General features: G+C 41.2%; 59 protein-coding genes and 1 pseudogene (2 of these 60 cut by a window edge). 38 read left to right on the forward strand and 22 right to left on the reverse strand.

What is annotated here, in order from left to right:
- Window positions 1-582, reverse strand: the 5' portion of a protein-coding gene (gene aguA, locus WA352_RS10605; RefSeq protein ID WP_336142564.1) for an agmatine deiminase. 510 nt of this gene lie to the left of the window's left edge; 582 of the gene's 1,092 nt are visible here — the first part of the coding sequence; the start codon lies at window positions 580-582; its stop codon lies beyond the left edge, outside the window.
- Window positions 583-1,212: 630 nt separating this feature from the next.
- On the opposite strand from aguA, the gene WA352_RS10610 reads away from it, so the two are divergent.
- The 3 genes from WA352_RS10610 (at window position 1,213) to WA352_RS10620 (ending at window position 3,128) form a co-directional block, all read left to right on the forward strand.
- Window positions 1,213-1,485 carry a hypothetical protein gene (locus WA352_RS10610; protein WP_005316498.1) on the forward strand — a complete coding sequence of 91 codons (273 nt, stop codon included), beginning with the start codon at window positions 1,213-1,215 and terminating at the stop codon, window positions 1,483-1,485.
- Between the two features lie 258 nt (window positions 1,486-1,743).
- Window positions 1,744-2,199 carry an SRPBCC family protein gene (locus WA352_RS10615; RefSeq protein ID WP_336142567.1) on the forward strand — a complete coding sequence of 152 codons (456 nt, stop codon included), beginning with the start codon at window positions 1,744-1,746 and terminating at the stop codon, window positions 2,197-2,199.
- Between the two features lie 119 nt (window positions 2,200-2,318).
- On the forward strand, window positions 2,319-3,128 hold the full coding sequence (locus WA352_RS10620) for an SDR family NAD(P)-dependent oxidoreductase (protein ID WP_336142569.1): 810 nt from the start codon (window positions 2,319-2,321) through the stop codon (window positions 3,126-3,128).
- 54 nt (window positions 3,129-3,182) lie between these two features.
- Here the strand turns inward: WA352_RS10620 and WA352_RS10625 are convergent, their stop codons facing one another.
- The gene (locus tag WA352_RS10625; RefSeq protein ID WP_336142570.1) at window positions 3,183-3,995 is read right to left on the reverse strand and encodes an IclR family transcriptional regulator; all 813 of its coding nucleotides are present in this window, start codon (window positions 3,993-3,995) and stop codon (window positions 3,183-3,185) included.
- A gap of 267 nt (window positions 3,996-4,262) precedes the next feature.
- Here WA352_RS10625 and WA352_RS10630 point away from each other — a divergent pair, with 267 nt between their 5' ends.
- The 12 genes and pseudogenes from WA352_RS10630 to WA352_RS10685 all read left to right on the forward strand — a co-directional run bounded on the left by WA352_RS10630 (window position 4,263) and on the right by WA352_RS10685 (window position 14,594).
- On the forward strand, window positions 4,263-4,568 hold the full coding sequence (locus WA352_RS10630) for a non-heme iron oxygenase ferredoxin subunit (protein ID WP_004808056.1): 306 nt from the start codon (window positions 4,263-4,265) through the stop codon (window positions 4,566-4,568).
- A 25-nt stretch (window positions 4,569-4,593) separates the two neighbouring features.
- The gene (locus tag WA352_RS10635) at window positions 4,594-4,893 is read left to right on the forward strand and encodes a recombinase-like helix-turn-helix domain-containing protein (protein WP_336142571.1); all 300 of its coding nucleotides are present in this window, start codon (window positions 4,594-4,596) and stop codon (window positions 4,891-4,893) included.
- A 17-nt stretch (window positions 4,894-4,910) separates the two neighbouring features.
- The gene (locus WA352_RS10640) at window positions 4,911-5,978 is read left to right on the forward strand and encodes an aromatic ring-hydroxylating dioxygenase subunit alpha (RefSeq protein ID WP_336142573.1); all 1,068 of its coding nucleotides are present in this window, start codon (window positions 4,911-4,913) and stop codon (window positions 5,976-5,978) included.
- Entirely contained in the window at window positions 5,971-6,735 is a 765-nt protein-coding gene (locus WA352_RS10645) for an SDR family oxidoreductase (RefSeq protein WP_336142576.1), read from the forward strand. The genes WA352_RS10640 and WA352_RS10645 overlap by 8 nt, the downstream gene beginning before the upstream one ends.
- 11 nt (window positions 6,736-6,746) lie before the next feature.
- Window positions 6,747-7,139 (forward strand): annotated as a pseudogene (locus tag WA352_RS10650) (VOC family protein); the annotation flags it as partial.
- Entirely contained in the window at window positions 7,055-7,627 is a 573-nt protein-coding gene (locus WA352_RS10655) for a cupin domain-containing protein (protein ID WP_336142579.1), read from the forward strand. The pseudogene WA352_RS10650 and the gene WA352_RS10655, both read left to right, overlap by 85 nt.
- Window positions 7,628-7,660: 33 nt before the next feature.
- The gene (locus WA352_RS10660) at window positions 7,661-8,476 is read left to right on the forward strand and encodes an alpha/beta fold hydrolase (RefSeq protein WP_336142581.1); all 816 of its coding nucleotides are present in this window, start codon (window positions 7,661-7,663) and stop codon (window positions 8,474-8,476) included.
- Window positions 8,477-8,498: 22 nt separating this feature from the next.
- Window positions 8,499-9,293 carry an SDR family oxidoreductase gene (locus WA352_RS10665; RefSeq protein ID WP_336142584.1) on the forward strand — a complete coding sequence of 265 codons (795 nt, stop codon included), beginning with the start codon at window positions 8,499-8,501 and terminating at the stop codon, window positions 9,291-9,293.
- 9 nt (window positions 9,294-9,302) lie between these two features.
- Window positions 9,303-10,094: an aspartate dehydrogenase gene (locus WA352_RS10670; RefSeq protein ID WP_336142586.1), complete on the forward strand. Its 792-nt coding sequence runs from the start codon at window positions 9,303-9,305 to the stop codon at window positions 10,092-10,094.
- 12 nt (window positions 10,095-10,106) lie between these two features.
- The gene (locus tag WA352_RS10675) at window positions 10,107-11,573 is read left to right on the forward strand and encodes an aldehyde dehydrogenase (protein WP_336142587.1); all 1,467 of its coding nucleotides are present in this window, start codon (window positions 10,107-10,109) and stop codon (window positions 11,571-11,573) included.
- A 38-nt stretch (window positions 11,574-11,611) separates the two neighbouring features.
- Window positions 11,612-13,252 carry a thiamine pyrophosphate-binding protein gene (locus tag WA352_RS10680; protein ID WP_336142589.1) on the forward strand — a complete coding sequence of 547 codons (1,641 nt, stop codon included), beginning with the start codon at window positions 11,612-11,614 and terminating at the stop codon, window positions 13,250-13,252.
- Window positions 13,253-13,400: 148 nt separating this feature from the next.
- Window positions 13,401-14,594 carry a hypothetical protein gene (locus tag WA352_RS10685; RefSeq protein WP_336142590.1) on the forward strand — a complete coding sequence of 398 codons (1,194 nt, stop codon included), beginning with the start codon at window positions 13,401-13,403 and terminating at the stop codon, window positions 14,592-14,594.
- A gap of 67 nt (window positions 14,595-14,661) precedes the next feature.
- On the opposite strand, the gene WA352_RS10690 is transcribed toward WA352_RS10685, so the two are convergent.
- Window positions 14,662-15,657 carry an AraC family transcriptional regulator gene (locus WA352_RS10690; RefSeq protein WP_336142592.1) on the reverse strand — a complete coding sequence of 332 codons (996 nt, stop codon included), beginning with the start codon at window positions 15,655-15,657 and terminating at the stop codon, window positions 14,662-14,664.
- 344 nt (window positions 15,658-16,001) lie between these two features.
- Between WA352_RS10690 and WA352_RS10695 the strand changes: the two genes are divergently transcribed.
- A complete protein-coding gene (locus WA352_RS10695) occupies window positions 16,002-17,483 on the forward strand; it encodes a flavin-containing monooxygenase (RefSeq protein WP_336142594.1) in 1,482 nt (493 codons plus the stop codon).
- Window positions 17,484-17,583: 100 nt separating this feature from the next.
- Here WA352_RS10695 and WA352_RS10700 read toward each other — a convergent pair whose 3' ends face one another.
- The 3 genes from WA352_RS10700 to WA352_RS10710 all read right to left on the reverse strand — a co-directional run bounded on the left by WA352_RS10700 (window position 17,584) and on the right by WA352_RS10710 (window position 20,407).
- A complete protein-coding gene (locus WA352_RS10700; RefSeq protein WP_336142596.1) occupies window positions 17,584-18,513 on the reverse strand; it encodes a metal-dependent hydrolase in 930 nt (309 codons plus the stop codon).
- Window positions 18,503-19,366, reverse strand: a complete 864-nt coding sequence (locus WA352_RS10705) for an alpha/beta fold hydrolase (RefSeq protein ID WP_336142598.1) — start codon at window positions 19,364-19,366, stop codon at window positions 18,503-18,505. The genes WA352_RS10700 and WA352_RS10705 overlap by 11 nt, the downstream gene beginning before the upstream one ends.
- A gap of 183 nt (window positions 19,367-19,549) precedes the next feature.
- Entirely contained in the window at window positions 19,550-20,407 is an 858-nt protein-coding gene (locus WA352_RS10710; protein WP_336142600.1) for a LysR family transcriptional regulator, read from the reverse strand.
- Window positions 20,408-20,576: 169 nt separating this feature from the next.
- On the opposite strand from WA352_RS10710, the gene WA352_RS10715 reads away from it, so the two are divergent.
- Genes WA352_RS10715 through WA352_RS10725 form a run of 3 tightly spaced genes read left to right on the forward strand, consistent with a single transcriptional unit; the run spans window position 20,577 to window position 22,921 of the window.
- Complete coding sequence (locus tag WA352_RS10715) at window positions 20,577-21,263, forward strand: ankyrin repeat domain-containing protein (protein WP_336142601.1); 687 nt, start codon at window positions 20,577-20,579, stop codon at window positions 21,261-21,263.
- A 1-nt stretch (window position 21,264) separates the two neighbouring features.
- Window positions 21,265-21,726 carry a nucleoside deaminase gene (locus WA352_RS10720; RefSeq protein ID WP_336142602.1) on the forward strand — a complete coding sequence of 154 codons (462 nt, stop codon included), beginning with the start codon at window positions 21,265-21,267 and terminating at the stop codon, window positions 21,724-21,726.
- Between the two features lie 19 nt (window positions 21,727-21,745).
- Entirely contained in the window at window positions 21,746-22,921 is a 1,176-nt protein-coding gene (locus WA352_RS10725) for a cyanate transporter (RefSeq protein WP_336142604.1), read from the forward strand.
- Between the two features lie 110 nt (window positions 22,922-23,031).
- Here WA352_RS10725 and thiM read toward each other — a convergent pair whose 3' ends face one another.
- Window positions 23,032-23,847 carry a hydroxyethylthiazole kinase gene (thiM, locus tag WA352_RS10730; protein WP_336142606.1) on the reverse strand — a complete coding sequence of 272 codons (816 nt, stop codon included), beginning with the start codon at window positions 23,845-23,847 and terminating at the stop codon, window positions 23,032-23,034.
- Between the two features lie 24 nt (window positions 23,848-23,871).
- The gene (locus WA352_RS10735; protein WP_004808024.1) at window positions 23,872-25,032 is read right to left on the reverse strand and encodes a hypothetical protein; all 1,161 of its coding nucleotides are present in this window, start codon (window positions 25,030-25,032) and stop codon (window positions 23,872-23,874) included.
- Window positions 25,033-25,261: 229 nt separating this feature from the next.
- Between WA352_RS10735 and WA352_RS10740 the strand changes: the two genes are divergently transcribed.
- From WA352_RS10740 to WA352_RS10750, 3 genes are all read left to right on the forward strand, one after another.
- On the forward strand, window positions 25,262-25,735 hold the full coding sequence (locus tag WA352_RS10740) for a DUF2147 domain-containing protein (RefSeq protein ID WP_336142608.1): 474 nt from the start codon (window positions 25,262-25,264) through the stop codon (window positions 25,733-25,735).
- A 143-nt stretch (window positions 25,736-25,878) separates the two neighbouring features.
- Window positions 25,879-26,355: a DUF2147 domain-containing protein gene (locus WA352_RS10745; protein WP_004808019.1), complete on the forward strand. Its 477-nt coding sequence runs from the start codon at window positions 25,879-25,881 to the stop codon at window positions 26,353-26,355.
- A gap of 215 nt (window positions 26,356-26,570) precedes the next feature.
- The gene (locus WA352_RS10750; protein ID WP_004808015.1) at window positions 26,571-27,044 is read left to right on the forward strand and encodes a DUF2147 domain-containing protein; all 474 of its coding nucleotides are present in this window, start codon (window positions 26,571-26,573) and stop codon (window positions 27,042-27,044) included.
- A 58-nt stretch (window positions 27,045-27,102) separates the two neighbouring features.
- Here the strand turns inward: WA352_RS10750 and WA352_RS10755 are convergent, their stop codons facing one another.
- Complete coding sequence (locus tag WA352_RS10755) at window positions 27,103-27,360, reverse strand: hypothetical protein (RefSeq protein ID WP_004652954.1); 258 nt, start codon at window positions 27,358-27,360, stop codon at window positions 27,103-27,105.
- 433 nt (window positions 27,361-27,793) lie between these two features.
- On the opposite strand from WA352_RS10755, the gene pepN reads away from it, so the two are divergent.
- The 6 genes from pepN (at window position 27,794) to WA352_RS10785 (ending at window position 35,427) form a co-directional block, all read left to right on the forward strand.
- Window positions 27,794-30,400 (forward strand): aminopeptidase N, encoded by a 2,607-nt coding sequence (pepN, locus tag WA352_RS10760; protein ID WP_336142610.1) that lies wholly within the window; start codon window positions 27,794-27,796, stop codon window positions 30,398-30,400.
- Between the two features lie 111 nt (window positions 30,401-30,511).
- Window positions 30,512-31,198 (forward strand): dienelactone hydrolase family protein, encoded by a 687-nt coding sequence (locus WA352_RS10765; RefSeq protein WP_336142612.1) that lies wholly within the window; start codon window positions 30,512-30,514, stop codon window positions 31,196-31,198.
- A 64-nt stretch (window positions 31,199-31,262) separates the two neighbouring features.
- Entirely contained in the window at window positions 31,263-31,700 is a 438-nt protein-coding gene (locus WA352_RS10770) for an RDD family protein (RefSeq protein WP_004808009.1), read from the forward strand.
- Window positions 31,701-32,010: 310 nt separating this feature from the next.
- Entirely contained in the window at window positions 32,011-32,703 is a 693-nt protein-coding gene (locus WA352_RS10775) for a hypothetical protein (protein ID WP_336142614.1), read from the forward strand.
- 56 nt (window positions 32,704-32,759) lie between these two features.
- Entirely contained in the window at window positions 32,760-33,479 is a 720-nt protein-coding gene (locus WA352_RS10780) for an MgtC/SapB family protein (RefSeq protein WP_004808004.1), read from the forward strand.
- A 115-nt stretch (window positions 33,480-33,594) separates the two neighbouring features.
- Window positions 33,595-35,427, forward strand: coding sequence for a monovalent cation:proton antiporter-2 (CPA2) family protein (locus tag WA352_RS10785; RefSeq protein WP_171548371.1), 1,833 nt, complete (start codon window positions 33,595-33,597; stop codon window positions 35,425-35,427).
- 44 nt (window positions 35,428-35,471) lie between these two features.
- Here the strand turns inward: WA352_RS10785 and WA352_RS10790 are convergent, their stop codons facing one another.
- The 4 genes from WA352_RS10790 to WA352_RS10805 form a co-directional block, all read right to left on the reverse strand.
- A complete protein-coding gene (locus tag WA352_RS10790; protein WP_336142615.1) occupies window positions 35,472-36,650 on the reverse strand; it encodes a benzoate/H(+) symporter BenE family transporter in 1,179 nt (392 codons plus the stop codon).
- 108 nt (window positions 36,651-36,758) lie between these two features.
- Complete coding sequence (gene leuE / locus WA352_RS10795) at window positions 36,759-37,409, reverse strand: leucine efflux protein LeuE (RefSeq protein WP_336142617.1); 651 nt, start codon at window positions 37,407-37,409, stop codon at window positions 36,759-36,761.
- 72 nt (window positions 37,410-37,481) lie between these two features.
- Window positions 37,482-38,471 (reverse strand): transaldolase, encoded by a 990-nt coding sequence (gene tal, locus WA352_RS10800; protein ID WP_336142618.1) that lies wholly within the window; start codon window positions 38,469-38,471, stop codon window positions 37,482-37,484.
- A gap of 110 nt (window positions 38,472-38,581) precedes the next feature.
- Window positions 38,582-39,475, reverse strand: coding sequence for a LysR family transcriptional regulator (locus tag WA352_RS10805; RefSeq protein ID WP_004807994.1), 894 nt, complete (start codon window positions 39,473-39,475; stop codon window positions 38,582-38,584).
- A gap of 87 nt (window positions 39,476-39,562) precedes the next feature.
- On the opposite strand from WA352_RS10805, the gene aceI reads away from it, so the two are divergent.
- From aceI to WA352_RS10840, 7 genes are all read left to right on the forward strand, one after another.
- Window positions 39,563-39,994: a chlorhexidine efflux PACE transporter AceI gene (gene aceI, locus WA352_RS10810; RefSeq protein ID WP_336142620.1), complete on the forward strand. Its 432-nt coding sequence runs from the start codon at window positions 39,563-39,565 to the stop codon at window positions 39,992-39,994.
- A gap of 192 nt (window positions 39,995-40,186) precedes the next feature.
- Window positions 40,187-40,582, forward strand: coding sequence for a tautomerase family protein (locus WA352_RS10815; RefSeq protein WP_004652967.1), 396 nt, complete (start codon window positions 40,187-40,189; stop codon window positions 40,580-40,582).
- Between the two features lie 95 nt (window positions 40,583-40,677).
- Window positions 40,678-41,052 (forward strand): hypothetical protein, encoded by a 375-nt coding sequence (locus WA352_RS10820; protein WP_023270024.1) that lies wholly within the window; start codon window positions 40,678-40,680, stop codon window positions 41,050-41,052.
- Window positions 41,053-41,158: 106 nt separating this feature from the next.
- Window positions 41,159-44,617: a transcription-repair coupling factor gene (gene mfd, locus WA352_RS10825; protein ID WP_033134096.1), complete on the forward strand. Its 3,459-nt coding sequence runs from the start codon at window positions 41,159-41,161 to the stop codon at window positions 44,615-44,617.
- Window positions 44,618-44,815: 198 nt separating this feature from the next.
- Window positions 44,816-45,250, forward strand: a complete 435-nt coding sequence (locus WA352_RS10830; protein WP_004807988.1) for an HIT domain-containing protein — start codon at window positions 44,816-44,818, stop codon at window positions 45,248-45,250.
- Between the two features lie 51 nt (window positions 45,251-45,301).
- A complete protein-coding gene (locus WA352_RS10835; RefSeq protein WP_004807987.1) occupies window positions 45,302-46,738 on the forward strand; it encodes an adenylate/guanylate cyclase domain-containing protein in 1,437 nt (478 codons plus the stop codon).
- 125 nt (window positions 46,739-46,863) lie between these two features.
- Complete coding sequence (locus WA352_RS10840) at window positions 46,864-47,703, forward strand: hypothetical protein (RefSeq protein WP_033134095.1); 840 nt, start codon at window positions 46,864-46,866, stop codon at window positions 47,701-47,703.
- A gap of 62 nt (window positions 47,704-47,765) precedes the next feature.
- Here the strand turns inward: WA352_RS10840 and fdx are convergent, their stop codons facing one another.
- From fdx to WA352_RS10880, 8 genes are all read right to left on the reverse strand, one after another.
- Window positions 47,766-48,104 carry an ISC system 2Fe-2S type ferredoxin gene (fdx, locus tag WA352_RS10845; RefSeq protein ID WP_004652975.1) on the reverse strand — a complete coding sequence of 113 codons (339 nt, stop codon included), beginning with the start codon at window positions 48,102-48,104 and terminating at the stop codon, window positions 47,766-47,768.
- Between the two features lie 17 nt (window positions 48,105-48,121).
- Window positions 48,122-49,981 (reverse strand): Fe-S protein assembly chaperone HscA, encoded by a 1,860-nt coding sequence (gene hscA, locus WA352_RS10850; RefSeq protein ID WP_033134094.1) that lies wholly within the window; start codon window positions 49,979-49,981, stop codon window positions 48,122-48,124.
- Window positions 49,982-50,019: 38 nt separating this feature from the next.
- Window positions 50,020-50,538, reverse strand: coding sequence for a Fe-S protein assembly co-chaperone HscB (hscB, locus tag WA352_RS10855; RefSeq protein WP_005189614.1), 519 nt, complete (start codon window positions 50,536-50,538; stop codon window positions 50,020-50,022).
- Between the two features lie 84 nt (window positions 50,539-50,622).
- Complete coding sequence (gene iscA, locus WA352_RS10860; protein WP_004807977.1) at window positions 50,623-50,943, reverse strand: iron-sulfur cluster assembly protein IscA; 321 nt, start codon at window positions 50,941-50,943, stop codon at window positions 50,623-50,625.
- A gap of 29 nt (window positions 50,944-50,972) precedes the next feature.
- Window positions 50,973-51,359, reverse strand: a complete 387-nt coding sequence (gene iscU, locus WA352_RS10865; protein WP_004652980.1) for a Fe-S cluster assembly scaffold IscU — start codon at window positions 51,357-51,359, stop codon at window positions 50,973-50,975.
- A 79-nt stretch (window positions 51,360-51,438) separates the two neighbouring features.
- A complete protein-coding gene (locus WA352_RS10870; RefSeq protein ID WP_004807975.1) occupies window positions 51,439-52,656 on the reverse strand; it encodes an IscS subfamily cysteine desulfurase in 1,218 nt (405 codons plus the stop codon).
- Between the two features lies 1 nt (window position 52,657).
- A complete protein-coding gene (locus WA352_RS10875; RefSeq protein WP_004807972.1) occupies window positions 52,658-53,131 on the reverse strand; it encodes an Rrf2 family transcriptional regulator in 474 nt (157 codons plus the stop codon).
- A gap of 107 nt (window positions 53,132-53,238) precedes the next feature.
- Window positions 53,239-53,886 (reverse strand): hypothetical protein, encoded by a 648-nt coding sequence (locus tag WA352_RS10880; protein WP_004807970.1) that lies wholly within the window; start codon window positions 53,884-53,886, stop codon window positions 53,239-53,241.
- A 208-nt stretch (window positions 53,887-54,094) separates the two neighbouring features.
- Between WA352_RS10880 and WA352_RS10885 the strand changes: the two genes are divergently transcribed.
- The 3 genes from WA352_RS10885 to WA352_RS10895 all read left to right on the forward strand — a co-directional run bounded on the left by WA352_RS10885 (window position 54,095) and on the right by WA352_RS10895 (window position 57,002).
- On the forward strand, window positions 54,095-54,550 hold the full coding sequence (locus WA352_RS10885; protein WP_004807968.1) for a phasin family protein: 456 nt from the start codon (window positions 54,095-54,097) through the stop codon (window positions 54,548-54,550).
- Window positions 54,551-54,718: 168 nt separating this feature from the next.
- Window positions 54,719-54,991 (forward strand): HU family DNA-binding protein, encoded by a 273-nt coding sequence (locus WA352_RS10890; RefSeq protein ID WP_004639426.1) that lies wholly within the window; start codon window positions 54,719-54,721, stop codon window positions 54,989-54,991.
- Window positions 54,992-55,130: 139 nt separating this feature from the next.
- Entirely contained in the window at window positions 55,131-57,002 is a 1,872-nt protein-coding gene (locus WA352_RS10895) for a SurA N-terminal domain-containing protein (protein WP_033134093.1), read from the forward strand.
- A 62-nt stretch (window positions 57,003-57,064) separates the two neighbouring features.
- Here WA352_RS10895 and WA352_RS10900 read toward each other — a convergent pair whose 3' ends face one another.
- A protein-coding gene (locus tag WA352_RS10900) for a YbgF trimerization domain-containing protein (protein WP_004807964.1) crosses the window boundary here: on the reverse strand, window positions 57,065-57,671 show its 3' portion. It continues 251 nt past the right edge of the window; the window shows 607 of its 858 coding nt (coding positions 252-858); the start codon falls outside the window, past its right edge; it ends in the stop codon at window positions 57,065-57,067.

The raw sequence follows: 57,671 nt of genomic DNA on the forward strand, positions 1-57,671 counted from the left end.
GGAAAGTTCATGCTCAATCTGCGCTTGCGTCATTTCTGGATTACGATTGGGGTGGAGTAGACACTCTTTGGTTGTTAATAATGTTCCTTCACCATCGACATGAATGGCACCACCTTCTAAGACCATGCCAGACTGATGTAATGGGATGGAATGAAACTGGGCGACCTGACTGGCAACCTCAAGATCTTTATCCCAATTATCATACAAGCCACCATTTTCACCACCCCATGCATTAAAGACCCAATCAACAGCGACGTTATTGTCTGCTGGATCTTTCACGATGGTTGGTCCGGTATCTCTCATCCACGCATCATCACTTTCAATTTCAACTAAGGTGACATGGGCGGGAATCGTGGCTTTTGCTTTATTCATTTCAGCATGGGGAACCGCCATAAATACCGGTGTGGTTTTAGAAATCGCTTCAGCGACTTTGGCAAAGGCTTGCTGTGCAGGCAATGCACCTTGTCTCCAGTTATCTGTACGATAAGGCCAAATCATCCAAACACATTGTTGTGGCGTCCATTCAGCGGGCATTTTATACATATGATTTTTCATGTGCTTAAACTTCATATCAGGTTTCATTGATCCGATATTAGTTCAGATATTTTGAATGTTAAATAAAGGAGCTATCAGTTTTTTTGAAATCTCAAGGTTTAAATGCTGGTTAAATTGTCGATTTAAAGAGAATTTAAAAATAAAATAAATAAAGATATGAATGATTTGTCGTGAGTTCGAATAAGCATAAAAACAGAGTTTGTTTTCTAAGTAATGCAAAATAACTTATGAATAAATGACCTAAAATGTATAGAAAATGAAGAAACTAGAACTATTTTTATCTCGCTAATATGCAGGGTATGAGGGAATATTCGGCTATAGAGACGAAACGATAGAGAGTGTATATATGCATGATGTGTAGAATAAAAACGATTCATCAGTCATCCAAGCTCATTATATGGTAAATTCCCGTTTGAATAGGATTAGATGTTCTATGTTATATATCATGAGATAAATTTAAGTTTTATATTTAACTCTAAAATAAATTTATAATTTTGTCCTAATCTGTTTTTATTTTATGTTTAATTTGTTGGTTAGATATTTAGCGTGTTTTATCGTATAAAGAAAAGACTGTATTGTTAATTTATTAGGTTTTTTATGTCCACTTAAGGCGGGTAATTTTTAATATGATCTTCCTTTTGTTCATGAGAATTGATAGTGAAGAAATGGGTGTGTAAGAATTGTGGTTTATATAAGAAAGTTATTCCAAGTAGTATTAAGTCAGGACGAAAAGTTTTTTTTATACATGATGCTAATAATATCGGTAAGTACAACAAAATAATAAGCAAAGGGAGCGTTGTCAGCCGTAATCAAGATGTTTTGATCATACTGAGTGAAGGCGTTTTATTCATGATTAAAGACAGCGATGTCTATCCAGAAGATGCACCTGTATATTTTGTCTACAACATGTTTGGCACGTGTGAATGTTAAGTACTTTATTGGCTTTATTTTAGCTAAAATTATGGTTTTTATGCATTTTATAGGGATAGAAATTGGCACAGAAAGTCAAATTAAAGACGCAGCGTCAAGATAAATCATCGGCAGTCTATATAATGCTCAGGAAAGTAGTCCCGAAATTTATATCAATAAGCAGTTATATAGCACTATTCAGGTTTTGATTTAATTCTGAGTGAAGCTGGTTTTATATTACATAATTTTCGGGTGAGACGATGAGAAGGATGATGTCGAATGCCCAAATTTGTTGTAATGAAACAAAGCTTTAATGCACCAGTAGACCTTATTTTTCATCTTTTTTCAAAACATCGAACCTTTAATACGGTTTTATGGCCGCTACAATCGGTTGTGATTAAAGCTTCTACGGATGATCACAATACAGATGGTGTGGGTTCAATACGAAAGATGGGCCTCGGGGTATTTAAACCGATTCAAGAAGAAATCACGCAGAGTTTGCCCAATCAGATGATTGAATATCAAATGCTAAAGAATTGCTTGTTCAATTATCATTTGGGGCGATTGGAGTTTGAAGAATCAGATGGACGTACCCATTTGACCTATACCATCTGGTTAGAGAGCAAAGTCCCATTCCTTACAGAAATAACCTTGATGCAGTTGCAGACATCGGCAAACCATGGGCTAAAGAAAATTGCAGCTAAAATTAACCAGTTTCAAATTAAGGCCTTATAGCCAAGTGAGTAGCTGATAAAAAATAGAAAACAACATAAGTTTGATCGCGATAGGTTACAGCTACTGTAGGATAAGTAAATCGACAGATTTGAAATGGTATTCTGATCAAGGAGAAAGCAATGGATGTAATGGAAAAGACCATCATTATTACGGGTGCTTCAAGTGGGATTGGTGAACAGGCTGCCATACAACTGGCGCAAGCAGGGGCTACAGTTTGTCTGATTGCGCGTCGTTTAGATGAATTGCAAAGAATTCAAACCGGCATTCAGGCTCAAGGTGGACGAGTCTTTATTTATCAGGCTGATTTGACTAATGTAGAACAAGCACAAAGTTGTATTACACAGATTCTAGCCGAACATCAGAACATTGATGTTTTGGTGAATAATGCAGCCCGTTCCATTCGCCGTCCGATTCTTGAATCGCTTGATCGTCTACATGACTACACACGTACCATGCAAATTAATTATTTTGCAGCAGTGAATTTGACGCTGGGTTTATTGCCGCATTTTTTGGCCAATGGCGCAGGGCATATTGTGAATATATCGACCATGTCCACTCAAGTACCAATTCCGTTGTTCTCGGCTTATCTCGCGAGTAAATCTGCACTCGAGTCTTTTTCCCGTTCATTATCCATGGAACTGAAAGGCAAAGGCATTGACGTCAGTATTGTGTATTTTCCAATGGTCAGAACGCCAATGTCATCCAAGACCGCAATCTACAAACACATGAAAATGTTAGACACACCTGCTGCTGCGGGCTGGATTGTGAAAGCGATTCAAGAAAAATCCTATCGGGTTAGCAGTAAAACAGGTTTGGTTGCCAATGCGATATTGAATACCGTACCTACATGGATGATGAATTTGTCGCGTCCTTTATTCGATGCAATGGACAAACGTTTAAAAAATAAATTAAAGACAGATCAAGCCTGATGATTGAAGTCTAAAAATCTAAAAAAGCAGCTAAAGCTGCTTTTTTGTTATCCCTTAATAGATAAATTTAGAAATCTTATCTGCACTCTGAATCACTGTTTCAGCGATTTCATTTCTAAAATAATGTTCATCATAACTGCCTAATGGGCAACTGACAGAGAGTACCGCCGCCATTTGATGGGTAGATTGTTTAAAAATCGGTGCAGCACAGGCCGCCATATCATGATTGTAATGTCCCCAACTGACCATGGAACGTTGGGTTCTGACAAAACTGAGGCGTTGTAACAGCTCCTTGAGGTTTTTAGGGGTGAGTTCTGAGAATGTATCCCATTGATTAAAGTTTTTATAACGATCACGAATTTCCGTTTCGCTGAGATCTGCCAACATCATTTGCCCAATCACGGTGGCATGTGCGGGCCAGCGTGTGCCGAGCCCAATATTACTGGTGAAGGTCCCATTGGATTGAATGTTATTGATAAAGACAATATGCGTGCCTTCCAGAATGGATAAATGCACCGCCAGTTGGGTTTGATCACGCAGTTCTTTCATCAATGGTGTAGCTAAATCTAATAAGGATTGTTTAGACAAACTATTAAAGCCGAGCTCCATGACTTTTGAATCAAGTGCATAGGTCTTTTGTGACGCTTTGCGTAGAAAGCCGCATGATTCTAGTGTGTAGATCAGTCGAAAGGCACTGGAACGGTTGACATCGAGAACTTCGGCAATTTCAGTAATGGTCATTTCTTGGGTTTGTTGATTAAAGGCTTGCAAAATTGCCAAGCCCCGCACTAAGCCAGGGACTAAATAGCGATCATCATTTTTTGTCAGTTCAGATTCTTGAGAGTCTGTTTCAATACTTGAATTCATCAGTTTAATTTTCCTACAAAAAAACGCAAATCATAAAAATTTAATTCTCTTAGAATTCTATTCTAACTGCAAAGCATAACGAAAAGATAGTTTTATATATGAAACAAAATTTCCTAAGTAAAACGTAAAAGAATGTGTAATAAATATCAAATTAATGATTTTTAAAGATTTATATTGTTTGACATAAAAAACAGCATCGGAGTATTCTTTATTAAAGTTTGTTATATAAAATATTGTTTTATATATAAAACAAATGAGGATGCAAGGATGAGTTGGATCTCAGTTTGTCAGCAAGACGACGTGACCGAAGACGAGCCGAAAGCCATTGAAGTCGACGGTAAGAAAATTGGCGTATTTTTCATCGATGATCATTACTTTGCCATCGAGAATGTTTGCCCACATGCCTTTGCCTTGTTAACAGAAGGCTTTATCGAAGATCAAACAGTGGAATGCCCATTGCATGAGGCGATCTTTGATATCCAGACAGGTGAGTTGAAGAGTGGACCAGGATGCCGTGATTTGTGCACCTATCCAGTACGTGTTGAAGGGCAGGACGTTCAAATTCAACTATAAGTCTTATTTATAAGGATGGAATCTCATGGAAACATTTAATAAGAAGCTAGCGAACTGGATTCATGCCACGCCAGCGACTGAAGCAGGGATTAACAATATTCAGATACCAGGTCAGGCAGAGCTTCTGGTTTGGCAGACACGGTATAAAGTGCCAACGGCCTATGAGCAAGATTTTGTTCAGTACTTAATTAAAGCCTTTGCAGCAGGTGTAACAGAACTTGGTGATTTAGTGCAGTCTTTAAATCAACAAGGCTTCCGTTGTGAATCTGGTGAGCTTTGGACTTCTGAAACCTTCTCAGAAGAAATGCAACGTTTAGGTTATTAATTCAAGGAAGAATAGTGATGAACGCAGCAGTATCAGTTACTCCAAGTGTAGAAGAGTATTTAGATTTAGGTTTACGTGACCAATGGCATCCTGTGTTAGCAAGCTGGGAAGTGGCTGCAAATCCAGTCGGTATTACCCGTTTAGGTGAAAATATCGTGGTTTGGCGTGATGCGGAAGGTCAGGTTCATGCTTTGGAAGATCGCTGCCCGCATCGTGGAGCACGTCTTTCTTTAGGTTGGAATTTGGGCAATCGTGTGGCTTGCTGGTATCACGGGGTTGAAGTCCGTCATGATGGCGTGGTGGAAGATGTGCCTGCGGTACATGACTGTCCAATGAAAGGCACGTCATGTGTCAAAAGCTATCCTGTGATTGAGCAGCATGGTGCAATTTTCATGTGGTTTGGGATTGATGCCAATGAAGCGCCTAAGCCGCTAGATTTTCCTGAACAACTGGCAAGTGAAGAATGGAGTTCATTCTTATGTCAGGCGGACTGGAAAGTGAATCATCAGTACGCGATTGATAATGTGATGGACCCAATGCACGGTAGCTATTTGCATTGCACATCACACTCAATGGCAGAAGGCGACCGTACGGCGGAAATGAAACACCGTTCGACCCCAAATGGTTTTATTTTTGAAAAAGAAGGCCAAGTCGGTGTGAATTTTGACTGGGTTGAATATGCCAATACTGGCGCAAGCTGGTTACGTCTTTCGATTCCATATCGCAAGGATTTTGGCCCAGGTGGCGAATTCTGGATTGTCGGTTATGCCACACCAATTGATGCCAACAATACCCGTGTATTTTTCTGGCGCTGTCGTAAAGTCAGTGGCTGGCAACGTAATGTGTGGCGCTTCCTTTACCGTAACCATTTAGAAAAATTGCATTGGGATGTATTGGAGCAAGATCGCATTATTTTAGAAAATCTTGCACCGAATGCCCGTCAACACGAATTCCTTTATCAACATGATGTCGGACTCTCTCGTTTACGCCGTTTAATGAAAAAAGAAGCGGAAAAACAGTTAAAGAAAATTGCAGCACTCAATAGCTCAAACCGTATTGAAATGCAGGAAGAAGTTCATGGTTAATGTCGCATTGTTACAGGACAAAAAAGTCCTTGTCACAGGTGCGGCAAGAGGCTTGGGTCGAGACTTTGCACAAGCGATTGCGGAAGCAGGCGCTCAAGTGGTCATGGCTGATATCTTGACTGATCTGGTACAAGAAGAAGCTGCTACTTTGCAAGCACAAGGCTTAAAGGTCGATGCGGTAAACATTGATCTGGCAAATGCTGACTCGATCCAGCAAGCAGTTCAGCAAGCAGCTGAGCGCATGGGCGGAATGGATGGTTTAGTGAATTGTGCGGCACTGGCAACCAATGTGGGTGGCAAAAGCATGCTGGATTATGACGCCGATCTTTGGGACCGTGTCATGAACATCAATGTTAAAGGCACATGGTTGGTGACCAAGGCAGCGGTGCCTTATCTCAAGCTATCTCAGGCAGGTAAAATCATCAATGTCGCTTCAGATACTGCTTTATGGGGCGCGCCGAATTTGATGGCCTATGTGGCAAGCAAAGGTGCCCTAACCGCAATGACGCGCTCTATGGCCAGAGAGCTTGGCCAATTCAATATCTGTATTAACACGCTGTCACCAGGCTTAACCCTCGTTGAAGCAACGGCTTATGTGCCGCAACAACGTCATGATTTATATGTCAATGGTCGTGCGATTCAACGTCAGCAATTACCACAGGATTTGAACGGAACAGCTTTATATTTATTGTCGGATTTGTCCTCATTTGTGACAGGACAGAATATTCCAGTAAATGGCGGTTTTGTCTTTAATTAAGGAGTAATTTTATGATTACAGGGATCGAGATTTTAAAGTTTGGGGTTGAAGACAGAGTTGCTTCGAATAAGTTTCTGGCCGATTTTGGCCTCAAGCAAAGCCAGTCAGATATCGAAGGGACTGATCTCTACCAAACACAAAATGGCAGCAAGATTTACTTATTTGATTGTGATGATCATCGTTTACCAAAAGCCATTGAATCAGGTTCAACTTTACGTGAAGTGACTTGGGGGCTAGATGATACAACACAAGATTTGGCAAATTTAGCATTGGCTTTAAATAACGTTGAAGGTTATCAGGCCACGATAGACATGGTGCAGTGTCTAGATCCGAATGGTATGACCATTCGTTTTCAAAAGAGTTTTACCCAAGATCTACTCAACAATTCGAATCATGGACACAACCTGAAGGTACAAATTTACAAGACTGGTTGAATACACGGATCGCACGCTTTGAAACACGTAAATATGATTTCGATGCTTTGAAGTTCCAAGCGGACTACGACCCAAAATATCGTCGTGCACAAATGCGTTATATGGGTACAGGTGCAACAGGTGTGGTCAATGATGGCAATACGGTTCCAGCAGAAAACTTCACCTTTTCAACCATGGTACTCCCAGCTCAGTGCGAAGGACCTTTGCATATTCATCACGACGTTGAAGAAGTATTTTTCATGTTGCGTGGCGAGATTGATCTGTTCATTGAACATAACGGGGAGAAATTTGAGACCAGACTGAAAGAGCGTGATCTGATTTCGATTCCACCGGGTATTTATCGCGGTCTGTTCAATCCGGGTCAGGAAGATGCCTTGATGTGTGTGATGTTGGGTGCTGGTAAACCAACCATTCCGAACTATCCACCTGAGCATCCATTGTCTCAAATCAAACGTTAATCCGATTGATTAGAGCCAAATAAAAGGAATGAGATGATGACACTGATTGAGAACTTAGCGAAATACCCAGTCAAAACCGTTGCAGTAGATGGTCAGGTGCAAGCTTATCGTGAGGCAGGCCAAGGTCAGCCGCTGATTTTACTGCATGGGATTAGCTCAGGTTCAGCCTCTTGGGTCAATCAGCTAGAGACACTTAGTCAGTACTTTCATGTCATTGCCTGGGATGCGCCGGGCTATGGCTTATCCGATGGTTTAAACACAGTTCAACCCAATGCAGCCGATTATGCGGAGCGAGTATTGGGCTTGATGGATGTGTTGAACATTCAAAAAGCCGTTGTAATTGGTCATTCATTAGGTGCTTTGCAAGCCAGTGCGTTTGCCTATCTTTATCCTGAACGGGTACTGACTTTAGTGCTTGCCAATGCAGCACAAGGTTATCAACGTTCCGATGAAGACACCAAAGTACAGGTCTATCAAAAACGCCCAGATATGTTGAAAAATTTGGGCAATGCAGGCATGGCTGCCAGTCGTGGACCGCATTTGATTTATAAACAAGACCCTCAGGCATTGGCTTTGGTCAGTGAGGTGATGGGGCAACTGACCTTAGACGGTTTTACCCGAGCATCTTATTTGTTGGCCTATGACGAAATTCGAAATTATTTAACACAACTTACAGTTCCTTGTGTAGTGATTGCGGGTGACAAGGATGGAATTACACCTGCACAAGCGATCAAGGAACTTGCTGTAGAAATGCAATTGAGCCGATGTCATCTCATTACAGATGCAGGTCATCTGAGTTATGTCGATCAACCTGAACAGTTTAACGACATTGTTTTATCGGCACATTAAGACTTAAACGAGAGATATGGATATGAGCTTCCAAGTTGAAGGAAAAGTAGCAGTTGTAACGGGTGGCTCGTCAGGCATTGGTTTGGCTGCAGTCGAAATTTTAGTTGCAGAAGGTGCCAAGGTGGCATGGTGTGGTCGAGATGAGCAACGCCTAGCTTCATCAAAACTGTATATTTTAGAAAAATATCCGCATGCCAATATCTTCACCAGTATTTGCAATGTCTTGGATAAAGAAGATGTCAAACGTTTTGCACAACAGGTAAACCAAAATCTGGGCAATGTCGACATGCTAATCAATAACGCAGGTCAGGGACGTGTGTCTAATTTTGAAAATACCCAAGATGAAGACTGGATGAAAGAAATTGAACTGAAGTATTTCAGTGTATTACATCCAGTACGGGTATTTTTAAATGATTTAAAACATTCGGCATGCGGGTCGATTACCAATGTCAATTCTCTGCTGGCACTGCAACCTGAGCCGCACATGATTGCGACTTCATCTGCCCGTGCAGCATTGCTAAATCTAACCCATTCATTGGCACATGAATTTACCCAGTACGGTGTTCGTGTCAATTCAATTCTTTTGGGCATGGTGGAATCAGCACAATGGAAACGCCGTTTTGAAACCCGTTCTGATCCCAATGCGACTTGGGAACAGTGGACAGGCAATATTGCCAAGAATCGTGGCATTCCAATGCAACGTCTAGGTAAGCCAGAAGAGCCAGCACGTGCCTTGGTGTTCTTGGCATCACCTTTAGCATCCTATACCACAGGTTCGACACTCGATGTCTCTGGTGGATTTAACAAACATTTATAAGGTGTTCACATGAAACAGTTGATGATGATTGGTTTCGGTGCGATGGCGGCAGAAGTGTATGCCCACATGCCTCAAGACCTGCAACTTAAATGGATTGTGGTCCCTGCACGCAGTGTCGAAAAAGTACAGGCACAGGTTGCAGCTGATGTACAGGTGATTTCTTCAATTGATGAATGTCAGGGGACACCTGACTACGTGATTGAAGTGGCAGGCCAAGCTGCGGTGAAAGAACATGCGCAAAAAGTTCTGGAAAAAGGCTGGACCATTGGCCTGATCTCTGTGGGTACTTTGGCAGATAACGAATTTTTAATTCAACTGAAAGCAACCGCGGAACAACATGATGCGCATCTGCATTTATTAGCAGGTGCGATTGCAGGAATTGATGGTATCTCAGCAGCCAAAGAAGGAGGTCTGGAAAAGGTCACTTATAAGGGCTGCAAAAGTCCGAAAAGTTGGCGTGGCAGTTATGCGGAACAATTGGTCGATCTCGATCAGGTCAGTGAAGCAACGGTTTTTTTCCGTGGTACAGCCAGAGAAGCAGCTTTGAAGTTTCCAGCCAATGCCAATGTGGCAGCCACGATTGCCCTGGCAGGACTGGGTATGGATGACACTATGGTTGAGCTGACGGTTGATCCAAATATCAACAAAAACAAACACACCATCGTGGCAGAAGGTGTGTTTGGTGAAATGACTATTGAATTAGTGGGTGTGCCATTGGCGAGTAATCCAAAAACCTCAACCTTAGCTGCACTAAGTGTGATTCGTGCTTGCCGCAATAGTGTTGAAGCAATTCAGATTTAAAAGGATTTGATCATGGTAAAGGAAATTTATATCGCAGGTGAATGGCGATTAGGTAAAGGCGCTACGATTCAAAGTTTATTTCCAGCAGATCAATCGGTGAATGCTGAAATTTCAACAGCGAGTCTGGAAGATGTCAATGAAGCCATCGAAAAGGCAGATGCGGCTTGGCGTAAATCCGAGTGGCGCAACAGCATGCCGCATGAACGTGCCCGTATTTTATATAAAGTGGCCGACATTATTGAAGCGCGTGTAGATGAGCTTTCAAAGTTGCAAACTCGTGATAATGGCAAGCCATTGGCTGAAACCCGTGCCTTGACCTTGAGTGCGGCAGCAACAGCACGTTATGTGGCCGCAGCCTGTGAAACCTTGAATGATGAACTGACCACGCAACGTGCCGCAGATTTTATGACCATGAGTGTGCACGAACCAGTGGGTGTGGTGGCTGCAATTACGCCATGGAACTCGCCGATTGCCAGTGAAGTACAGAAATTGGCACCTGCACTTGCCGGTGGTAATGCGGTGATTCTAAAACCGGCGGAAGTGACTTCTTTGATTGCATTGGAGTTAGCTAAAATCTTTGAAGAAGCGGGTTTGCCGAAAGGTTTACTCAGTGTATTGGTTGGACGCGGTTCTGTGATTGGTGATGCAATCGTAAAGCATCCTTTAGTGCGTAAGATTTCATTTACGGGTGGAACCACCACGGGTCGTCATCTGGCACATTTAGCAGCCGATAAACTGATCACAACCTCTTTGGAACTGGGTGGAAAATCACCAACGATTGTATTGCCAGATGCAGATATTGAATTGGCTGCAAAAGGTGTGGCTTACGGTATTTTCAGTTCGGCTGGACAAGCCTGTATTGCAGGTTCGCGCCTGTTTGTACACAGCAGCATCTATGATCAATTCCTAAGTCGTCTGGTTGAAATCACCAAAGGCTTACGTGTTGGACATCCTGAAACCGCAGGCGTACATCTTGGGTCTTTGATTAACCCGAAGCATTTGGCTTCTGTCGATGACTATGTACAGCTCGCGAAACAAGAAGGTGGGCAAGTCCTTATAGGCGGTCATGCCCTAACCGAAGGCGAGTTTGCCAAAGGTAGCTATTACTTGCCAACCATTATTACTGGTTTAAGCAATTCAGCACAAACCTGTCAAGAAGAGATTTTTGGCCCTGTACTGGTGGTGATGAAATATGACGATGAACAAGATTTGCTTGCACAAGCCAATGACAGTTGTTTTGGTCTTGCCGCAGGCATCTGGACTGAAAACTATCGTAAGGCCTGGCAAATTGCGCGTGCTTTAGAGGTCGGTACGGTCTGGATCAATACCTATAAAAAATTCTCGATTTCAGCGCCATTTGGTGGCTTTAAAGAAAGTGGTATCGGGCGTGAAAAAGGTCGTTTAGGCATTTTGTCTTACATGCAACAAAAAAGCATCTATATGGGATTAAGCGAGCAGCCAAATCCTTGGGCGAATTAATACATTCATGGAATGAACAGTTTTTGAGGAATATACAAATGACAGAACGTGTAAATGTCGGCGAAGCCATCGCCCGTGTTTTAGAGGCACATCAAGTAGACAGTATTTATGGTGTGATCTCGATCCATAACTTGCCAATTGCCGATGCAGTTGGTCGCCGTGAAAAAATCCGTTTTGTAGCGGCTCGCGGTGAAGCAGGCGCAGTCACGATGGCAGATGGTCACTCTCGTTTTAAAGGACTCGGTGTGGCACTCACCAGTACGGGCGCAGGTGCAGGCAATGCAGTCGGTTCACTGATCGAAGCGATGAATGCAGGCAGTCCTGTATTGCATTTAACCGGGCAAGTTGAGCGTGAATATTTGGATCGTGATGCCAGCTTTATTCATGAAACCAAAGATCAGCTGACTTTCTTACGTGCATCAAGCAAAGCTGCTTTTCGTATCACCAGCCCTGACAATGCGGTGGGTGTGATCCGTGAAGCAATTCGTGTGGCAACGACAGTACCAATGGGACCTGTGAGCGTTGAGTTACCGATTGATGTGCAAGCAGCAGAAATCGATTTGCCGCTGAACTTGGGGCCAGTAAAAGCCCTTGAATTGCCACAGGCTGAACAGATCGAAGTCGACTTAATCGTTGAAGAACTGAAAAAAGCCAAACGCCCAGTGTTCTGGATCGGTGGTGGTACGTTGAATAGCGTTGCGGAAGTCAAAGCCATTGCTGATCTCGGGATTCCTGTGGTGTCATCAACACATGCGCGTGGCGTGTTGGCCGATGATCATCCGCGTAGCCTAGGCGCATTCCATAACTCGGCTGGCGTTGAGCAGTTGCTTAAAGATGCTGATCTATTGGTAGTGGTGGGTTCGCGTTTACGTAGTAATGAAACCAAAACCTATTCAGTGCAGTTCCCTGACAATATTATCCAGATTGATGCCAATCCTGTGGCACAACAGCGTAATTACAAAGTGCGTAACTTCATCTGTGGCGACGCCAAAGATGTATTGCAGCGTGTATTGACGGGTTTGAAAGGTATCTCAAAAGTCGATGCGGAATATGATGCAGCTGTGGTGAAGGCTAAACAGGCGGCAATCGATGCACTACGTACTCAGTTAGACCAATACGCTTTAATCTGTGATCACCTACGCGCCGAATTACCACAAGACGGTATTTTCGTACGTGACATCACCATGTCAGGCAGTACTTGGGGTAGTCGTTTATTCCCAGTACAGGCACCGAATCAAAATATTCACTCTTTAGCAGGTGCCATTGGTCTAGGTCTGGCAACGGCAATTGGTGCGTCGATTGCCAATCCTGACAAGAAAGTGATTGGCTTGGTCGGTGATGGCGGTTTGATGCTAGGCATTGGTGAAATCGCAACCATGGCGCAAGAAAATACCAATATGGTGCTGATGATCATGAATGACGGTGGCTATGGCGTGATGCGTGGTATCCAGAAGAATTACTTCGGTGGTCGCCAGTATTTCAATGAATTGCATACCCCAGACTATAAAGTTTTAGGCGAAGCCATGGGGGTGAAGAGCTGGAAAGTAGGCAGCGCGGATGAATTCAAGACAGTGATTCAGGAAGCTGTTGCTTTCCAAGGGCCAAGCGTGATTGAGCTAGACATGCATTCAATTGGGCCATTGAACTTTGCTGGTCCACCACAGAAAAAATTGTACTAATCCCACTGAGCATTGGCAGCCTGTGCTGATGTGAAGACCGTTTTATGGGCAAATTTTTTTGCTCATAAAACGATAAAAACTATGTTTTATAGGTAAAACAAAAACAACACCAACAGGATCGTTGGAACAAAAACCAAGGAATCAAGAGATGAAAAAGACCTCTATAGCCATGCTATTTGCTGCAATTTATTTGGGGACCACATCCCATGTTTTTGCACAAAGCTCAGCGCTAGAATGGAAAAGTGAAGACGGAACGGATTCAGTACAAGTCGGTGGTGTGGTTCGACTCAACCAACGTTATGAAAATTGGGAGGGGCCCAATGGCGGTTTTGGTAAGCTATATTTTGATATTTTCAGGGTTGACCTAAAAGGTAAATTTGACGATGCCTATTTCAATGCCAGTTATTTATTCCAAGATCAAGAGAAACGCTCGATTGAGAAAGCTTATGTTGGCTATAAGCTTGATCAAAATAACAGTATCGAAGCCGGGCTGGTGTATAAACCTTTTGCAATTTATCCTTATCCGCAAAATGGCTGGACCTATCATATTCCATTTTTCTTGGGCTACGGCAACAACATTGCACCGGGTTTGAACTGGAATTTTAATAACAAGGATTGGGATATCAAACTGGGCTATTATCCACAAATGTTGGATACCAGTCTGCGTTATTCACCTGAAAGTGCCACCTATGATGATTTGGCCGAGAATGCCTTTCCAACCCAAAAAGCCTATCAAAATGAAAAGCGCCATCAATTGAATACACGTATTGTACGCAAGCTAGAAACCGAATTCGGTAAGCAAGAGTTTGGTGTGTCAGGTGCTATTGCGCAATTGCATAATAAAACTACCGATAAAAATGGTCAGTATTATGCGGTCGGATTACATAGCGATAATAATTACAAACGCTTTAATTTACAAAGCTCTGTGATTCATTATCAATATGATGCCAAAAATCCAGATGGGGTGAGTAATGATGTGACTTTGATGGGTAATAATGGCTTTACCCCTGCCTATTTCATTGCCTCAGAAGCCACAGTAGCCAGTTTAAACTTAGCTTATACCTTGCCTGTACAGGATATGGGCAAACTCAAAGCCATCCGTTTCTATAATGATTATAGTTATATGGACAAGAAACGTGATGACTGGTCGGCTTCACAAATGAATACCACAGGGATGATGTTTATTGCTTCGCCGTTTATGGTGTGGGCAGATTATACTTGGGGTAAAAATGCCAATATTATTGGTGGGGCTTCCAATGCCACGGGTTTTAGTTCCACTGTTTCGCCGTATAGCGACCAGTGGTTATACCGCATCAATCTCAATATTGGCTTTAGTTTCTAAACCTTCCGATGAATCAGTGGTTAGAGTGAGTCATCTCTATGATTCACTCTTTTTATTTTGAGAGGTTTTAAGCAAGGTGATTTTTTCGATATTCAGACGGAGAGATATTCTCCCATTGTTTAAAGGCACGGCTAAAGGCACTTTGTTCGGCATAACCCAGCAATAATGCGATTTCTGTGAGTGAGAGTGCTGACTTGGTCAGGTAGGTTTTTGCCAGTTCTAAGCGAATGCTTTTGACCAGATCACTGTACTGTAAATTATAGCCACTGAGTTTACGATAAAAGCTTCTTAGCGACAGGTTCATTTGTTTGGCAATATTTTCCGCCGAAGGTTCGCCGATTTTAAGCATATTTACAATCAGCAACTGCAAGTCCTTCAAGAAGGTATCTGGATTGGGAATACTTTTGAGCAGGGCTTCTGCTTGTTGGTCTAACAGTTTTTTTAAATGTGGATCACGACTTGGGATCGGCAGATGCAGAATTTCAAGCGGCAACCATAGTCTTAATACATCTGAATTGAAACTGACGGGACAGCCATATACCTCGGCATAAGGGGTGATATCAACAGGTGCGGTGGCGGAAAATTCGATTTTTAAGGGACAAATCTCAGGTTGTTGCAAGATCTTACGGATGGTACTCAACACGCCTGAAAGAAGAACCTCATTGGAGAGTTGAGAGTTCTTATGCACCACAGGCGTCCAGCACATACAAAAGCGATCTTCCTTTTGCACAATGGAGAATGAGGCTGAGTTCTGCAATAGTGGCTGGAAGTTTTTGAAACAATTCAGAAAGCCAATCAGATTCGGACTAGAAAGCGCCAAGTAACCTAAAATATGAATATGATGCGGTTCGGCCAACTCACCAATAAAATGTCCCAGCACAGGGGTGGGGTGTTGTTGATAAATCTGTTCGAGTAAATTCCACCATTTATGCAATGGCATTCGGGCCTGATGTGCATACTGTTTACTGAGCTCATCTAACTGCAAATTTGAAATATTGTTTTGTTGTAAATACTTTGTAATGAGCTCTAACAGAACCGATGGAATACTTGGAATTTCAGTCATAGTTACACTGCTCGTTTTGAAGTCACATCCTTTAACTCTATCCCGATCAATCAGCCAATCATCCTCACTGATTGCGGTATTTATCTTAACGGATTCAAATCCAAGCCTATTTATCATCAAAGGACAGAATAGCAGTATTTAGTACCCAAACTGTCGAATGAATCATCAATTAGATTTGATTTATTTTAATGCTTTATGCATTTGACTTTGATTATTTTAATCTGGCATTGACGGTCAAGTCTTTATTGCACAATCAAACTATTTTCCACAGATAGCGCTGTTCATAAATTTGTTGATTTATGAATGGGTTGAACTGACAGGATTTTTATATTTGGGAGTGGAAAATGTCAGATTTAAAGCAGGATGTGGTCGTAAATAATCATCAGTTTGATGTGGTGATAATCGGAGCTGGTTTTTCTGGAATTGCCGCTGGAATTAAGCTGAAACAGCAAAATATCAATAACTTTATTATTCTGGAAAAATCAAATGAAGTCGGTGGGGTCTGGCGGGAAAATACCTATCCGGGCTGTGAGTGTGATGTGCCATCTTCAATTTATTCCTATTCATTCGCACCGAATCCGAACTGGAGTCATATTTTCGCGAAACAAAAAGAGATCCAGCAATATATTCAGGACGTCACCAGCCGCTTTAAGATGGATCAGCATATTCTGTTTAATACCGAATTGCAGCAAGCCTCGTGGTCGAGTGAGCAGCAGTGTTGGCAAATTATGACCAATCAAGGCATCTATCAGGCACGCTTTGTATTTTTTGCGGTGGGTCCGTTGAGTGAACCGACAATACCGACGGTGAAAGGTTTAAATCGTTTTAAAGGGGAAGTTTTCCATTCTGCGCAATGGAATCATGCAGTGGATTTAAGCCATAAACGCGTCGCCGTGATTGGAACGGGGGCGTCGGCGATACAGATTATTCCTGCGATTCAACCGATTGTGAAGCAGCTTTATGTGTTTCAACGCACTGCACCGTGGGTGATTCCGAAACCGAATTTGGTGCTGCATGATGCATCTAAAAATGTTCAGCAAAAAGTGCCCTTTACCATGCACTCGCTACGCAAATTGACCAGTGTGTCCATGGATATGTTCAGTTCCAGTGTTAATCAACCAAAAACCTTGGAGGCTTTAGGGAAGGGCTTGATTCACTGGATGCATTACCAGATTCAAGATCCAGCATTACGAGAGAAAGTCAGACCCAAATTTACGCTGGGCTGCAAACGGATTTTATTTTCAAATACTTATTATCCTGCATTGGCAGCCAAAAATGTGGAACTGATTGATCAGGGCGTGAAGGAAGTTACTGCAAAAGGTATCCTTGTCGATGGTCAAGAAATTCCTTTGGACATTATTGTTTGGAGTACAGGTTTTGAGGTGGCCAAACCACCCATTGCCAAACGGATTATGACCAAAACGGGTGTGTTGCTGGATGATGTTTGGGAAATCAATACAGTACAAGCCTATAAAGGTTGTGTGGTGAAAGACCTGCCCAATGCCTTTATGTTGCTCGGCCCCAATAGTATTAGCTATAACTCCTTAATCAGCGCCGTTGAAAACCAGATTGATTATGCAGTGAAAGCGATACGTTTTGTATTGGACCATCATTTAAGCAGCTTTGAAATTTCTACTTTTGCCGATACTCAATATAATCAAAAGTTGCAAAATAAGTTGAATGCTTCGGTGTTTAAGCAAGGCGGATGTGCAAGTTATTATTTGGATGCGCAGCAAGTGAATGTGGCGAATTATCCATGGACCATGCAATATATGAAAAACGATATGGCGGAATTCGATAGCTATAGTTATAGCTTCCACCGTTAAAACCTTAAAAGCCTTATATCCATAAGGCTTTTTTATGTCTACTTTTAATTAAAAATAAAAAAAGGCACATCATGTGCCTAAAAGAGGAAAGTGTCAGATATTAGCAGGCACGAAGTTTGGTTAAGGCTTTAACAGCAGGAGAGTGGTTTAACACCTGTAAGGCTTTGTTGGTATCACCTTCATAAAATGGGTGATAGTTGGGTTTAACCCAATGTCTTAAGCTAGAAATCATCGCGAAAAAACTGGGTACTTGTTTGCTGCGGGCGTTTTCAATCGCTGTGTGCCTTAACGCTCGAATCAGTCCGTAGTTTTTATAAGGATGGGCATTCTGGTCTTGTTGCGCTAGTTTCTTAAAGCATTGATAGATGGCAAAGGTAAATCCTGGCGCAACCGCCAGCATAATCATTTGGCGTTGTAAGTAGGCAAAGGTTTTATTTTCCTCACCGCATAAATGCATATACAGATCAAAAGCCACACTTCGATGCTCAACTTCTTCTGCCAAATGCCATGTCATCAGATCAGACATCATTTGGTCAGCAGTTTTATTTTGCCACGGTTGGTCATCGAGGCACCATGTGCCTAACATGGTGGTGAAGTGTTCAACCGCAGCGGCAATACCCACGCGAATGGTTAACCAACGATAAGCCAGATTTTGTGGTAATGCCAAGCCTAAAGGGGCTGTATTCAGTTGCTTTGATATGGTATCTAAGCTAGCAATAAAGTCATCAATCTCATAGCCATAATGTCTTAAATAGTCTTGTGCGACTTTGTGGGCAGAGGCATGATGGGCTTCTTGGTGGACAAATCCTTTTACATCGGCACGCAGCTTTTCGTCCGTGACATAAGGCAGTGCTTCATTAAAAGAGCGACACATCCAGAGTTCACCCACAGGTAAAATCAAATGCACGGCATTGATTAAATGGGTTGCAAAGGGGTTGTCATAAATCCAGTGTTCAGGCGTATGGCTAAAATCAAATTGCACACGGCGTTGCTCAAGATAATGATTTTCCAGTCGTTGTTTAGGATGCATTTGCTTCTCCTCCATTTACGGCATTGATAAAAGACTGGCTCAGTTGCTCGGCATTCTGGACAGGAATCCAATGTGTGGCATCCAGATAAATCTCTTGATATACGCCAGTAAAAAACTGTTTGTTGAGCTGGGCACTTTTCTTGCCAATCGCAATATCCTGATTTCCCCAGATAAACAGGGTGGGTACTTTTACTTTTTTAAAGGTCGAGCGAATTGGAGCCAATGGCATACTGCGATACCAGTTAATGGCGGTGCTGATCCGATTTTCTTGAATGAAATGTTGTTGGAAGTCCTTGATTTGTTCAGCATTCATGCCTGAGTTTTTTAGCAATATATGACTGAGTGATTTGGCTCTTTTAAAGAGCAGTTCAGGAATCAAGGGCAGCTGGAAAAAACCAATATAGTACGAGGTGAAAATTTGCGTACTGCTGAGCATGGATTTCAGGAATGCACCTGTATGTGGAACCGAGACCAACGTGAGATGCTTGACTAGATTGGGGTATTGCTGGGCCAATTCACAGGCCACAATGGAGCCCCAATCATGACCTATCACATATACGGGTTGTCCAAGCAGATCAATCAAGCTTTTTACATCTGCAACTAACTCTGTAATTGCATACTGAAAACGACCTTGGGGAGATGCTGCTAAGCTGTAGCCACGTTGTTCAATGGCAAAGGTTCGAAAGTTCTGCTGATTGAGAATCGTACTGGTGGCTTGCCAACTATGTGCAGTTTCAGGAAAACCATGCAAAAGAATAACCGGTTTTCCATCAATTGGACCCGAATCAATCACATTAAAAATCAGATTATTACGACAATACTGGCTGTATCGTTTTTCTGTCTGTTTTGCCATGCTGAGCTACTTATCAAAGAGGTTGATTTCAATCGATAGTAATCAGCGCTGTAGGTACAGTCTTGACAGTAGAGCATGGAATTTAACTTCTTGTGCCATGCCATATATTTTTGGCACATGCAGCATATGACTTGGCACTTAAAGACGCTTAATTCGAGGGTTAAAGGGAGTATTGCCGTTCAATCATTCGGCTTTACTTTGTTCAAAACGATGTTGCAGCACCGTGGTCATCTGCTGCAATAGATTGGCGACCAGTCCTTCTTTATCCCAAGCATAGATGGAAACGGTCATGGCTTGCGCCTTACCCAAGGGTAGATATTCCCGTACCCGATGACCTGTGGTGGTGGCGACTGGCAAAAGTGATAAACCGAGACCTGTTTCAACCCCGACCAATACACTGGCCAAACTGTTGCTGGTAAAGGCGATATAGCCATGTTGGCGGTTACGTTCAATCGCTTCAAACATCTCATCTCGATAGAGTCCACCTTGTGGGAAAGTCACCAATGGCAGGGGATCAGACCATTCTCCACCATGATCGATACTTTCAAACCAGGCCATTTCCTCGGGGAAGCTGGCGTGATGATCTGAACTGGCTGCTGTTTCTTTGACGATCACAATATCAAGTTGCCCATTGCGGTAACGTTCCATGAGATCACGACTGAGTCCAGCAGTCACATCTAGCCGAACTGTACGGTATTGTTTGCTAAAGGCACTTAAGGCCAAAGCCATATCGCTATTCATAATATCTTCAGGCAAACCAATTCGAATGGGAATCGTGCCTGATGGATCACCCAAAATCATCTGGGCTTCTTGTTGCAGAGCTAAAATTCGCCGTGCATAGCTAATCAAATATTCACCTGAGCTTGTGAGTTGTAAGGGACGACTATTGCGATCAATCAAGCTCTTGCCCACAGATTCCTCTAGTCGGGCCAGTTGTTGGCTGACCGTAGATTGAGTCATATGTAAGCGCTCGGCAGCCAAGGTAAAGCTACCAGCTTCAAAGATATTGACAAAGGCGCGGAGCAAGCGTGGATCAAACATAGCGAGTTACTCGGAAGACCAGTGTTGAAAATGGAGCTTTGAATTTTGTATTCATAATCTTAATATATTGGATTAAATAATTTAATTTTTAAATAGTAATAAAGCTGATTATCCTAAGCATAGATCTTATTTTTGATTCACTAACTTGGGCTGATTCATGGAGGGCTTTATGCACAAATCATTTCTGTCGGCTGTATGTGCGCTGGCTTTGACCGCATGTAGCCACGCAACTTCAGGAGATGCTATGCCAGACGACGCCTTACATACTGCGGCTGCACGCAATAATGTCGCACAAATCCAGCAGTTGCTTGCTCAACCGATTCAGATTGATGCACGTGATGCATCAGGCTCAACCGCTTTAATGATTGCAACACGTGCCAATAATGCCGATGCTGCACAAGTTCTGATCGATGCAGGGGCTGATGTTAATGCCAAAGATCGGATTCAGGACAGTCCTTATCTTTATGCGGGCGCACGTGGCTATTTGAAAATATTAAAACTAACCTTAAAGCACGGTGCGGATTTGAAAAGTACCAACCGCTATGGTGGCACAGCCTTGATTCCTGCAGCTGAACGAGGTCATGTCGATACTGTACGGACACTGATTGAGGCAGGTGTGGATGTCGATCACATCAATAACTTAGGCTGGACGGCGTTATTGGAAGCGATCATTTTAGGTAATGGCACTCAGCCTTATCAACAGATTGTCGATTTACTCATCGTAGCAGGAGCCAATGTCAATATTGCTGATGGCGATGGAATTACGCCGCTTGAGCATGCCCATGCACGTGGGTATACCGCTATTGAAAAAGCTTTATTGCGTGCAGGCGCAAAAGCAACGTTATTGGAGCATTAAAATGCAGCAGGATCATGATTTTTTGCGTCAGGCGATTGAACTGGCGTATCAAAACTGCGAGCAAGGTGGACGCCCCTTTGGTGCGGTCTTGGTGAAAGATGGCCAAGTGATTGCGTCAGGTGTAAATGAAATACTGAAAAGCAATGATCCAACCGCGCACGCAGAACTGTTGGCAATACGTGCCGCCAGCCAACAATTGGGAACAGCTAATTTAGAAGGCTGTGCTGTATATGCCAGCGGGCAGCCTTGTCCAATGTGTATGGCAGCCATGCGTATGGCAGGGATTAACCGTGTAACGTATGCACATTCCAATGATGATGCCGAGGCATATGGCTTATCAACAGCGGCAATTTATGCGGATTTGGCAAAACCCTTTGCTGAGCAGTCTATGATGATCCGCTATGTTCCTATAAGAATGGAAGCCAAGCCTGATTTGTATGGCTATTGGAAATCTATCTCATGATTGATATACGGTTAAGACTATGAGCGTGATCAAGCATCGATCATTGTTGATCATCACTGTTGCTTTGGTTGGATTGAATCTTCGGCCATTTATGACCAGTGTCGGGCCGGTTGCCAATCAGATTCGTGCCACTACCGGTTTGAGCCTACAAGGCATTGCGCTATTAACCCTAGTACCGATGTTGTTGATGGGACTGATTGCCTTTGTTGGCCCAGCTCTGCAAAACCTGTTTGGTGAACGTCGTGCGATTGTTAGCGCATTGCTGATGATCTGCGTGGGCTGTGGTTTACGCTTTTTTACGGTACATGGCTGGGCTTTAATCTTTACCGCTGCCGTGATTGGCTTTGGCGTTGCCATGATCCAAGCAGCTTTTCCCAGTCTGATTAAAAGAGAGTTCCATGAACATCTGAGTCCAATGATGGGGCTTTATTCAGCCACGTTAATGGGGGGTGGAGCGCTTGGGGCATTGCTTGCACCTGTGGTGACAAACAGCAGTGGTGACTGGAAAATTGGGCTGGCTGTTTTTGTATTGCCTGCATTGCTGGCGTTGATCTTTGCAAGGTGTGTGTTGACTCAGACCGCACAGCAGCATAAAAAAATGCCTTCGGTGATGCGGTTGCTCAATCAGCCAAGAACATGGTTGCTGATCTGCTGTTTTGGTTTAATCAATGGCGGCTATAGCTCGATTGTGGCTTGGCTTGCGCCTGCTTTTCAAGCACAAGGTTGGGCCGCAACAGCCAGTGGCAATCTGATGGCTGTACTAACCCTAAGTCAAGCAGGGGCAGCATTGCTGTTACCGTATTTATCCCGAAAACAGCGAGATCGTCGAATTTGGGTGGGATTAACTTTAATCTTGCAACTGATTGGCTTTTCAGGCTTGGCTTTTTTTGCAGATGTTTGGCCTTACCTTTGGGCAATCACCGTAGGAGCGGGTTTAGGCGGATGCTTTGCTTTGTTGATGATTGTGGTACTCGATCATTTGCCTGATCCTACCCATGCGGGACAACTTTCAGCCTTGATGCAAGGTGGAGGATTTTTACTGGCTGCTATTGCCCCTTGGTGGGTTGCAGTATTGCATGACATAACGGGAACTTATGCAGCCGGTTGGATCTGGCATTTATGTATGGTGGTGATTGTTGCAGGATTGATGATTCGACTTAATCCAGCACATTATGAGAAAGTGATCGATTTTTAGATGAGCAAAGCAAATCAGCATATTGCTGTAATTGAGCTTGATCATACAAAACACATCTTTTGATGTGTTTTGTATGAAACATAAGTATAGAATTTTTACTGCATAAAAACTTAAATGATTTCAATATCAACATATTGCTGAATTAAATTGTCATCTAGCATATGCACATAATCCAAAAATGCCACATTAAAACTGCCTACCGTTTGTGCATGTTCATAAGCCAATTTACCTGCAATGGCGAAATGGATATGCGAGGCAAGTGCAGCAATGGTTGGATTACTGACGGCATGATAGGCTGCCGTTAACGCACCTAAGGCACATCCTGTTGCGGTAATTTTAGGTTGTAAATAACAGCCACCATTGACTTGAATCACAGCATCGAGTTGTTTAGAGATTATGAAGTCTGACTCACCTGAAATTGCAACACACTCAGTATGCTGCAATAGGCTTTTTGCCTGCGCATAGACATCATGGCTATTCAAAGTACTATCCACGCCTTTAGACTGAATCTGACTACCTGCTAAGATACTGATTTCAGAGGCATTGCCACGAATGATACTCGGCTGGAACCTTAACAGTTGATCGACTGTTTCACTGCGCCACTTTAACACTGCCCCATAGCCAACTGGATCAAGTACCCACGGCACCTGATGTTGTTGCGCAGTTTGAGCTGAAATCAACATGGCTTGGGTTTGTTCTGTGGTTGGTGTTCCGACATTGATACTTAAGGCAGCACTGATTTTGGTGAAATCTTCGGCTTCAAAAGGATTATCAATCATGGCAGGTGAGGCACCTGCTGCAAGCAAGATATTCGCCACATAATTATTGGCAACGCTATTGGTCATACATTGCACTAAAGGTGTTTGTTGCTGTAATGCACGCCAAGCATCGATAACTTGATCAATGAGTTGTTGTTTTTGTGACATGAGATATCCAGAATAAAGTCTTTATTAACGAGTGAAATAATGGTCTTGATGTTTACATCGGCGACAAATCAATGACACATAATCTGTCGCATCATAATCCACGATCAAGTCATTTGAGCCGCAATACATACAACGTTTAACCGAGTAAAAACTTAAGCGAGGTTCTATTTTTCGCCAAGACTTCCAGACAGGCTGAATAAATATACTCTCGTCGTAACCCAAAAATTTAAACAGCAGTACTTCACTCATTTTACTAAATGGAATCATGTAAGGTCTTGGTAAGGTTGTGGTTTCCCAACGCTCGGTCAAAGCACGTTCACGATATTGTTCCAAAGTCTTTTTGAGCAAACTGGTGTTGATAAATTTATCATTTCTGGGTTGCAACGCATTTTGTTTATGTAAATATTCTAAAGCGGTTTGGATTAGGTAAAAAATCTGCCCCACGGCTAGACCTTCCATTAAGCGGTAGCAAAAGGCTTGAAATGGTCGATTACCTGCAATTTGAATGCCCCAAGTCCGACAATAGAACTGCATAAACTGCACAATTTCTTGATAGAGCACGAGATACAACGCATCTTTGACTTCATCGGTGCTTTTAAATGGAATACCTTGACTCAGGTTTTCATAGAACCAGTGGCGTAATTGCTGAGTTACACTAAACAAGCTAGGGTCGGAATAACCATCTAGTCGGATGTTGAGATAGAAATGCTCAGTTTCTAAGCTCGTATCTTTTGGCTTAAACACGCCTAATTTAATTAATTCTTGAACTAAATGATTCTGAAATAAGTAATTGGGAGTAAATTCGCGATATTTAATATTCTGCCAATGAATCAGTTCATCATGCTGTACATCCTCACGTGCATAGCTATCTAAAAGGCTCAATAAGAATAATTTATGTAAAAAACTAAGTTGATTCAGACTATAAATCACTTCGTCTTTGATTTTATATTTGCGTTGTTCTTGTAAAATTGTTTGTTGGGTCTGTTTTTTCCGCAGGGCTGTACATTGAGCACAGTGACAATTCAGCTTGCTATCACTTTTAAAGACACGATGCTGGCAGTGGCTGCATTCGTGAAATTGAAATTCTTGGTTGTATTGCTCTGCTTCAACCCAAAACATAGAGGCTTGGCATAGAGGGCAATGGCTACTTTCATCTAACTGTTTTTGTAGAATCTGTAAATCCATTGATATTAAGCCTATAACCTTTAAATAGAGAATTATACATGCTGAATCCAAGGAGTGATGCAAAGATTATATACAGATAAAAATTAAGGCTAAAATGAGACTTAATTGACTGAATTTTATATAAAAGATAATCCTACAACTTTGCTTTTTTTAAATTATGGTAAATTTCTGCGCCAATTAGAATCATAACTCAATATGAATTGAACAAAGTAAAAGCAAAGGGGAAAACATGAATAATCGGATTTGGATACAAACTGTTATTGGCGTAATGATGTGTTTGGGCAGTATTTTCACATACGCAGACTCAATCGAAGGGTATTGGCGAAGTATTGATGATCGAACCGGAGAACAACTGACCATCATTGAAATAAGAAAAGCTCCTGACAATACCTATCGTGGCAAAATTGTTTATATTTATCCCAATGCACAAGGCGTCGTGGTCACACATTGTGTGAATTGCCCGCCGCCATATACAGGGAAGCAGCGTTTAGGCTTAGAAGTGTTAACAGGGCTGATTGAGGACCCGAAAAAACCAGATAACTTTATCAATGGGCGGATTGTCGAAAGTAAAACCGGTAAAGTTTATAAAGGTAAAGCACGTTTAACGGCTGATGGAAAGCGTTTGCATATGCGTGGTTATGTCGGAATTTCTGCTTTAGGCCGTACTGTGGTGTGGATTCGCAAGGACAGTGCCAATCCCTAATCATTTATTTTTAATTATGTGAATTGCTTAAAATTTTGTTTGATTTTAAGCAATTAAATATGCTTTGGTTGTGTTGACTGTTTCTATACATTCGCATAAAAATGAAGTGATAGACGGATCAATTTTGCATTACGGAGCGAATTATGCAAAAAAACTCACTCATGAAAGGAATCATGGGCATCTCTTTGGTTGTATTCACCACAACGAGCTTTGCTTCAACTCCTGAAGGATTTTGGAAAAGTATTGATGATCGTACAGGCGAGCAACTGTCAATCGTAGAAATTAAGAAAAAACCAGATAATACCTACACTGGGACTATCGTATATCGTTATCCCGTTTTAGGTGGCGGGACGGTACTCACCAATTGTGTGAAATGTCCTGAACCTTTTAAAAATAAACCGATTCAAGGACTACAAATTGCGTGGGGATTGAAAGAAGATCCGAAGAATCCAAATCAATATATAGATGGTCGAGTACTAGAGCCTAAAACAGGTAATATCTATAAAGGAAAAGCACAACTGAGTTCGGATGGAAAACGTCTGCGTATGCGTGGTTATATGGGAATTTCTGCCTTGGGGCGTACCCAAGTCTGGATTCGTACTGATAGTGCCAATCCTTAAATAATAGTTGTTTTTTTAGAAAGCCTAAACGACTCGTTTGGGCTTTTTTATTTGAGCTAAAGAATGTATAAGGCGTACTAAAAAGAAGCAGCTAGATCAGCTACTTCTTATACAAATGAACGCTAGCGTACAGTGTAACTTGGGTAAAAGTGTGATAATTTCCGTGCATTAAACCTATAAAGATGAATAGGTTACTTTTTAAAGACGGGGTTAATATGCTAAATCGTATGCTCATGAACGGAATCATGGGGCTCACTCTTGCTTGTGCAAGCGCAACGACTTTCGCAGCTTCTATCGAAGGCTACTGGAAAAGTATTGAAGAACGTACTGGTGAACAACTCTCAATCGTAGAAATCCGTAAAGGAAATGACGGCCGTTATCATGGAAAGATTGTTTATCGTTATCCAAACTCTCATGGTATTGCGCTGACGAATTGCACCAAATGTGCAGCACCGAACACCAATAAGCCAATTCTTGGACTAGAAATCTTATCAGGCTTTAAAGAAGATCCGAATAAACCGGATTCATATATTGATGGTCGTGTTCTGGAACCAACTTCTGGCCGTATCTATAAAGGTAAAGGTGTGGTGACTGGAGAAGGCAAACGTTTACGTATGCGGGGCTATATGGGCGTTTCAGCACTGGGTCGCACTGTCGTTTGGTTACGTACTGATAATGCAACACCTTAATCGAAAATAAAAAAAACCTCGAATTCGCTTCGAGGTTTTTTTTGGTTAAAGTAAGTGATTAAACAGGGCATGGTAAGTTTTCGTCCTCCTGACCGATTTTTTTGGCTGCAATAAGTGCTTGGACTTTTTTACTTGGTAATTTCTCTTTACCAAGTGCATCGTATGTATTGACAATGTTGGTCACTTCTAAGGTTGTCAGTTCAATTCCTTCTGCTGTTAAAAAAACGGAGATTACATGATGATCAACGCCAGCTTTAGCCAGATCATGGATTGCTTTGATATTTTCTAAACGATATAGATGTGCTTTTAATTCCATCGTCATAGCCCTCACTTGTTTTATTGTATTTACCTAGATTGGCATATAGGGTTAAGCAATAACCGTGCACAAAATGTAAAACTCAGGAAAAAAATGTAAGTTGCGCGATAGAACGCAATTGGTTCTGTATTTTTTATTTAAGATTGGAAAACGATGTTGTAATTTTGTCTAAATGATCGGGCAATTTGCAGATCAAATTTGAAAACCTGAATAGTAAACCCAATAAAATTATTAAAACTGATACCGAGCCGTAAAGACAGGTTTTATAAGTTGGCGTATGATCTGATAGAGTTTCACCGATGCTTCTGACAAAAGTGATTTGTCACAAGAATTTAGGCGAAATAAGGCATGATTTGTGCAACCGAATGACTTTAATCAAGAAGTCTTGCCAACAAGACCATCTAAACGACATGATGAAAGATAAGGAATACTGATGAATATTGCGGCACAACCTCCTGTACAAGCAGATCAAACCATTTACCTCAAAGATTATCAAAAACCATCTTTCTTGGTTGAATCCATTAACCTAGATATTCAAGTCTATGATGATCATACGATTGTTGACTCAACCTTAGTGATGAAACGTCAAACGACTGGTGCTTTGGTGCTTTTGGGGCGTGATCTTGAATTAAAGTCGATTCAACTGAATGGGCAAATCCTGAGTGCAGCGCAATATGATTTAGACGATGAGCAATTGGTGATCACAGATGCACCAGATCAGGTCATTTTGCAAATTCAAGTGGTGATTCACCCTGAGTCAAATACGCAACTGGAAGGTTTATACAAGGCGGGTGATTTATTCGTAACTCAGAATGAGCCCGAAGGTTTCCGTAAAATTACCTTTTATCCAGACCGTCCTGATGTATTGGCTGAATTTACCACGCGTGTAGAGGCCGATAAGAAATATCCAGTATTACTTGCAAATGGTAACTTATTGGAAACAGGTGAGGTTGGTGAAGGTCGTCATTTTGCAATCTGGCAAGATCCGACCAAGAAACCAAGCTATTTATTTGCTTGTGTGATTGGTGATTTGGCGGTACTTAAAGATCGTTATACAACGTCTGAAGGTCGTGATGTTGCGCTAGAAATTTATGCAATCGATAAAGATATTCCGAAATGTCACATCGCAATGGAAGCATTAAAGCATTCGATGCGTTGGGACGAAGAACACTATGGTCGCCCTTACGATCTCGATAACTACATGATTGTCGCCGTCAGTCAGTTCAACATGGGTGCAATGGAAAATAAAGGTTTAAATATCTTTAATACGTCTTGTGTGCTTGCCGATGAGGAATACACCACTGATGCTGCGATTATGCGAGTTCAGTCTGTGATTGCACATGAATATTTCCATAACTGGACAGGCAACCGAATTACCTGTCGTGACTGGTTCCAATTGTGTTTAAAAGAGGGCTTAACGGTTTTCCGTGATCAGTCTTTCTCTGAAGATTTACAATCAGCAGCTGTACAACGAATTGATGATGTAGCGGTGTTAAAATCGCATCAATTCCCTGAAGATGCTGGTCCATTATCGCATCCGCCTCGTCCAGATCATTTTGTTGAAATCAACAACTTCTATACCGCGACAGTGTATGAGAAGGGTGCTGAAATCAACCGCATGATGGCAACGTTATTGGGTAAAGAAAAATACCGTCAAGGGACTGATGAATATTTTCTACGTCATGATGGGCAAGCGGTTACAGTTGAAGACTGGGTTGCGGCATTGAGCGCAGGTTCAGGTGTTGATCTATCTAACTTCCTCACTTGGTATAACCAACCTGGTACACCAAAGTTAGAAGCTAAAGGTGAATATGATGCGGCTGCACAGACTTATCGTTTAAGCTTCAAACAAAGCTTGAAAGCACATCCAAAATATCCAAACCTCAAGGCAGTGCCAATTCCTGTGGCTCTGGCATTATTTAATGCCAATACAGGTGAACAATATACCTTGCACAGCACTGATCTGTTTGTGAATGAGGTCAAAGATGGCGTGTATTTATTTGATCAAGATGATGCAACAATTGAATTTACAGGGGTGACTGAGCAACCAGTGGCTTCGTTATTGCGTAATTTTTCAGCCCCTGTGAATTTAGTCTTTGATTATTCCAATGATGATCTTGCGTTTTTGATTCAGCATGAAACCAATGGCTTTAACCAATGGCAAGCGACACAAACCTTATTGGAACGTATTCTTTTAGAAGATCATAAGGTGGACACCTATATTCAGGCAATTAAGAATACTCTGCCAGACTTAGTGAATAAAGATCCGTTATTGGCATCGCGTTTATTTGATGTACCAAGTGAAAACTATTTAGGCAGTCGTATTGATCAAGACTATGAGCCTGAACTGATTCGTGAAAAGCGTGAAGCTGTGCTGGATCGTTTAGCGCGTGATTTAGGTTCATTCTGGAAAGAGACGTATTTGGCCTTAGATCCAGACCAGCAAAAAGAGTTTTCTTTGGCGATGGGCGTGCGTTCATTGAAAAATATCACCCTGAATATGTTGGCACGTCAAGGTGATGCGTCCGTGTTTGATTTGGCTTATACCCAATATCAACAAACAGGCAATATGTCTGAGCGTTTAGGCGCATTACGTGTTTTAGTCTGGAATGATGCACCACAAGCGCAAGCTGCACTCGCAGATTTCTATAACCGTTTTAAAGATGAAGCCTTGTCTTTAGATCAGTGGTTTAGCATCCAAGCATCGAATCCATGTGCGACAGCGGAAACGATTGAATACCTCACTAAACATGCAGATTATGATCTGGGCACACCGAACCGTATTCGTGCCGTGAGTGGAGGACTTGCTGAAAACCCAGTGAATACGTGGAGCTTTGGGGTTTATCATTTCATTGAGCTTGCTGCTTATTTGGATGAGAAAAACCCAATTTTAGGTTCGCGTTTATTACAAGTGTTGTCACGTTGGTACACTTTGGCTGAACCACAACGTAGTCAGGTGCAACAAGTGCTTAAAGCATTGCAACCTAAAGTAAAATCGAAAAATGTAGCAGAAACATTGAACAGTTTACTCAGTATTTAATTTATTGATTTAATCAATATGAAAAGGATGTCGTCAGGCATCCTTTTTTATTTGACAATTAATATTGTCAGAAATAGTATGGAAATCATTCGAATGTAACGGATGACTGCAATGGAAATAAAAACAATCACATTACCGACACGTCAAATTGAAGTTGAAGTGTATGCACCTACACAAAGCTCTGAAAAAACGCCTGCTATTTTATTGTTACATGAGTTATTTGGTATTTTAGATGTCTACCGCGAAGATGCCCAAGACTTGGCTGATCGGGGCTATTTGGTCTATGTGCCTAATTTATTTAGTGGTGGTGCAGTCAAATATTGTATTCGTGCCATGGTGAGTAAGGCTGGCCGTATCAATGCTGCGGATAGTAACGTCAATCAGGAAATTCATGTCTTGTTAGATGCCTTAAAGGCAGATCCTCGATCAAATGGTCGCCTAGGCATGTTAGGGCAGTGTTTAACCGGTGGTTATGTGATTCAGATGGCGAAGCGAGAAGATATGTTAGCACCTGTGGTTTATCATCATTCTCTGGGGATTCAAGGGGCGGGTATTCCAAACAAAGAGTCTCTGGATGAAGTTCGAATATTACAAGGACATTGGTCAACCGTAGATCCATTTTGCCCAGCGACCAAACGCAATAAACTGATCCAGCAATTGGGTGATCGGGTTGAAGCTTATACTTATAATATGCCACATGGCTTTCGTAGCGTGAGTCGAGGTTTGCCAGAAGCACAAGTGGTATGGCAGCGGACTGTGGATTTCTTTGAGCGAGAATTAAAACAAAACACAATATAAATCATTGGAACAACAGGTTATTATTTACTGAATCCATTTATAGAAATAAAAAAGCGAGGGGAATATGTCTCAACAATACGCATACGCGGGCTTCTGGATACGTTTCGGCGCCGCGATTATTGATTCAATCATTGTGATGGTTGCCATGATTCCATTAACCATGATTTTTGGTGGTGGCAATACCACAGTCGCTTCTGATGGTTTTTCATCATTCCAATTTATGTCTACGGCAGATTGGATTTGGCAAATTCTCGCCGCAGTATTTTATATTTTCTGCTGGATTAAATTTGCAGGAACACCTGGTAAGCGTTTACTTCGATTAAAAGTGCTGGATGAAAAAACGGGTGAAAATGTGACTGTCGGGCAGGCTATCATTCGCTACATTGGCTATATCCCAGCAACATTAGTCTTTTTTATTGGTTTAATCTGGGTGGCATTTGATGCGAAGAAACAAGGCTGGCACGACAAAATGGCAAAAACTGTAGTGGTAAGAGAGCTTTAATTTAGAGCGAAATTTTATCATGTAATAAAAAATTCATACGATAGGGCTTGTGAATCAATTCGCATGTCCTATAATGCCGTTGAGTTTATTCACGGAGATCCTAAATGGGAAGTTGTTCGAGGTTCGGGTTTAATAAAGGATTAAGCCAAAGCGAATACTGAGCAAGCGAGCCATTTAGGTTGGCTATCTTGCAATGAGATAGCTTTGCTAAAAATTATCTAAACCCTCCTATAAAATTTTGCTGTATCCACAAAATTTATTGTATTGACTGCCTCCTGTTTAGTTTCTCACCTAAAATGGGGAGAAGCCTATGTTTTTTCACGCTTCCATTCAATGGCTTGCTGTTCTTAACGTATTTATTTTATGTGGATTATTGCTGACTCAAAAGAGTAAGGCGGGTCCACTCATCAACACCGATGATGTTTCTATTACAGCAGCGCAGCAGTGCCAGCTAGAAAGTACTTATAGCTATAACAAAGACGGCACTTGGTCTTATCAAGTTGTACCTGCCTGTAATCTCAATCAAAATTTAGAAGTATCTTTGGGCTATCACTCAAGTAAAGATCAAGATCAGATTCATGGCTTTTCGGTTCAAGCGAAAAGCATTTTAAAGCCAATGGAGAATGACTGGGGCGTTGCTAGTAGTTTACAGCTATCCCGTGATGATGTTGCTCATCATGGGGATTTAAACTGGTTTTTGAATGTTCCTGTCAGTTTTCAACTTTTAGATCAACGTTTAGCATTGGATACCAATCTCGGTTATCAACAGACCGATGAGCGCCTCGTTCGCTGGGGAATTGCTTCAACTTATACGGTGACTGAGCATGTCGGTGTAACACTTGAAACATATAATCAAGATCGCCAAGCGCCATTTTTCCAGACAGCGTTGCAATATAGTTTGATTCCCAATGTTCTTACTTTAGAAGCTTCCTTCGGCGATCGTCTACATCGTTTAAAACAACATTGGTTTGGACTCGGTTTAAGTTATACGCCATCATCATAATGCGCTTAAATTCAGTTGATCCATCATTAAATCATTGATAAGAATATAGGTATAAGATGCAATTAAAATTTTTACAAAATATTGATTTATCGAATATTGCGGACACATTGGTTAGCCTGTCCGTTGCTTTTATTCTCGGTGCATTAATTGGCTTTGAACGTCAGTATCGACAACGCACTGCAGGACTTAGAACCAATGTTTTGGTGGCTGTTGGTGCTGCAATTTTTGTCGATATTGCCACCAATTTAACGGGTGCAGAAGGTGCAGTCCGCGTGATTGCCTATGTGGTTTCAGGTATTGGTTTCTTGGGTGCGGGTGTGATTATGCGCCAAGAAGGCAATATTCATGGTTTAAACACGGCGGCAACTCTCTGGTGCTCAGCCGCAGTGGGCGCTTCTGCGGGTTCAGATCTTATTATTGAAGCAATACTGGCAACGGCTTTTATCTTGGCAGCCAATACGCTGTTAAGACCGATTGTTCATGCCATTGATCGTCGTCCAATTGATGACGATACCGAGGTTTTACATGTCATCTATATTATTTGTGACCGTAGTCAGAGTAAGGTGGTGATGGATGAATTGAATTTAACCTTGCAACACCATAATTATCCTGCCAAAGATATTGAAGTAACACCTTTTGGTGATAAAGAGGTCGAAATTGAAGTCACTTTAATTGCCACGTCAATTGATGCAGAAGAAGCGCAACATATTACAAATCATCTGAATGCCATGCCGCAAATTCGACAGGCATTTTGGGATAAAAATACCATCAATTAAGCCTTTATAAATCGTTGCGATATTATGGCATTGGGATACATTGTCTCATTAATGATATATAAAATGTCTATTGTTTCACATAAAATGACGCCAGCTTGATAACAATGAGAACAGTATGAGTTCAGAAGCACATTCAATCAGTTTAATTGCGCCAGTGGTCTTGCTTGCCGCTGCTGTAATTGCCGTTCCAATTTTTAAACGTATTGGCTTAGGTTCCGTCCTTGGTTATTTAATTGCAGGCCTGATTATTGGCCCGTTTGGATTTGCATTTTTTCATGATTCGGCTTCGATCTTACACATTGCAGAACTTGGGATTGTGATGTACTTGTTTGTGATTGGTCTGGAGATGCAGCCCTCACATTTATGGAGTTTAAGGCGTGAAATCTTTGGGCTAGGTACCTTGCAAATTGTTGCTTGTGCTTTGGCATTGACTGGCGTCGGCTTACTGTTTGGTTTTACTTGGCAAGTTGCTTTTATCGGTGCAGCGGGTTTTGTCCTGACTTCTACGGCCATTGTGATGCAGCTGTTGGGAGATCGCGGTGATATCGCTCAGCCGCAAGGGCAAAAGATTGTTGCCATTTTATTATTTGAAGATTTGCTGATTGTACCTTTATTGGCAATTGTTGCTTTTATGGCGCCAAACCATGTAGTGGAAAGTACTTCGACCCGTTTAGAAAGCATTGGTCTTGGTCTGATTGCGATTGCAGGTTTGATTGCTGCAGGGTATTGGTTACTGAATCCGTTATTTAGATTGCTTGCCGCGGCAAAAGCCCGAGAGGTGATGACGGCGGCAGCACTTCTGGTGGTTTTAGGTGCAGCATTGTTGATGCAAGTCAGCGGTTTATCGATGGCGATGGGTGCTTTCTTGGCAGGGGTATTGCTGTCTGAATCGACCTTTAGACATCAAATTGAAGCGGATATTGAACCCTTCCGTGGCCTGTTACTGGGACTTTTCTTCCTCGGTGTCGGGATGTCACTGGATTTATCCGTCGTTGCACAGAACTGGAAGCTCATCATCAGTGGTGTTTTAGCCATGATGTTTGCTAAGGCTCTGATGATTTATATCGTGGCACGAGTCACCAAAAGCTCTCATACCGAGGCACTGGATCGTGCATTGCTGATGGCACAAGGTGGTGAGTTTGCTTTTGTCCTGTTTGCAGCGGCAGTCAGTGCTCAGGTCATTGATAATTCAGTCAAGTCGAATTTGACGGCGATTGTGGTGTTATCAATGGTATTGACTCCAATTTTAGGCATTGTGTTTAAACGTTTTACCGAAACCAAAGATCAGATCAATTTGGACAATGTCAATATTGCTGAAGGCTTGAGTGGCAGTGTCCTGATGATTGGCTTTGGTCGTTTTGGTCAAGTGACCAGTCAATTACTATTGGCAAGAGGGGTGGATGTCACCATTATTGACAATGACATCGACATGATTCAAAACGCGGAAAAGTTTGGTTTTAAAATCTATTATGGCGATGGCTGCCGTTTAGATATTCTGCATGCTTCGGGTGCATCTACCGCTCAAGCCATTGTGGTTTGTGTTGATAGTAAAGAAACGACTAATCGTATCGTGGAATTGGTCACGCATGAATTTCCATTGGCCAAGTTGCTGGTTCGTTCTTATGACCGTGAACATTCACTCTATTTAGTGAAGCATAAAGTGGATTATATGATTCGAGAAACCTTCGAGTCTGCGATCAAATTTGGCGGCGTGATCTTGCAAGAATTAGGCGTTGATGAAGACGAAGTACAACGCATTACGGATGAAATTCGTGATCGTGATGATGAGCGTTTTGAAACAGAAATCGCTGCGGATGATGTCTATGCAGGCGTAGGCTTACAATATACACATTCACATCCGCGTCCAACAGCGCCATTAATTCGTCCTAAAAAAGCAGCACGTATTTTAAATGATGAGGAAGCACAAAAGGATTTAGAGGAGAAGTAATCTGCAATGCTTTCCATGCATGCTTTGAATAAGCCTTAGTTCAACTAAGGCTTATTTTTTGCTTTAAATCTAAATAGCATCAATACGAAGATACCCAATAACAACCCCCAAAATGCTGAGCCAATGCCCCAGAATTGGACACCAGAAGCACTACATAAAAAGGTGAGTAGCGCAGCTTCACGTTCTTCTACATTTGAAAAAGCGACTGCAATGTTATGGCTAATCGTTGCAAACAGCGCAATCCCTGCAAGCGCCACAATAAAGATTTGCGGGAATGACATCAGTAGGCTGACGAGCGTTGCTGCAAAGAGCCCCATTAAGATATAGAACAGACCGCAGCTAATGCCTGCGATATAACGTTTGCTTGGATCGGGATGCACTTGATCATCTAAACTTACCGCTGCACTAATTGCCGCTAAGTTTATTGAGAAACAGCCGAAAGGCGCAAAAACAGTATGAGCAACACCTGTCCAACCGACCAATTGATTCACATGCGGGTGGTAGCCATAGCTTTTAATCATGGCAATCCCTGGCAAGTTTTGTGAAGTCATATTAATCACAAACAGTGGCAAAGCTAGGCCTAAGATAGCAGACCAAGAAAAAGAGGGCTGCATCCATACCGGTTGGGTCAGTGACCACGTAATCGACTGGGGTTTAAAGTCAATAAACAGTGGGCAAATTGCTGCACCTAAAATCACCGTCAGTACAATGCTATAACGTGGAAATAAGCGTTTTGAAACCAAATAGATCACAAGCATACTGAGAATAAAGCCAAGATGGCTTTCTAAACTGCTAAAAATCTGAATACCAAATTTTAATAAAATCCCTGCCAGCATGGCACAGGTCAGACTTTGTGGAATATGGGCCAATAGTTTTTGGAAGATTCCTGAAAAACCAACAATTGCAATGGCAATACCACAGACCAAGAAAGCACCGATCGCTTCATATAAATCATAATGCCCAGTCGATGCAATGATTAGTGCAATCCCCGGAGTTGACCATGCGGTAGCAACTGGATATTTATATTTCCAAGATAGAATCAAGCCCGAGAGACCAATGGCAAGTCCCAATGCCCAAAACCAAGAACTGATTTGCGCGGTATTAGCACCTAAAGATTGTGCACCTTGGATGACGAGGATGGCGGAAACACTAATCCCGATTAAGAATGTAATAAAGCCAGCAAAAACTGCTGGAATTGAAAAATCTTGGAGGAGACGTTGCATCTATGCATCTATACTTGTTTAAAATTTGTTGAAAAGTATATCGTTAATGCGTCTTAAATCGTAGTTCTAAAATGATTGAATAAATTGATCATTCAATCAAATTTATGCTTAGGTGAGCGTCGAAGTTGCCAATCTTAAACCGAAACCAAAGAATAAGATGCCGACCAAACAAATACCCGTGGCTGCCAATTTATAATTATATTTGAAAAAACTGGCCAGTTTAATTCCAGAGAAAATCAAGGCGGTTAAATAGCTAAAACTTACAATTTGGACAATCAATGCCAAAACTAAAAAGCTTAATGCAGGATAGGCATAGTCAGGTTCTACAAACTGTACAAAGAAAGACAGGAAAAATAGAATTGCTTTGGGATTCAGTAAGCTGATACTGAGTGCTGTTCGATAAGGATGAACTTGATCAAGTTTAGGTAAATCAGCAAGCTCGGCATGATGAGGCGGTTTATTCCAAGTTTGGTAAGCACCTTGCAGCAATTTAAAACCTAAGTATGCGAGATAACAAGCCCCTGTTAATTTAAGAATAATAAACAGGATCGGGAAGGCTTTGAGTAAGGATGCTGCACCTAATACCGTACACAGGATTAAAATGGAATCTCCTGTAAATACACCACAAGCTGCCGCATAACCAGTACGAATGCCATAACGCGAAGCGACGGACATGACATAGAGAGAGTTAGGGCCAGGTAATAACACAATTAAGATTGTACCAATAATATAAGTGGTTAAATCTGTTATACCGAACACAATGAACTCATTAAAAAACCGATTTTCGCTAATATAACAAAAATCGGTTTTTATTGGTGAAAAATCGACTAATTAGGGTTTGATTTCAGCATCAATACCAAAAGACTGACGTAACAACAAACTCAGTTGATCACGGGCCTTGATAAAGCCATCAATACCCCCTTGTAGTAATTGGAAAGCCATCAAATCTTGCTCAAGTTCAGCTTTAAAACTCTCTTTGCTTTGTGCTGCACGTTCAATTTTTTCTGCGTGTTGCGCAAATTCAGCACTCAGTTGAGGTTCAACAAGCTGTTGGTCTTGTTCCAACTGTGCCAACAGATTTGGGGCAATCGTAAGTAAGTCACAACCTGCTAAACCAAGCACTTGTGCAGTACTGCGGAAGCTTGCGCCCATTACTTGTGTCGGAATGGCATGCTGTTTGTAGTAATTATAAATTTTCTTCACAGACAGCACGCCTGGGTCTTTGGCAATAGGATATTGCTCAACGCCTTCAGCTTTTTTATACCAATCTAAAATACGACCTACAAAAGGTGAGATCAATGTGACTTTCGCATCAGCACAAGCCTGAGCTTGATGTAAACCGAATAACAAAGTGAGATTACATGGAATACCTTCAGCTTCAAGCACTTTTGCAGCTTGAATACCTTCCCATGTTGACGCGATTTTAATCAGGATACGGGATTGTTCAATGCCGTATCCTTGATAGAGCTGAGATAACTCACGTGCTTTGGCAATTGTCGCTTCAGTGTTGTAAGAAAGAGAAGCATCGACTTCGGTAGAAACACGACCATCGATCAATTTTAAAATTTCGACACCAAACTTCACAGTCAAAATATCAATGGTACGTTCAATCAGTTCATCACGTTGATAGCCTTCCTGCTTAGCTTGAGTATAAGCATCTTCTATCAGCTCGCGGCTTTCTGGTTGTTCAGCCGCAGCGGTAATGAGTGATGGATTGGTCGTTGCATCGAGTGGGCGAAATTTTTCAATCGCTTCTAGATCACTACTATCAGCAACAACGGTGGTTAAATTTTTTAATTGGTGTAATGCGGTCTGAGTCATTGATATAGCGTTCTTACATAAACAATATTATTGGTAACTTCTGTTATAACACAATCTACGTGAAAGCAAAGCCCTGCATTTGTTTGCAGAATTGTTTATCTGGTGACCGCTTATCCCTCATTGTGTTTACGCTGCTGTCGGATATGATCGATCAAGTATTTGGCAGCAACCCCTAATTCACTTTCACGACTCCAGACCAGATCAACATAGTATTCAAATTTAGGGGTGAAATCATACATATCCAAAATCTTGAGTTTCTTTTTAAGTTCTGGATTTTCATTGAACATCTGTAATGGCAACACACCCCAACCTAAATTACGAATAATCATCATACACGCTGAATGATGATTGTCGGTACGCCAATAGTCCTTAGAATAAAGCAATTCAGGCTTGATGCTATGATCACGGCTCGCCACCACAATTTGGCGCGTTTGTACGGCTTGCTCAAAAGAAACTTTATCCAGAAGTGCCAAAGGATGGCTCTTGGCAATCACAGGCACAAGCGCTTCTCGTTTAAGTTCTACGAATTGTTCACGGCTGTCCAGTTGCTCTCGTTCAAACATCAATGCCAACTGCGCAGATTGATCCAATAACATCTGTAAAGCATCTTCTTGTGGTGCTGAAAAGATATTAATCGCCAGACTAGGGAATTGCTGTTCTAGCAGGGTGATGTAGTCGGTCCAGTTGGTATAGAGCAGTTCTGAAACTACCACAATATTTAAGGTCGACTCTAAGCCTGTGCTCAATGCATGCGCATGCTGCTTCCATTGATTCATTTCAATCAATAATTGTTGTGTTTTCTCATAAAGCACAGTGGCTTCTGCTGTCGGGATGGGTTCACGTCCAACCCGTTCAAATAGATTGAGATTGAGATCAATTTCTAAATTGGCAATCGACATACTCACTGCAGAAGGGACTTTGCCTAATTTACGTGCCGCAGCCGAAAATGAACCTGTTTCAATAACGGTTTGAAACATGATGAGTTGTTCTTGATTAATATTCATCTGTCAAAAAAACTGAAAGAACCTAATTGGATTGATCAGTATTATAAAAATAAAATGGCACTTATCCAAACAAGAGAGTGTTATGAAATGTTGATTTCCAAAAGAAGACTCATTCATGCAATTAGCTATGAAGTGATTTTATTGGTCATCATCGCGATTGCTTTAAGTTTTATTTTTAGTATGCCACTAGAAGTAACTGGTATTTTAGGTACGATCATGGCGGTCATTTCCGTCTTCTGGAATATGATCTTTAACCATTACTTTGAAAAAGTGGAACATAAATATCAATGGCAAAGAACAATCCCAGTCCGTATTCTACATGCTATTGGATTTGAAGGCGGCTTGATGCTTGCAACCATTCCAATTATTGCGTACTTGATGAAGATGAGCTTTATTGAAGCCTTGATTCTCGATTTTGGTTTGACCATGTGTATCTTGGTGTATACATTCATCTTTCAGTGGTGTTATGACTTGGTAGAAGATCGTTTCTTCCCAAATGCAAAACTAGCATCATCATAATTGTTTGATGAAAAGCATTCTTCGGGATTGACTGAAGAGTGCTTTTTTATTGCCTGCAGTTAAGCATGATTTGATTACAGTATTGATAAAGTCAGATTGCTCAAGTTTATTTAATATCGTCAGAGCAAGTTTTAAATAATATAAGAAACAATACCAAAATTTAATGACGCTAGTTCGTAGGAGAATAAAAACATGCCAAGTGTGCTTATTGAAGTTAGGCAACAATATCCAGTCGCAGTTGAACTGGAGATCATGGAGGCAGTGCATACGGCACTGAGAGATGCTTTTAAAATCATGGCCAGTGATCGGAATGTACGTTTAATTGTGCATGAAGCACATCGCTTTCAATGCCCGCCTGAAAAGGCAAAACCCGAATGTTATACCTTGATTAGTATTGATGCATTTCTTGGACGCTCTTTAGATGCGAAACGTCAGCTGTATAAATTGATTGTGCATAATCTTGAGCCGATAGGCATTCCTAAAGATCATGTAAAAATTATGCTTCGTGAACTGCCTTCAGAAAATTTTGGTGTTCGTGGTGGTCAGGCAGCTTGTGATGTTAATTTAGGTTTTAAAATTGATGTTTAGATCAAAGTGTTAAAGAGGAAAGCTCTATCAGGGCTTTCTTTTATTTAAATAGGAAAATAGCCTAAGTAATTTTAAAAGATGAGATAAATAAAAAGATGTTTAAATTAATTTTACTCATTCTATTCATTGTTTGCCAAGTCAGCTATGCGGGCTATGATTTACATATCACAAAAAAAGAATTTTATTTTAATGAGGGGGAATGTATTACTCCTGCAGAATGGCACGCTTATATGATGCTAGATCCATCAGTAAAAAGTGATCTCCAGAATTCAGCACAAGACTTTCTAATTCTTATTGATAAGCAAGAAATTCCACTAATATATAGTCATGATTCTTGTAGTTTATCGATTAAAAATCCAAGTCCTGAAGCGATTAGGAAAATGATTGAGATTGCAAACAAACTTCATGCAACAGTACAAGGTGACGATGCTGAAATTTATATCACGCCTGAGGAAATAATTAGACGGTAATTTATAAGAAGCGGAAGCTCAAATCAGTCGTAGAAAAACTCACACTCCTCAAAAAACATCATGCTAAAATAGGGAACTTATCTTTTTAGATTGCATGATTTTCTCTATGTTTCAACAAGAAATCTCTCAATTAAACTTACAACAATTCAAAGCGGGTGAAAAACGCTGGGTCGGTTCCTTACTTGGATCATCAGCTGCATTATTATTTAAAGAAATTGCCACTCAAAATTCGAATCTTTATGTGATTATTGCAAGGAATAATCAACATCTTGCCCAGCTTGAAAGTGAGCTTGAGTTTTATGGCATAACGCCTGTTATTTTCCCTGATTGGGAAATTTTGCCTTATGACCGCTTGTCTCCGCACCAAGATATTGTTTCTGAACGTTTAGCAATTTTATCGAATATGCCACAAAAGGGTATTTTACTGGTTTCTGCCAGCACCTTGGCGCAACGTGTTGCCCCTTATTCGTGGGTCGTGGGTGAGCACTTTGATATCAAAGTCGGGCAGAAGTTAGACCTCGAAGCACAAAAGAAACAATTGGTTCAAGCAGGCTATCGTTTAGTTGACACGGTTTATGATCATGGTGAATTTGCAGTTCGCGGTAGCATCATGGATATTTTTGCATCTGGACAAGATGAACCGATTCGAATTGATTTATTTGATGATGAAATTGAAAGTCTAAAGTTCTTTGATCCAGAAACTCAAAGAACGACGGAATCCTTAAAGAACTTTACGGTGTTGCCTGCAAAAGAGTTTCCACTCAAAGAAGGGCGCTCTACCTTTAGAGATCGCTATGCAGAAAGCTTCCCAACTGCAAATCCAAAGAAAAATCCGATTTATCAGGATGTATTAGAGGGAATTGCAACGCCCGGTTTAGAGTTTTATTTGCCATTATTTTTTGATAAGAAGCTGATGGAAGCGCAGAGTATGTTGACGACATACTTACCAGATAATTGCGTTGTCATTACAAATAGTGAAATTGAAGATGATTTAATGAACTTCTGGAAAGAAGTGATGCGTCGTTATGAAGATCGACGTCATAACATTGATCAACCAATCCTACCGCCAGAAGAATTATTTTTAATGCCTAACCATGTTTTACAGGCATTAAATCAATTCCCTCGAATTTTGGCTTCAGCAGAAGCTTTCGAGACCAAGGCGGGTGTACTCAATGTCGCGGCTGAACAACCACCTAAACTAGCAGTTGATCCGAAAAAAGAACAACCGTTTGAGGCAGTAAAACATTATATCGACCAAGCCAAGCATCCTGTTTTATTGGTCGCTGAGAGTGCTGGTCGCCGTGAGACCTTAAAAGATGCGTTGCGTGGTGTATTGGGTGAAATTCAAAACGTAGACAGTTTTGCTCAGTTCCAAAAAGATAAGTTGCAGGTTGCGATTACCAGTGCGCCACTAGATCGAGGGCTGTTGCTGAGTAATCAGCTGTCGGTGATTTCGGAAAATCAACTTTATGAACACCGTGTGGTGCAGCGCCGTCGTAAGCGTCAGCAAGAAGTATCTGAAGAGTTCTTGATTCGTAGTTTAACCGAGCTGAGTATTGGTGCACCTGTGGTGCATATCGATCATGGTGTAGGGCGTTATGCAGGTTTAATTACGCTAGAAATCGATGAGCAGGATCATGAATTCTTGCAGCTTGATTATGCAGATGGTGCGAAAGTCTATGTGCCGGTAACCAATTTACATCTGATTAGCCGCTATAGTGGGGGTGATCCTGATTTAGCCCCACTGCATAAATTGGGTACGGATACTTGGAGCAAAGCGAAGCGCAAAGCTTTGGAACAAATCCATGATGTTGCCGCAGAGCTATTACATATTCAGGCCCGTCGTCAATCCAAACCTGGTTTTGCTTTTGAGCTGGATCATACGGGATATATGCAATTCTCCAGTGGCTTTGCCTATGAAGAAACTTTAGACCAAGCTAACGCAATTGAAGCAACCATCCATGATATGCAGCTGGCCAAACCGATGGATCGTTTGGTTTGTGGTGATGTGGGCTTTGGTAAAACCGAAGTGGCAATGCGTGCAGCATTTGTTGCGGTACAAAATAATAAGCAAGTTGCAGTTCTGGTACCGACGACTTTGTTAGCACAGCAACACTATGAATCCTTTAAAGATCGTTTTGCCGATACAGCGGTACGTATTGAAGTATTGTCGCGTTTTGGCAGCAATAAAACCCACCTAAAAATCATTGAAGATCTTGCCGAAGGTAAAGTCGACATCGTGGTCGGCACGCATAAAATTCTGCAAGAAAATATCCAGTTCAAGAATCTTGGACTTATGATTGTCGATGAGGAACACCGTTTTGGTGTCCGTGATAAAGAACGGATTAAAGCCTTACGTGCTGATGTGGATATGTTGACTCTAACGGCGACGCCAATTCCACGTACTTTAAATATGGCATTCTCTGGTATGCGTGATCTGTCGATCATTGCAACACCACCAGCACGTCGTTTAGCCGTTAAAACCTTTGTACAAGAACATACTGATGATTCAGTCAAAGAAGCGATTCTGCGTGAGTTGTTACGTGGTGGTCAGGTTTACCTATTGCATAATGAGGTGGATACCATTGAACGTGCCGCTGAAACAATTCGTAATTTAGTCCCTGAAGCACGGGTGGCTGTGGCACATGGGCAAATGCGTGAACGTGAACTTGAGCAGGTGATGCAGCAGTTCTATCACAAAGAATATAACGTGTTGGTGTGCTCAACCATCATCGAAACAGGTATTGATGTCCCAAATGCCAATACCATCATCATTGAGCGTGCCGATAAATTAGGACTTGCGCAATTACATCAATTGCGTGGTCGTGTCGGACGTTCGCATCACCAAGCCTATGCCTATTTATTGGTTCCATCGATCAAGCACCTGAAAGGTGATGCTGAAAAACGTTTAGATGCCATTCAACGTGCTTCAACTTTGGGTGCTGGTTTTATGCTGGCAACTGAAGACTTGGAGATTCGAGGCGCGGGTGAATTACTTGGTGAGCAGCAAAGCGGCTCAATGCAGGCGATTGGTTATAGCCTGTATATGGAAATGCTCGAAAAAGCGACCAAAGCCATTCAAAAAGGTAAAACACCTAATTTTGATGCGCCGTTGTCATTAACAGCCGAAATTAACTTGCATATGCCAGCCTTGATCCCAGATGACTATCTAGGTGATGTCCATCAACGTTTGTTGTTCTATAAGCGTATCAGTAATACCGATAGCCAAGAGAAACTCGACAATATTCGTATGGAGTTGATTGATCGTTTTGGTATTCCACCACAACCTGTGAAGCAATTGTTTAGTGTGCATCAGCTGCGCTTGCGTGCAGAGCAGTTAGGTATTACCAAAATTGACATCAATACTAATGGGGGATACATCGAGTTTGCACCTGATACCCCTGTACAGGCGATCAGTATCATTCAACTAATGCAGAAAAATCCGACCTATTACCGAATGGAAGGTGGTCAACGCTTGAAAGTTATGGTGCAATTAGCAGAGTACGATAAACGGATTCAGTTTATTGTGGACTTGTTGAATAAGTTATTGAGTGAGTTAAATTGAGGCTTTTAAGCACTTGATTTGATGGTTAATTGAGCAAGTTCTGTTTTTTAGCAAATGCATTCCTGTTTTTGATCAGATGTTCATGCAATAAATGAGGAAAATCATTGTTATTTGTAATCAAACGGGTTACTAATAATATTCACATCAAAACTGATGTGATAGTATTGATCATCATTATTCTGCATCATTTATAAAGATATGTTTAGTTTGCATCCACAACTTGCTCAAGATACATTTTTTGTAGGCGACTTCCCGCTTTCAACATGTCGTTTAATGAATGATATGCAATTTCCTTGGTTGATCCTGATTCCGCGTGTTCCAGGTGTCACAGAATTATATGAATTAAGCCAAGCAGACCAAGAACAGTTTTTACGTGAATCGAGCTGGTTATCAAGCCAATTGTCACGTGTATTCCGTGCAGACAAGATGAATGTAGCAGCTTTAGGAAACGTTGTTCCTCAGCTTCATTTTCATCATGTAGTACGTTATCAAAATGATGTTGCATGGCCTAAGCCAGTGTGGGGAACACCAGCGGTGCCTTATAGCAATGAAGTACTTGCGCACATGCGTCAAACGTTAATGCTGGCATTGCGTGGACAGGGTGATATGCCATTTGATTGGCGTATGGACTGATCCAGAAAATAGAATAAATACAGTATTCTATAATAAAAAAAGGAGGATAGAGTGCCACTAGATAGGTTGATTGATAAAGAACCTAGACAGTTTGCTTATTTTCATCGTTTGATGGGATATTCGATTCTGTCACTAATTCTGGTAATTTATACATTTACCTCAACTAGTGCTAGCTATCAACTCTACCTTCTTCCTTTATTACTCATTTATTTTCTGTTTTGTCCCCGTTTAGAAAAATGGCTGCAATATAAATTTGATAAAAAAATAGAAAAAAATGTTCTTTTCGGCAATGAGGCTGTGATCATTGCGCTGGTTCTTGCCGCATTGCATCTCAGTTTAGTTCCCACCTTTACGATCCTATTTGGATTGCTGTATGTCGGATTGAACAATAAAATTTCTCTGCCAGTCTCTTGTTTAATCGGTTTGATTGGCGTCATTGTTTTCTATTTCAGTACTTTTGTGATTTTTGGCGCGGAAGAATATTTCGAACCAACCAATCCTGAATTAACAGTCGTTAGTTTGCTTGGTTTGATGATGTTTATCGTGATTGGTAACTATTATCAGCACCGTCGCTTGAATATTCTGGGGCAACAACGCCAGCATTATCATAATCAAATGACGCGCTATATTGCATTTGCCAATCAGCTTAGCCGTTATGCGCCATTGCAGTTATGGCAGTCAATCATGCGTGGTGAGGCAGAGGCAAAAATTGAATATAAGCGTAAAAAACTAACCATTTTCTTCTCGGATATTCAAGGTTTTACTGAACTTTCTGAAACCTTAATCCCAGACGATTTAGCTTTCCTACTGAATGATTATTTGAGTCATATGACTGAAATTGCAAAACAGTATGAGGCGACAGTCGACAAGTTTATGGGTGATGCGATTCTTATTTTCTTTGGTGATCCAAATTCGCAAGGCGTTGAGCAAGATGCAAAATCTTGCGTAGAAATGGCGATTGCGATGCGACAACAAATGAAATTATTACGTGAACGCTGGAAGAAAATGGGTTATCCCGCTTTGCATATCCGTATGGGCATTAGTACAGGTTATTGTCACGTCGGGAACTATGGTGCTTCTCATCGTATGGCCTATACCATTGTTGGTCGTGACGTAAACTTGGCAGCACGTTTGCAGTCTGCGGCTGAAGTTGATGAAATTCTGATTGCAGATGATACCCATCAACTGATTAAAAATGAGTTTTTGTGTGTGCCTAAGGTGCCAATTTATCTAAAAGGCATTCAAGGTCCTGTTAAAACATGGCAGGTGATGGAGAAATTCACAGGCAAAAAATCAGATACGCAAAAATGGTTCGATTTCGATTATAAAGGCTTCCATTTGGTTCTGAATCTGGAAGAAGTACAGAACTATGAATATCCAGAGCTGGTCGAGATCTTGGAAAATATGGTTCAGCGGATCAAGACCCAGCAAAAAATTACCAATGCACAGGGCATCCCAAAACTGACTTTGGATGATGAAGTCAGATAATCTTCAGTATAATTTTTTTAATTCAAGCTGTTATTTCTAGTGAAACAATCGTTGTATGGTTTTGGGAAACAATTGCACCGAAGTTTTGTTGATATCTTAATTCTAATAAAGAGAATAAATAAAAAATGCAGCAAGTGATAGAAAACCTAAATACGGCGATGCTGGATAATTTGGATATTAAGGATTTAATCTTAAAATTACCAAAACCATTAAGACCATATTTACAGGTAGCACCTTCTATGTGGATGTATGATGATCCGCTTTATGCTCAAATCAAAGCAATGCCTATGTTATATACGACGGGTAAAATTGTCTGGGCATCATTGGTACAAGCGAATAGGAATTTATTTGAACCTGAGTGGATATCGTGTGCTGGAGAGGTTGTATTTGATCCATCGGGGAAAATGCAGCCTGTTCAACTTGTGGAAGCGGCAGAGCAATTGTTTTCCCTAAAGGGAACTACTCCAAATGTCTTGGATCAACAGAATTATGCAGCGCATTTGACCAATGAATTTACACGAGTATTTAATTATCCTTTTCCACAAAGTTTAGCGACTTTACCCTTAAAGATGTCTTCCATGTGGTTTGAGTATCGACATTTACCAGGTGGGCTTCTTGCAATGAAGGTTTTTCCAATCATTGTGTCAGAGCAAAACCCTAATTATATTATGCCTTTACCATCTTATTTTTGGCCAAATAACTTCTTTAAAGATAAGTGGCTGGAACTGGCTGCGCGAGAAAATGGTGGTGGTTTATATGATGTGGAGAAGGAGGTACTTAATAAGATTACGAATAAAGTATATTTAGAAGAAATTCTACTTCAACCTAAATTACCTCAAATTTTTGAAGAACAAATACCGCGAGAATCTGCTGTTACAAGTTCATCAAAAACTAAACTTAGTTGGTTTTTCTTGCCCTTTTTAGCCGTGATTTTGCTGTGTTTATTTATTTTTCTTAATAAATAAAAAACTCCTCGTGAACGAAGAGTTTTTATTTGAACTTTGGAAATTAATCGATTTAGATATCTTTAATGATTTTCCGAAGCATGGTTGATGGTGTATTTAGGAATCTCGATTTCTAAATCTTCATCAACGATCTCTACTTGGCAAGACAGGCGAGAATCTGGTTCTAGGCCCCATGCACGGTCAAGTAAGTCGGCTTCTACATCATTCATCTCTTCAAGGCTGTCAAAACCTTTACGTACAACCACGTGACACGTGGTGCAGGCTGCAGACATGTCACAAGCATGTTCAATTTTAATGCCATTTTTTAATAAGCTTTGGCATAAATTGGCGTTATGTTCGACTTCAAATTCTGCACCTTCAGGGCAAATTTGTGCATGAGGAAGAACTTTAATACGTGGCATATTGATCACCTATACCTTTAGTTTGAGTTTGACCAATCTTCAAGTTTCGTACCTTTTAAGGCATGGTCAATATGTCGGTTCATACGAAGCGCGGCAAAGGCATCGCTATGAATTTTAAGTTGTTGAACGGCATGTTCAATCGCTGCCAGCTCATCTGTTTTAAGACGGGCTCTTAACGCTTCAGCAGCAAGAATTAAGTCACGAGCCTGTTGCTGAGAGAGCAAATCAGTATCTGCTTTTAACGCTTGCTCTAAAGCCTCCAACTCACGTTGTGCTTCAACTTTGGTTTCTTGCAAGTGACGAAGATGTTTATCTTCCTCTGCATATTGGAAACCTTCAACCAGTAAGCGCTCAGTGTCTGCCGAAGATAGACCATAAGATGGTTTGATATCGATTTGTGCTTGAACACCAGACGTTGTTTCTTTCGCAGATACTGTGAGTAAGCCATCGGCATCGACTTGGAACGTTACTTCAATACGCGCTTGACCAGCAGTCATTGGTGGGATGCCATGTAATACAAAGCGTCCCAATGAACGGCAATGCTCAACCAGATCACGTTCACCTTGCACCACATGAATCAACATCGCGGTTTGGCCATCTTGATAAGTGGTAAATTCTTGACGGCGTGCAACAGGAATCGCAGTGTTTCGTGAAATCAAACGTTCAACCAGTCCACCCATGGTTTCTAGGCCAAGAGAGAGTGGGGTCACATCAAGTAATAATGAGCCATCTTGGCTATTACCAATGAGCTGATTGGCAGTAATTGATGCGCCAATCGCAACCACTTCATCTGGGTTGATAGTGCAAAGAGGTTCACGCTTGAATAATTCACGTACCGCTTTTTGTACTGCATAAGAGCGGGTAGAGCCGCCCACAAGAACCACATGTTCAATGTCATCGAGTTCAAGTTTGGCATCGCGTAATACCCGTTTGCAGACACTCATGGTTTTATCGAGTGCAACTTGAATAATAGATTCGAAAGTTGAACGATCTAAAGTCAGACGATCATCCAATAGTTTTAATTCAGCAGAATCATGGTCTGTTAAATGTTCTTTGGCTTGACGTGCGGCCATGATGAAAACAGCGTATTCTTCATCACTTAAAGTATCGATATTGAGCTGTTTTTTCGCCCATTTTACGATTAAGCGATCAAGATCATCACCACCAAGGGCCGTGTGTCCACCTGTTGCAAGAACTTCAAATACGCCTTGCGAAAAACGTAAAATCGATACGTCAAAAGTACCACCACCTAGATCGTAAATGACGTAGTTACGGTCAGTACTGAGATTGGTGTCTTGATCTAATCCATACGCAACAGCGGCTGCTGTAGGTTCATTTAATAAACGTAAAACATTTAAGCCTGCGAGTTGAGCAGCATCACGTGTGGCTTGACGTTGTGCTTCATCAAAATAAGCAGGAACGGTAATCACCGCACCATTTACCGGATTACTCAGGCTTGCTTCAGCACGATCTTTTAACTGTTTTAAAATTTCAGCAGAAATTTCGACTGGTGTTTTACGACCAGCAGCGGTTTCAAATGCCGGCATTTCATTTTCTGCACCTACGAGTGTGTAGGGATGCTGGAATTTGATATCTGCTTGCGAGCGACCCATAAAGCGTTTTACTGAAACAACTGTATTTTTAGGATCAGTCAGCATAAAAGGTTTAGCTTCATAGCCAAACGTGGTTGCATCCTTTGCATAGTGAACAATAGACGGCAGTAATACTCGGTCTTTGTCATCTTGTAGAACTTTCGGTTTTCCCGATAGCACTGTCGCCACTAAAGAGTGGGTTGTCCCTAAGTCAATGCCGATCGCAATACGATGTTGATGCGGGGCAGTAGCTTGACCTGGTTCAGCAATTTGCAAAAGCGCCATGCGTGCGGTATCCCTTGAAAATAATCGGTAACAGCGGATTAAAAATCATCATCGAGGTCGAAGCTCTCTTCTTCGTCCAACATGCGATCTTCAGCTTTATCAATATCATTCATAACACGTTGGAAAAAACGTAATTTACGAACAGTATCACGTGCTTCTGCCCAGTCTTCGTCAGCAAAATCAATTTTAAATTCGCGAACTAAACCATCGATCCACTGTTGAATTTCAACTTTTAGTGTATTTAATTGCTCTGTAGATGTTGCTTCATCTAATTGTTCACGCATTTCGAGTGCAGATTGCAAAAATTCAAAATCACTAATGGATTGATCCAGATGATGATCTTGTTTTTTTAAGGCAAGCAGATACGCAGCACGACTATCAACTTGTGAAAGTACTTTAAATGCCTGATTGATTTCGCTCGACTTGATCAATGCCAGATCTTTGTCAGTGGCTTTATCTGGGTGATATTGCTGTTGCAAACTTAAAAACTGTTTTTTTAAAGCTGCTAAATCTATATCGAGTGCTTCGGGTAATTGGAACAACTCAAAATGATTCATGGGAGATGAATTCCGCTATTGATAAATACGTTAAAACAGTGCGGAACACACTGTTTTGACGAAAAGAAAGAGGGGTGTTGCCAGTTAAACAGTAAATGATTCACCGCAACCACATTCACCTTTTTGATTTGGGTTGTTAAATTCAAAGCCTTCATTTAGACCATTTTTGACATAGTCCATCTCTAAACCATTGAGATAAACCAAGCTTTTCGGGTCAACAAATACTTTAACACCAAGTTGTTCAAATACTTGGTCATGCGTGTCGACATCATCGACAAACTCAAGTACATAAGCCAACCCAGAACAACCCGAAGTTTTCACGCCAATACGAATGCCTTCGCCCTTACCACGATTTTGCAGGTAATTGCTGATGTGACTCGCAGCATTTTCAGTTAAATGGATCATGAAAACTCCAATGTTATTTCGTTCATCAATTAAGCTTTCGCTTTCTTGCCACGATAGTCTTCAATCGCAGCTTTAATTGCATCTTCAGCCAATACAGAGCAGTGTACTTTTACTGGTGGAAGTGCAAGCTCAGTCGCAATATCAATATTCTTGATTGATTGAGCTTCATCAAGCGTTTTACCTTTTAACCACTCGGTTACAAGAGAACTTGATGCAATTGCAGAACCACAGCCGTAAGTTTTGAAGCGAGCTTCTTCAATTACGCCATTGTCATCGACTTGAATTTGTAAACGCATTACGTCGCCACACGCTGGTGCACCGACCATACCTGTACCTACGTTTTCTGCATTTTTGTCTAAAACGCCAACATTACGAGGGTTTTCGTAATGATCAATTACTTTTTCGCTATAAGCCATGTTGCTTCTCCAAACCTCGGGGTCAGCCTAATATTAATATGAGGGTAAAAACACGTTTTTCAATTGAGGGTTCAATGAATTAGTGTTCAGCCCATTCAACTGTTGAAAGGTCGATACCTTCTTTGTACATATCCCAAAGCGGAGAAAGTTCACGCAACTTCTCAACTGCAGCTTTGGTAATTGTTAACACGTGATCAATATCTGCTTCAGTTGTGTATTTACCAAAACTGAAACGGATTGAACTGTGTGCTAACTCATCAGATAAACCTAAAGCACGTAAAACGTATGAAGGCTCTAAAGTTGCAGATGTACATGCTGAACCGCTTGAAACAGCAACATCTTTCAGTGCCATCATCAGTGATTCACCTTCAACAAAGTTGAAGCTGACATTTAGATAGTTTGCAACGTTTTGTGTTGGGTGGCCATTCAAGAACACTTGTTCAAGGTCTTGTAAACCATTCCAAAGCTTGTCGCGTAATTTACGGATACGCTCTTGCTCTGCTTGCATCGTTTTGCCAGCAATTTCAAAAGCCTCACCCATACCAACAATTTGGTGTGTCGCTAAAGTACCAGAACGCATACCACGCTCATGACCACCACCGTGCATTTGTGCTTTTAAGCGAACACGTGGGCTACGGCGAACAAAAAGTGCACCAATACCTTTAGGGCCATAAATTTTGTGACCAGAGAAACTCATCAAGTCGACTTTCATGGTTGAAAGATCAATTTCAACTTTACCAGCTGCTTGAGCGGCATCGACATGGAAGAATGTTTTATTGGCACGAGTTAATTCACCAATTGCAGCAACGTCTGTTACGGTACCGATTTCATTGTTCACCATCATGAGTGATACAAGAATGGTATCAGGGCGTAAAGCTGCTTTAACCATTTCAGGTGTAATTAAACCTGTACGTGGTTCTGGTTCTAAATATGTAATTTCGAAACCTTGTTCTTCAAGCTCACGGCAAGGATCTAACACAGCTTTGTGTTCGATTTTACTTGTAATGATGTGTTTGCCTTTTGAGCCGTAGAATTGAGCAATCCCTTTTAATGCAAGGTTGTCAGATTCAGTCGCACCTGAAGTCCAAACGATTTCACGAGGGTCTGCTTTGATTAAATTTGCAACTTGCTCACGCGCATACTCAGCTTTTTCTTCGGCTTGCCAACCATAAGCATGTGAACGTGACGCAGGGTTACCAAAAGTCCCTTCGAACGTTAAACACTCCACCATACGTTCTGCAACTTCAGGCAGTACAGGAGTGGTTGCTGCGTAATCAAGATAAATTGGACGTTTCATGTCAAATACCTGTAACCGATAGAAGGGCTGAATCTAAACTTGGTGAATTTTGGCGTAGAGCAACAGTTTGAACGTTGTCACGCGCAATTAAATCAGCAAGCGTGATTTTTGCGAGATAATCGGCAATATGGTGGGAGAGTTCTTGCCATAAGTCGTGCGTTAAACACATTGCACCATTCTGGCAGTTGCCTTTGTGGTCACAACGGGTTGCATCAACAGTTTCATTTACAGCTTCGATAATTTCTAGCACGGTGATTTCACTTGCAGTGCGCGCAAGGTGATAGCCACCATTTGCACCACGAACGCTTGAAACTAACCCATGACGTTTAAGTTTTGCGAATAACTGTTCTAAATAAGCGACTGAAATGGATTGGCGTGCTGCTATTTCCGCAAGCGTGATCGTTTGTTCAGTTGGCTGCAAAGCTAAATCAAGTAGAGCAGTCACTGCGTAACGACCGCGAGTTGTAAGACGCATGATTCGGTACACATGGTTAGACTAGATAGGTAAATTTTATGAATTCCGACTAAAATAGTCAAGTTTTAAATTGTCATTATCAGTGTGAAAAGTAAAATATATTGGAATTATTGTATCCACGTATTATAAACAAAAAAGGCAATGAAAATAAAGCTCAATACCGCAAAGCTGATATTAATCAAGCGCTGACGTTTTTGCAGGCGGTGAATACGGTTTTGATATTGTTTTACTTCAACCAACAAAGTGTTGATTTCAGAGCGCTGCTGATCAATTTTATCTAAGAGTGGGGCAATGCGTTGCTGAGATGCAACGGCTTCAGCTTCATCATTGAATAGATTTAACCATTGTTTCCAGTTTGCCAGAATGCTCGAGAGCGTAAGGTGTGGAAGTAAATCTAAAAATTCTTCAGCGAGAACGGCATCACCAAGGATACGCATATTGGTAATGCTACGCTGATTGTTAAACACAAAAATCTTAATCAGATCGATGAGTGTGCTATTAATCTCTAAATCGATGTTACGATCCAGTGCTTTCATATCGAACAACAGACCTTTTTCGGTAAATTGGATATAAAAGTCAAAGAACGGAATGTAGCTATTGATGCGAATCGTCATCTTTTTATCGATGAGCTTTTTTGCTTGCAAGCGCAATCCCGCATCATGCGTAAGGACGAAGGAGAAAAAAGTTTCTAAAACAATGATGACAATGTTTAGCAACAAATGGGGGTGTTTATGTCTTTGTTGCGTATCACTCATAGATCTCTTTTTCCTTGCCAATAACGTTAAAACAATAAAATCAGTAAACTTTGAGTATCCTTACTCAATTGTTAAAAATAATTTACATGACTTTATTGCTTTGTAGAACAGTTTTTTAAAACGATCAAGTCTTAACTTTGATATTATAAAAACATTTTTATGGTTAAATACGACATACTGTTTGTAAAGAGCTTAGGAGTAATGGTCAATGGATAACTCAAACATAGAAAATCCTAACGAAGAAGCTGAAGTAAAAACTAAGCCAAAATCAAAGAGTTCTAAAAAATCTGCACTGGATTTCAAAAAATATACACAACAAATTTGGCTTGCTGGTTTGGGTGCTTTTTCACGTGCTGAAGAAGAAGGAAATAAATTGTTTGACTCACTGGTCAAGGTCGGTGAAGAGCTTGAGTCGAAAACAGTCGATTTCGCAGACAATACGGTTGGCAAGGTCACAGAGAAAGCCAAAGAGTCTGTAACAGATACCAAAGACAAAGTTGAAAAGATTTTAGATACGGGCGTAAATCACTCTTTGAATCGTATTGGCTTGGTGACGCCGAAGGATCTTCAGCATATCGAACAGCTTCTTGTGCAGTTGCATATCAAAGTGGATGCATTGATTGAAGAAAATAACCAATTGAAGGCTAAATTGAATAAAAAGTAAAAAAAATGCAGGTAACTGGTCCGTTTATGTCGTTTTTCAGTATTTATTTTAATTAAAAGGTCTTTCTAGTATTGCGTTCTCCCCCAAAGCATTGCTATAAAGGCGTCATGGCCTTTTAAACTATAGCCTTGGATCTTAACAAACGATATTAAGAGGATATTTTTTATCATGAATAAATCAGAATTAATTGATGCGATTGCTGAAAAAGGGGGAGTGTCTAAATCGGATGCTGGTAAGGCACTCGATGCGACAATTGCATCAATCACTGAAGCACTTAAAAAAGGTGACACGGTTACTTTAGTTGGTTTCGGTACTTTCAGCGTGAAAGAACGTGCTGCTCGTACTGGTCGTAACCCTAAGACTGGTGAAGAACTTCAAATCAAAGCAAGTAAAGTACCTAGCTTCAAAGCTGGTAAGGGTTTAAAAGATTCGGTTGCGTAATCTTTTTAAATCAATAAACGCACCATTCAGGGTGCGTTTTTTATTTATTGAATGAAAAAGTTAATTTGATCTTTATTCTGCATTCATTCGTCTTTGTTTTTCAGTTAAAATTGCCCCGAAATAAAATATTGGAATTCTTATGGAATCGTTTCGTACTCTCATTAAGGGTTGGTTGGGTAAAGTCCTGCTCGTTTTGTTTTTGACCCCTTTAGCACTTGTAGGGATTGAAGGATATTTTAGTGGTAGCAATAAAGCAGACGTTGCGAAATCGGTAAACGGTCAAGATATTTCTAATAAAGAATTAGAAAGTGCAACCAAGAACTATAAAGACCAGTATTTGTCATTGGTCAAAGGTGATGAGTCTCTTTTAAATTTACCTGTCATTCAAGAAAAAGCATTGGATGCACTTGTTGCACGCAGTTTGTTGCAACAGCAAGCTGAAAAGTTAGGTATGACTTTAAGTGATGTACAGCTTGAGCAAATGTTAGCTCAGCAGCCAAGCTTCCAAGAAAATGGACAGTTTTCACAAAAATTATATGAAAACTATTTACGTTCTGTGGGAATGACGAATCAGGCGTTGATTGCTAGCTTGCGTCAAGACCATGCTCTTAAAATGATTTCAACATCATTGATGGATTATGCATTGGTGAGCAAGTCTGATGTACAGCAGTTAGCTAATTTGCAAACGGAACAACGTACTTTGCATTTGGCAAGTATTAAGTTAGATGATTATAAAAAAGGTGTGACAGTATCGAATCAAGAAATTGCTGACTATTACAACAAGCATAAAAACGAGTTTAAGCAAGTTGCCAGTGTTGATGTTGATTATGTTGTGCTTACACCAGCATTATTGCCGAAAGCAAACCTTGCGGTAACTGAAGCTGATTTACAGCAAGCTTATACTGCATTTGTGGACAAGCAACAAAAAGATGTAAAGCGTGAAGTTAAGCATATCTTAATTACCACAGATGCGCGTGATGACGCGGCTGCTCAGAAACTTGCCAATGAAGTTTACGCTAAAATTCAAGCAGGTGAGTCATTTGCTCAAGCAGCGGCTCAGTACTCTGAAGACCCAAGCTCTAAAGCGAATGGCGGTTTAGTTGAAGCTTATGCACCTGGGGTATTCTCAGCTGACTTTGATAATGCGGTTACTGCATTGAAAAATGGCCAGATTTCTAAACCTGTTAAAACACAATATGGTTATCACATCATTGAAGCCAATGCACCAGTTGCCAATATTCCTTCCTTTGAGGCTGAAAAAGCACGTTTAACGGCTGAGGTTGAAAAATCGAAAGCTGCGAATTTATTCAGTGATACAGTGAATAATTTAAACGAAATGGTTGTTGGTGGTGATTCACTTGATGTTGTTGCGCAAGAAGTAAAAGGTGCACGTATTGAATCTGCTAATGCTGTGACCTTAACAACCGATAATCCATATTTAAGTGATTTGAGTGTTAAAGCAAAATTGTTCAATGATGATGTGAAAAACGGTGATCGTAATGCATCTTCAAATATTCAAATGGCGAATGGTGATACGATTTGGATCAAAGTACGTAATTACCATGCAGCAGGTGTAAAACCTTTAAACGAGGCAACTGCTGATGTCAAAGCGAAAGTCATTGAAGCAAAAGCATACAAAGCTGCTCAAGCGAAAATTGCAGCAATCCTTGCTGACTTTAAAACTCAGCCAGCGGCTCAGGTGGTTGCTAAATCTCAAGTCACTTTTGAAAATGCAGGCACATTCGCTCGTTCACAAGGTTTAAAACGTCCTATTGAACGTGCAGCATTCAGCATTCCTGCACCAAGCAAAGATGGTTTATGGTCTGCAACGACTGCCAAGTTGCCAAATGAATTAGTGATCGTTGCTGTTTCAAATGTGAATAGTAGCGTAGCAAGCACTTTACCAGCAGAACAGTTACAAGAGTTGAATAAGCTTTATCAACAGTTCCGTGGTCAGCAGGTCTTGGAAGACTATACTGAATACTTGAAATCACAAGCAAAGATCAAATAAGTTTGTTCTAAGCATAAAAAAGCCAGTTTAAACAAACTGGCTTTTTTATTGGAGGCGATAAACTATTTTTTCTGAATAAATTTAGCTTCTTCAGATTGTGGGTATTGGCTGAGCAGCTTGCTTTTATATTGATTTGCTAAAGCAGTGTTTTTGTCTACTTCTTTGGCAATACTATATAACTGATAAACCGCACGAGACGCTTTAGCAGAATTTGGATAGCGTGTTGCTACAATATTATAGTTCTGTTTGGCAGCCTTATAGTCTACAGGCTCAACGGCTAAGTAAAATTCAGCTAACCAAAAATATGCATTACCAACATAAATACCATTCGGATGGTTTTTAATGAAGTTTTGCATTGGTTGAATGGCTTTTTTTGCACCACCTTGTTTATAGGCATCAAGTGCAACAGTATAGGCTGCTTTTTCTAACTCGATTTGATTGGTGGTATTGCTGGTTGTTGCTGTATTGGGCTGTGGTGGTTGCTCGGCGGCTGGTGCTTGTGGTTTCACAGGTGGTGTCTGTTGCTGTGCTGCGGGTGCTGTCGGTGCAATAACAGGTGCAGCCGTATCTGTGGCCGCGCCTGCCGTAGCTCCATCTTGAGCTTCAGGGTTATCTTCTGGTGGATCAATTTTTTGCGAAAGCAGTTCTAAGCGTTGATCAAGATCAGTA

Origin of the sequence: Acinetobacter sp. 102, from assembly GCF_037028485.1 — a bacterium.
GTDB lineage: Bacteria > Pseudomonadota > Gammaproteobacteria > Pseudomonadales > Moraxellaceae > Acinetobacter > Acinetobacter higginsii.

Coding starts and splice junctions, on each gene's coding strand:
- WA352_RS10790 (WP_336142615.1), bottom strand. CDS start 36,650: ATGCAACGTCTCCTCCAAGATTTTTCAATTCCAGCAGTTTTTGCTGGC.
- WA352_RS10710 (WP_336142600.1), bottom strand. CDS start 20,407: ATGTTTGATCCACGCTTGCTCCGCGCCTTTGTCAATATCTTTGAAGCT.
- mfd (WP_033134096.1), top strand. CDS start 41,159: ATGTTTCAACAAGAAATCTCTCAATTAAACTTACAACAATTCAAAGCG.
- thiM (WP_336142606.1), bottom strand. CDS start 23,847: ATGTCACAAAAACAACAACTCATTGATCAAGTTATCGATGCTTGGCGT.
- WA352_RS10775 (WP_336142614.1), top strand. CDS start 32,011: ATGTTTTTTCACGCTTCCATTCAATGGCTTGCTGTTCTTAACGTATTT.
- fdx (WP_004652975.1), bottom strand. CDS start 48,104: ATGCCACGTATTAAAGTTCTTCCTCATGCACAAATTTGCCCTGAAGGT.
- iscU (WP_004652980.1), bottom strand. CDS start 51,359: ATGGCTTATAGCGAAAAAGTAATTGATCATTACGAAAACCCTCGTAAT.
- WA352_RS10645 (WP_336142576.1), top strand. CDS start 5,971: ATGGTTAATGTCGCATTGTTACAGGACAAAAAAGTCCTTGTCACAGGT.
- WA352_RS10785 (WP_171548371.1), top strand. CDS start 33,595: ATGAGTTCAGAAGCACATTCAATCAGTTTAATTGCGCCAGTGGTCTTG.
- WA352_RS10640 (WP_336142573.1), top strand. CDS start 4,911: ATGAACGCAGCAGTATCAGTTACTCCAAGTGTAGAAGAGTATTTAGAT.
- WA352_RS10685 (WP_336142590.1), top strand. CDS start 13,401: ATGAAAAAGACCTCTATAGCCATGCTATTTGCTGCAATTTATTTGGGG.
- WA352_RS10895 (WP_033134093.1), top strand. CDS start 55,131: ATGGAATCGTTTCGTACTCTCATTAAGGGTTGGTTGGGTAAAGTCCTG.
- WA352_RS10635 (WP_336142571.1), top strand. CDS start 4,594: ATGGAAACATTTAATAAGAAGCTAGCGAACTGGATTCATGCCACGCCA.
- WA352_RS10695 (WP_336142594.1), top strand. CDS start 16,002: ATGTCAGATTTAAAGCAGGATGTGGTCGTAAATAATCATCAGTTTGAT.
- WA352_RS10670 (WP_336142586.1), top strand. CDS start 9,303: ATGAAACAGTTGATGATGATTGGTTTCGGTGCGATGGCGGCAGAAGTG.
- WA352_RS10780 (WP_004808004.1), top strand. CDS start 32,760: ATGCAATTAAAATTTTTACAAAATATTGATTTATCGAATATTGCGGAC.
- WA352_RS10805 (WP_004807994.1), bottom strand. CDS start 39,475: ATGAATATTAATCAAGAACAACTCATCATGTTTCAAACCGTTATTGAA.
- WA352_RS10830 (WP_004807988.1), top strand. CDS start 44,816: ATGTTTAGTTTGCATCCACAACTTGCTCAAGATACATTTTTTGTAGGC.
- WA352_RS10745 (WP_004808019.1), top strand. CDS start 25,879: ATGCAAAAAAACTCACTCATGAAAGGAATCATGGGCATCTCTTTGGTT.
- WA352_RS10715 (WP_336142601.1), top strand. CDS start 20,577: ATGCACAAATCATTTCTGTCGGCTGTATGTGCGCTGGCTTTGACCGCA.
- WA352_RS10660 (WP_336142581.1), top strand. CDS start 7,661: ATGATGACACTGATTGAGAACTTAGCGAAATACCCAGTCAAAACCGTT.
- WA352_RS10735 (WP_004808024.1), bottom strand. CDS start 25,032: ATGGATTTACAGATTCTACAAAAACAGTTAGATGAAAGTAGCCATTGC.
- WA352_RS10820 (WP_023270024.1), top strand. CDS start 40,678: ATGTTTAAATTAATTTTACTCATTCTATTCATTGTTTGCCAAGTCAGC.
- WA352_RS10880 (WP_004807970.1), bottom strand. CDS start 53,886: ATGAGTGATACGCAACAAAGACATAAACACCCCCATTTGTTGCTAAAC.
- WA352_RS10890 (WP_004639426.1), top strand. CDS start 54,719: ATGAATAAATCAGAATTAATTGATGCGATTGCTGAAAAAGGGGGAGTG.
- WA352_RS10770 (WP_004808009.1), top strand. CDS start 31,263: ATGTCTCAACAATACGCATACGCGGGCTTCTGGATACGTTTCGGCGCC.
- hscA (WP_033134094.1), bottom strand. CDS start 49,981: ATGGCGCTTTTGCAAATTGCTGAACCAGGTCAAGCTACTGCCCCGCAT.
- WA352_RS10625 (WP_336142570.1), bottom strand. CDS start 3,995: ATGAATTCAAGTATTGAAACAGACTCTCAAGAATCTGAACTGACAAAA.
- WA352_RS10680 (WP_336142589.1), top strand. CDS start 11,612: ATGACAGAACGTGTAAATGTCGGCGAAGCCATCGCCCGTGTTTTAGAG.
- WA352_RS10615 (WP_336142567.1), top strand. CDS start 1,744: ATGCCCAAATTTGTTGTAATGAAACAAAGCTTTAATGCACCAGTAGAC.
- WA352_RS10885 (WP_004807968.1), top strand. CDS start 54,095: ATGGATAACTCAAACATAGAAAATCCTAACGAAGAAGCTGAAGTAAAA.
- WA352_RS10840 (WP_033134095.1), top strand. CDS start 46,864: ATGCAGCAAGTGATAGAAAACCTAAATACGGCGATGCTGGATAATTTG.
- aceI (WP_336142620.1), top strand. CDS start 39,563: ATGTTGATTTCCAAAAGAAGACTCATTCATGCAATTAGCTATGAAGTG.
- pepN (WP_336142610.1), top strand. CDS start 27,794: ATGAATATTGCGGCACAACCTCCTGTACAAGCAGATCAAACCATTTAC.
- WA352_RS10875 (WP_004807972.1), bottom strand. CDS start 53,131: ATGCGTCTTACAACTCGCGGTCGTTACGCAGTGACTGCTCTACTTGAT.
- WA352_RS10815 (WP_004652967.1), top strand. CDS start 40,187: ATGCCAAGTGTGCTTATTGAAGTTAGGCAACAATATCCAGTCGCAGTT.
- WA352_RS10725 (WP_336142604.1), top strand. CDS start 21,746: ATGAGCGTGATCAAGCATCGATCATTGTTGATCATCACTGTTGCTTTG.
- WA352_RS10720 (WP_336142602.1), top strand. CDS start 21,265: ATGCAGCAGGATCATGATTTTTTGCGTCAGGCGATTGAACTGGCGTAT.
- WA352_RS10700 (WP_336142596.1), bottom strand. CDS start 18,513: ATGCATCCTAAACAACGACTGGAAAATCATTATCTTGAGCAACGCCGT.
- WA352_RS10690 (WP_336142592.1), bottom strand. CDS start 15,657: ATGACTGAAATTCCAAGTATTCCATCGGTTCTGTTAGAGCTCATTACA.
- WA352_RS10705 (WP_336142598.1), bottom strand. CDS start 19,366: ATGGCAAAACAGACAGAAAAACGATACAGCCAGTATTGTCGTAATAAT.
- WA352_RS10740 (WP_336142608.1), top strand. CDS start 25,262: ATGAATAATCGGATTTGGATACAAACTGTTATTGGCGTAATGATGTGT.
- hscB (WP_005189614.1), bottom strand. CDS start 50,538: ATGAATCATTTTGAGTTGTTCCAATTACCCGAAGCACTCGATATAGAT.
- tal (WP_336142618.1), bottom strand. CDS start 38,471: ATGACTCAGACCGCATTACACCAATTAAAAAATTTAACCACCGTTGTT.
- WA352_RS10755 (WP_004652954.1), bottom strand. CDS start 27,360: ATGGAATTAAAAGCACATCTATATCGTTTAGAAAATATCAAAGCAATC.
- WA352_RS10620 (WP_336142569.1), top strand. CDS start 2,319: ATGGATGTAATGGAAAAGACCATCATTATTACGGGTGCTTCAAGTGGG.
- WA352_RS10765 (WP_336142612.1), top strand. CDS start 30,512: ATGGAAATAAAAACAATCACATTACCGACACGTCAAATTGAAGTTGAA.
- WA352_RS10870 (WP_004807975.1), bottom strand. CDS start 52,656: ATGAAACGTCCAATTTATCTTGATTACGCAGCAACCACTCCTGTACTG.
- WA352_RS10630 (WP_004808056.1), top strand. CDS start 4,263: ATGAGTTGGATCTCAGTTTGTCAGCAAGACGACGTGACCGAAGACGAG.
- WA352_RS10750 (WP_004808015.1), top strand. CDS start 26,571: ATGCTAAATCGTATGCTCATGAACGGAATCATGGGGCTCACTCTTGCT.
- iscA (WP_004807977.1), bottom strand. CDS start 50,943: ATGATCCATTTAACTGAAAATGCTGCGAGTCACATCAGCAATTACCTG.
- WA352_RS10675 (WP_336142587.1), top strand. CDS start 10,107: ATGGTAAAGGAAATTTATATCGCAGGTGAATGGCGATTAGGTAAAGGC.
- WA352_RS10665 (WP_336142584.1), top strand. CDS start 8,499: ATGAGCTTCCAAGTTGAAGGAAAAGTAGCAGTTGTAACGGGTGGCTCG.